The following is a 57,671-nucleotide window of genomic DNA, read 5'->3' as shown; positions in this document are numbered from 1 at the left end:
TGCTTAAATTGTACCTTTGCTTCACCGTTTTCAAACTGGTTGTAAACTCCGGCTTTAAAGTAGCTCAGGAGGTGCTGCCAGTAGGATACATCTACATTTACCTTTTGCTCATCGTTCACTTTAATGGTTAATGTGTTTTCTCCGATTTTTACTTCGAATCGCGTGAATGCGTTGAGATCGGCTTTTCCTAAATCATAACGATCATATGATGTTGCATAACAATCTGATGCGCTAGAAGGTAGACTGCAATCTATGGCATTGTTCTTTACTACCGCCCAGTAATGACCAGTGATACTGTTTCGTTCTTGTTCCCAAACGATTCGTAACAAAGGGTGTGGGATAGCACCTATACCAGAAGTATCTGTGCCTTTGTTATGAATTTGCAGGAAAGTGACTTCATCGTGGTTTGCAGGGGAGCTAGCCATTGCAAGGTTAATCTCTGGTAATCGAACATCTGCATACAAAGTTCTAAAGACGCCTTGTTCTGAAATGTTAAAGTTTTCTCGTTCACGAACTTCTGAGCGCATTTTGTAGTTCGACATTTTAAAGACAAGGTAATTGGAATCCTTTTCTGCGTAAAAGTGGTCACTCTTATAATCCGAGAATGCTCCATTTTTGACGTCACTGTTTTTGTTTCCCTCCTCCCCATTGGGATCTGATACTTGTAAATCTGAATTACTCAATATGTTTTGAAATTTTGCTATTGAGTATGGTGCTACATGCTCTTGGTGTGGAATATTTGGTTTATCATCTTGGCTTGTAGGGGAGGTATTTCCTCCACACCCTATTAATCCAAGCCCAGAGAAGCTTATTAGAAGCAATTTAGTTGATTTTATAAACACAGTAGTACGTCTCTTACACTATTTAATATTTGTAATACAATATCATTTTAGTGTTATTGGGGAGTAGTTTAGTCATAAGTTAAATAGTAAAAGTGTTAATTAAATCTCAGAAGAGTTCTATATCTATAAGTGGTGTCTTTGATAAGGCGTAAGGTTAAGTTATGTCTGTTTTTCCTAAGAGTTATTAACGGTTTTACTATGATTAAACGCTAATTGATAAGCTCATGTAGAGTCATGTAAACAATCAAAAAAAGCCGAACATGACGTCCGGCTTTGAATTAGTTCCCGATTTTTACATTAATTTTTAGTGACTAGCTAAAGATTAAATTTGTGCGAATGCGCCTTCCCAAGTGTAAGTCACACCGTCGAACTCAACGCGATGTGCCGCGTTCTGTTTGTCTTCGTCTAGGTTGCAGATAGCGAAGTGGTAAGCGTTGCCTGTTGTGGTTTGCAGGCGAATCACGGTACCCACTTCGTTGTTGCCAACGACGGTTACTGACTCTACTAGGCCACGAGCGCCAACCGATGCTTCGATAGACTCATTGAAGTAACCGTGTGTCTCTAATACAGAAGCAAACACGTGGTTCTGACCAGATTGACGTAGGATCAGTGCTGGTTCGCTCTTCAAGTTGAAGTCTGGATCATTTGCGCCAGTGCGAGTGAAGAACACTTTGCCGCCGTTTGTTGCGCTTGTGATAAGCGAGTAGTAGCTGTTGTCGTGCAACCAACTTACCAGCGAGCTGCCTTCAACTTGGCCTGAACCCACATTCCATAGATGCTGGTAGCCGTTGTCTTCACCCATTGGACGCAGCGTGTTTTCTACGTCGTATTCAAAATCCGTACGGATGATTTGACCAGAGTAATGCACTGGCAGGTCGTATTGGTGCTCTTGATCTGCTTCGATGCGGTAAACATCAATCACAAGTGGTTTTTCGAATTCTGGCAATTCAGCAAGAATAATGCTGCGCTGCATGTCTACGCCGTTGTAATAACCAGAGATGCGACCGCTCATGCCTTGCAGTTTTTCGTCATCAGCTTTGAAGAAGTGCTTAGAACCGAACTTGGTTTCTGCTAGCGCTGTGTCGAAGTTGTTTTGTGTCTTTTGGTCAACCGTTACTGTGTTGTGCGCGACCGTCTGCTTACAGTAAGACTTGTTCTCTGGGATGTAACGACCGCCAAACTTAGGCTCAACGTTTACCCAGCGACCAAAGCCGTAATCGTGCAGCACTTCATGACCGCGGTTAAATACGCTCAGGTGCAGACCATCGTAGTGACCGTGGTCTAGCGCAGAGTGATACTGGTGATCGCTGCCGTGTTGACCAAACCAGATAAGCGCCATTGTATCTGCGGTATTGGGGTCGTCATCTTGCTCGTCACGATGACGAAGAATGCTTACACCGCCTTTTTCGCCTTCTGGACCGTCAGTTACGAATAGGCTACCCCAGTTGAATGGTTTGATGTTATCAGCGGCTGCAACTGCGTCAGACAATGTTTTACCTGAGATATGAACCCAAACGTCTTGCTGGTGGTCTGCCATGCCAAGTAGCGTTTCAGACTGCTCGTAACGGTGGAAACATACTGACGTAGCCATGATTACGCCTTCATCGTTGATCGAAATCGTCTTCGATGAATCGTTCAATGCTGGCAAAGTACCATCTGGAAATGCCGTCTTAAATACTGCGTAAGACGTGGTCTTGATGACCGAGTCGTTGAACTCGTAAATACCAAGCTCAGGCTGGCGACGTTCAATCGCTTCTGCGAACAGGTAGATTGGACGCAGCGAGAAACGGTGGTAGTAAGGACCTTCCATGTAGTAGCCGTCTGGCGAGAACAGTTGGTCCAACTGAGCTAGGAAGCCGCCGCTCACTTTGTCCAGTTTCAAGCCGTAAAGCGCTTTGTCTACTGCATCTTGATCGTTAATTGCGTAACCACAGATACCGACTGCTGCAACTGCCCACAGACCGTGGTTGTGTACGATGTCGAAGTCGTGACCGTAAGTGACTACGAACAGCTCAATCATTTGTTTGAACAGATCGTTTTCAATCAGTGTTTTTTGCTCTTCTTCCAATGTGTGGTAAATGCAGCTGTACGCACAAGAGGCGTATAGCATCCACATGTTCTCATTCAGAGTTTGGTGGAAGATCTTACCCGGAGGGTTAGAGTCACGGCTGGTGTTGCTTTCTAGCGTCGGGTAAACCTTCGCATAAGCCGTTAGCATATCAACGATGTAATCGCGGTATTTCTGTTCTCCAGTGATAAGGAATAGGCGACCCGCTAGATCAATGTGGATGTAGTTTTGCTTGTGGCGGTTGTGCTCGTAACTGCCGCCTTCGCCGTGACCTGGAACTTCAATGCCGACCTCGGCCATGTAAGCGTCAGTTTGTTTGATGTCACGTGCTAATGCATTTCCTAATAGGCTATCCGTGCCAAGTGCTTTGCTTAGTTCTGCCGCTTCTTCAAAGTTCATTAATAGCGGTTGGTAAGACTGGGTTTGGTAGCTCATTATTATTTCTCCTGCCCGAATGCGTTCACTTCTAGAGAGTAGAAGCCATTCCAGCTGTAGGTTTTACCGTTCAATTCTAATTGGTGTGGGGTTTGGTCGTCAGCGCCTAGCACATTGCTGATCATCACAGTAACCAGTGATTTTTCAGTCGTGATTTCTACTATGCTGCCAACGGCGTTGTAACCCACGGCGCGGATATCTTTCACCTGACCACGCGCATTCACCGATTGTTCAAACTCTTCGTTGAAGTAGCCGTGTGTTTCTAGCACAGAAGCAAATAATGTCGATTCGCCCTTGCTGCGCAGAATGAATGCTGGTTCGCTACGTAGGTTAAAGCTCGGGTCATTGGCGCCAGTGCGAGTGAAGATCACTTCATTATCGCCGTTCTGTTTCGCGCTGCTGCTTGTGCCTAACCAAGTGTAGTAGGTGTTGTTTTGTAGCCAGCTAACCAGCGCCGTATCTTGCACTTTGCCGCTTGCTACTTTCCAAAGGTGTTGGTAACCGAAGTCATCGCCAAGCGTGTTCAGTTCACCAAAGCTTTGATAATCGAAGTTAGTACGTACGATTTGACCATCGTATTGATGAGAGTAGTCGTACTGATGCTCGCCTTCACCTTCGATGCGGTAAAGGTCTAGCAGTAGCGGTGCTTCAAGCTCATCTAAGTTAAGCATGAACACACTGCGCTGCATGTCTGTATTCGGGTAATGGTCGTTCGCAAACGCACTCATACCGTTGATTTCTGTGCCTTCTACTTTGAAGAAGTGAGGCAAACCGTGCACTGAATCAGCGCGGTCTACATCGAAACCATTCTGACATTGCTCATCAATCGTTACCGCGTTGTGCGCGATAGTTTGACGTGCGTACGATTTGTTTTCGTCTAGGTAACGACCGCCGAATTTAGGCTCAACGTTTACCCAGCGACAGAAGCCGTATTCACGCAGCACTTCTTGACCACGGTTGAAGAAAGTAATGCCAAGCGTATCGAAGTTACCATGTCCCATACCGTGTTGACCGTAGTTCATCACAAGCTGTGACACATCACCGGTTTTATCCTGCATACGGATAAAACCTTGTGCTCCGTTGTTACCAGTTGGACCTTCGTTAAGTTCCACGCTTGGCCAGAAAGGCATGCCGATTTCACGGTCAGCAATGGCTTTATCGTAAGCTTGAGAAAGCTCTAGACCACATGGGTGCATCCAAACGGCGTTTTGAATCTTCGCCATACCCAGGATGTTGTCATCCATACCGTAGTGCTTGCTGTAAACGCTCACTGCAACTTGAACACCCATGTCGGTAATGCTCATGGTACGAGACGCGTCGTTTAGGGCAGGGAACTCACCGTTCGGGTAAGCCGTTGCTAGCATCGATTTTACTGTGTTGCCAATCACTTTGTCTTTGTAGTTGTAGATATCTACTTCAGGCATGTGACGGTGTACTACTTCTGCAAATACACAAGTTGGACGAATCGCATAACGATGGTAGTACGGACCTTCCATGTAGTAACCAGAAGGGGCGAACAGTTGCGAGATTTGCGCTAGGAAGCCACCGGTATCATCACGGTCTTGACCGTATACCGACATCTCTAGATATTCAGGTTTGCCAATAGCTAGGCCACAAATACCAACAGCCGCAACTGCCCAGATACCGTGGTTGTGAATACGGTCGAAATCGTGCGCGTATTTCACGGTGAACATGTCTAGCATTGGTTCGAAAATGCGCTCAACAACGGCTGTGCGCTCTTCTTCTGTCATCACTGATGCCACGCAAGAGTAAGCAAGGCTAGTAAACATTAACCAACAGTGTTCATTAAGGATCTGGTGGAAAAGACGACCTGTTGGGTTAGTGTTTTTCTGTACGTGGAAATCAAAAGTGAGGTACTTCTCTGCGTAAATAGCGAGAAGATCTTTGACGAACTGCGCGTACTTTTCTTCTTGAGTGATCAAGAACAAACGACCCGCTAAGTTCATGTAGGTATAGTTTTGTTTGTGGCGGTTGTGCTCGTAGCCACCCGCTTCGCCGTGACCTGGTACGTCTAGAGGCAGACGCATAAAGGCTTCAAGTTCCTTGCGATTCGCTTCAATGGATTTGCCCATTAAGCTCGGCTTTCCGACTTCCTTTCTTAGTAGTTCGACTTCTGCTTCAGTCAACAAAATCGGTTGTGTAGTCATTTCTTTACCACCCTCAGATGAAGTGTGTTGTTTTCTTAAACTTTCTATAAAGTAATACAATATTAAGTTTTGGTGTAGTTTTTGTGGCAAAAAGGGAGAGTGAAATCACGCGAATTTAGCTAACTTATTGATTTATATTGTTGTGGTAATCCTTGTTGTGGCTGATGTTTCGGCGTTATCAATCGTTAAGTGGAATGCTTTAACGAGCACCGTTTGATGAATATCACATATTTTTAGATATATTGTATGACAATTAAAATAGATCGGATATGCTCGTTACCAATTCGACAGCAGACCCTTTCGCTTCGCGTTTCACTTTTATCAATACGACGCTTTTTTAAGAGAACCTTTTAATAAAAGCATGGTTAAGAATGAAGTGCCGTAGGGTTCGCTTTAATAGAGACTTTTTAGGAGTATGACGATGAATTCTTTCTTTGTATTAGATGAGAACCCGTGGGAAGAGCTAGGCGGCGGTATCAAACGTAAAATTGTTGCTTACACAGATGACCTAATGGCGGTTCACCTATGTTTCGACAAAGGTGCGATTGGCGCTCCGCATACTCACGAAATCCATGATCAAATCGGCTACGTAGTACGTGGCAGCTTTGAAGCAGAAATCGAAGGCGAGAAGAAAGTACTTAAAGAAGGCGACGCATACTTTGCTCGTAAGCACATGATGCACGGTGCGGTTGCACTAGAGCAAGACAGCATTCTTCTAGACATCTTCAACCCAGCTCGTGAAGACTTCTTAAAATAATCTATAGCGCAACCTCAGTTGCTAAGGTGACAACATGAAATCATTAAACATCGCGGTCATTGGCGAATGTATGGTTGAGCTACAGAAAAAGGAAGGTCAGCTAAAGCAGTCATTCGGTGGTGATACGTTGAATACCGCACTGTATTTATCTCGTTTGACCAAAGCTCACGATATTAAAACCAGCTATGTAACGGCTCTGGGTAACGATCCTTTTAGCCAAGAAATGCTATCAGCATGGCAAGAAGAGGGCATCGATACTAGTCTGGTTCTTTCCGTTAAAGAAAAGCAACCAGGTATCTACTACATCGAAACCGATGAAACTGGCGAACGTTACTTCCACTACTGGCGTAACGAAGCGGCCGCTAAGTTCCTATTCGAGCAAAACGAGTCTCCGCTGTTAGTCGACAAACTTTACTCGTACGATGCGGTTTACTTGAGCGGTATTACATTAGCGATCCTTACTGAAGAAGGTAAGACGCAACTGTTTGGCTTCCTTGAGCGCTTCAAGGCACAAGGTGGGAAGGTTATTTTCGATAACAACTACCGTCCTAAATTGTGGGAAAGCCGCGAGAATGCCATGTCTTGGTACCTTAAGATCCTTAAGCACACAGATATCGCACTGCTCACATTTGAAGATGAGCAAATGCTTTACGGTGACGAGCATCTAGAACAGTGCATCGAGAGAACCTCTGCCCTGGGTGTGGATGAAATCATCATCAAACGTGGTAGCAAAGATTGCTTGGTTGTCGCGAATGGCGAAGCGCAATACGTGGCGCCAAACAAAGTCGACAACGTGATTGATACAACAGCGGCAGGTGATTCTTTCAGTGCAGGCTTCTTGGCGAAGCGTTTGACTGGCGGTAATGCAGCGGAATCGGCTTACTCTGGCCACTGTATGGCTGGCGCGGTAATTCAACATAAAGGTGCCATCATTCCACGTGAAGTGATGCCAGATCTTCCTTTGTAATTCTTTTGCGGAGCGTTGAGTAATCGGCGCTCCGCAGTGATTTATTGAACTCAAGTTAACGACGACGAGTACACTCTTATGACGACATTAAACGAACAACTAGCAAACCTAAAAGTAATTCCTGTTATTGCCATCAACAAAGCAGAAGATGCGATTCCTCTAGGTCGCACTTTGGTTGAAAACGGTATGCCTTGCGCTGAAATCACGTTCCGCACAGAGTGTGCTGCAGAAGCGATTCGTGCTATGCGCGCTGAGTTCCCAGAAATGCTGATCGGTGCAGGTACGATCCTAACTAACGAGCAAGTTGACCAAGCGATCGAAGCTGGTGTGGACTTTATCGTAAGCCCTGGCTTTAACCCTCGCACGGTTCAATACTGCCTAGACAAAGGCGTGGCTATCGTACCAGGCGTAAACAACCCAAGCCTAGTTGAGCAAGCGATGGAAATGGGTCTGCGTACACTTAAGTTCTTCCCTGCTGAGCCATCTGGCGGTGTTGGTATGCTTAAAGCATTAACGGCGGTTTACCCAGTGAAATTCATGCCAACAGGTGGCGTGAGTCTAGGTAACGTAGACGAGTACTTGTCTATCCCTTCAGTACTGGCATGTGGCGGTACTTGGATGGTTCCAACAAAACTTATCGATGAAGGTAAGTGGGATGAACTGGGTACACTGGTTCGCGACGCAGTAGCTCACGTAGCATAAGTGTCGTAACCCCCGATAAAACTAGCGAAAGAATGAAAAGCGAGCCTCAGGGTTCGCTTTTTTGTGTTTGAAAGTTTGAAAGAGGCGAGAGTTAAGAATCGCATTCATATAAATCCTACTTTCTATCCAATTTTTTCGAAACATCTCATTACGTTTCCTTCAAAGAAATGCCGCGCATTTTTGATCTTCAGACAAAGCGCGAAGAAGAAAAATATTACATACTCTAATAAATTTCAATTAGATAATTTGTATTACAATATATTGAGGTGTTCTGAGTGGCAATTATCTCCTAGAAAGCCATTGGTCTAAGAAAGTAAGGGGTTTGACGTGTTTTTTTTCGTTGAATAACTTATGCTTTAGATCACAATTAAAGCTTATTGTAGTACAAATGGCGTTGTGAGGAGAGTAGTCTAGACATTAGAAAATGATCAAACTTGAAAGGCTGAAAAAATGACTATTGATACTCTTGTTGTTCTTGCCTACTTCTTCTTCTTAGTTGCAATTGGTTGGATGTTCCGTAAGTTCACTACCTCAACCAGTGACTACTTCCGAGGGGGCGGTAAGATGTTATGGTGGATGGTAGGTGCTACCGCCTTCATGACGCAATTTTCAGCATGGACGTTTACAGGTGCTGCAGGACGCGCGTTCAACGACGGTTTCGTTGTTGTAATCCTATTCTTAGCCAACGCATTTGGCTACTTCATGAACTACCTCTACTTTGCTCCAAAATTCCGCCAATTACGTGTAGTGACGGCGATTGAAGCGATTCGTCAACGTTTTGGTAAGACTTCAGAGCAGTTCTTCACTTGGGCTGGTATGCCAGACAGCTTGATCTCAGCCGGTATTTGGTTGAATGGTCTTGCGATTTTCGTGGCAGCGGTCTTCAACATTCCTATGGAAGCGACCATCATCGTTACGGGCTTAGTGCTAATGCTAATGGCGGTAACGGGTGGCTCTTGGGCAGTTGTTGCATCTGACTTTATGCAGATGCTGGTTATCATGGCAGTGACGATCACTTGTGCGGTGGCGGCATACTTCCATGGTGGCGGTATTGGAAACATCGTGTCGAACTTTCACGGCGACTTCATGCTGGGTAACAACCTGAACTACTTCAGTATCTTTATCCTTTGGGTTGTGTTCATCTTTGTTAAACAGTTCGGTGTCATGAACAACAGCATCAACGCTTACCGCTACTTATGTGCAAAAGACAGTGAAAACGCACGTAAAGCTGCAGGTCTTGCATGTGTGCTGATGATTGTTGGTCCTATCATCTGGTTCCTACCACCTTGGTACGTTGCGGCATTTATGCCTGATTTCGCAGAGCAATACGGCTCAGTAGGTGGTGATGCAGCTTACCTAGCATTCGTACAAAACGTAATGCCAGCAGGTATGGTGGGTCTTCTTATGTCAGCAATGTTTGCGGCGACCATGTCTTCAATGGACTCTGGTCTTAACCGTAACGCGGGCATCTTTGTGATGAACTTCTACAGCCCGATTGTGCGTCCACAAGCGTCGCAAAAAGAACTGGTTATCGTGAGTAAAGCAACGACTATCGTGATGGGCTTCATCATCATTGGTATCGGTCTATTCATTAACTCACTACGTCACTTGAGCCTGTTCGATATCGTACTGAACGTCGGTGCATTAATTGGCTTCCCAATGCTGATTCCTGTACTACTTGGTATGTGGATTCGTAAGACGCCGGATTGGGCTGGTTGGGCAACACTGGTTGTTGGTGGCTTTGTTTCTTACATCTTCGGTATCTCACTACAAGCAGAAGATGTAGAGCGCCTATTCGGTCTAGAGCAAGCGTTTACAGGACGTGAGTGGGCAGACCTAAAAGTTGGCTTGAGCTTAGCGGCACACGTTATCTTCACCGGTGGTTTCTTCTTGCTGACAACGCTCTTCTACAAAGGTCTATCACCTGAACGTGAGAAAGAAGTGGACCAATTGTTCGAGAACTGGAATACGCCACTTGTGGCTGACAGCGAAGAGCAGCAGAACCTAGATACAAAACAGCGCGGCATGCTTGGTAAGCTTATCAGCGTAGCGGGCTTCGGTATCCTAGCTATGGCTCTAATTCCAAATGAACCATCTGGTCGACTACTGTTTATCTTGTGTGGTGCGATTGTTCTCTCGGTGGGTGTTCTATTGGTGAACGCAGCCCGAGGGCCTAAAAGCCCAAAGTTAGCTAACGCGAAAAGCTAACCAAAGTTAAAGACTCTCAATGAAAAATCCCGCGGTGTTAAAGCCGTGGGATTTTTTGATCACGCTGACTGAGAAAGCGTGGCGCATCGTTTGTTGTTATTCGTTGTATTGGGGAACTCCCAATAAGGTGCGACTATATTCGCATTAGAGTCGTCAGCCTAAAGCGAAAAAGCAATCTAACTTTCTTTGCACGCTGTGTTTACACTTTACACCCCAAACCTGATGCTTTGTCTATTTAAATAAATATGTGTGCCTTCTTAGCAAAGAAAAAGCATTAAATCAGACGTAGCTTTAATGAGGCGTACGCCAGAAATAGGAGAGAGGTTTTGAAGTGTTAGTGGAAAATATATAAGAGAATTGGAAGAGGCAGCCCTGCAAAACTTTAAAGGAGTGGCTAGGGTATCAAGGAGTGATGAGCGTCTGGGGAAAAACAAAAAAAGCCCAGCTACATTGGTAGCTGGGCTTTTAGTTACAACTGAGTGTGACTAAGCTTCTAGCTCTGCAAAGTAGTCGAAGATGACTGGAACGTCATTTTGACCAAGGCCTTTATCAACTGCTGCTTGTAGACTCTTAGAAGTGCCCTCTGCAATCAGGGAAGTTGTACCAAGCTCTTCGCATAGAGCAAGGAAGTAACCGAGGTCTTTGTTTGCGTTTGCGACAGAGAAGCCTAGTTTTTCTTCGCCATCTACGGCGTAAAACTTACAGAATTGCATAAAGGGTGAGTTTGATGGTCCTGCAGACATGATGTCGAATAATTGTTGGCCATCAACACCAGCACGTTTAGCAACAGCAAATGCCTGAGACATGGTTGCTACGGTTGTCATACCCATAAAGTTATTCACAAGCTTGGTTACGTGACCAGAACCTAGTGCGCCAAGGTAAAATACGTTTTCACCTTGATCGTCCAGTACTGGCTTAACCTTATTGAATGTTTCGACGTCGCCTGCGGCCATGATGTTTAGTAAACCATCTTTTGCGTGGGCAGGTGTACGACCTAGAGGCGCATCAATCATACCAGCCCCTTTCTTAGCGAGGTCAGCGCCAATCTTCTTCGTTGAAGCTGGAATAGATGTACCGAAGTCGATGAGTGTTTTACCTTCTGACATGCCAGCTAGAACACCAGTGTCTCCGTAAACAACTTTTTCGACAACTTCAGATGTTGTTAGGCACAGCATCACGATATCACTTTTCTCTGCTAGCTCTTTACCTGAAGAAGCTTCAGAAGCGTTTCCACGAGCTAGTACTGCGTCAACAGCATCTTTATTGAGGTCCATTACAGCAACTTCGTAACCACGTTTCTGTAGGTTTTCAACCATGTTTCCGCCCATCAAGCCTAGGCCGATGAAACCAATGATAGGTTTAGTCATTTTAACTCCAAAAATACTATTGTATGATTATATTGCTTGTTGGTAATCATAATGACTATTGTGGCTTTTGCAATTGAAAATTATGAGCATAGCGGGCTTGGGATGAATTTTTTCTAAAAGTGAGATGTAAGTAAGGTTTGTGAGGGTTTTATTCATCAGCGTATATAAGAAAAGCGAATTCATCACGCTTCCATTTTATCGTGAACAAAGCCTTTAGGGGGCTTAAATAATGTAAAAATAAAATTTATTGTAATACAAGTGATTTTGTTTCAGCTAGAGGAATACTGTCCATACCAAAAAATGGGTGAAACGTTACAGATGGGGTTAAAGGAGAGGTGGTATAAGGATAAGCCGCAGTACAAACATACTGCGGCCGTTATCAAATCAGTACTAAAGCGCACTTACTGATAGGTAAAAAGACTTATTGGTACTAAATGCCTAAAGCTTGACCACCACCAATTTGCAGTGTTTCTGCGGTAATGAATGATGCATCTTTACTTACCAGAAAAGAGATAGCAGAGGCGACTTCCTCTGGCTGGCCTAGGCGTCCAAGCATAATACTGTCTGCCCAAGAAGCAAATACTTCAGGCTTGGTTGCTTTGATTTGAGCATGGAATGGTGTATCGATAGTGCCAGGAGATACTGCATTGACTCGAACTCCTGCCGGAGCTAACTCTTTAGCTAAAGCGCGAGTTAATGTATGAACGGCGGCTTTTGATGTACCGTAAATACCTGCACCTGGACCACCTGCATTCCAAGCAGCGTTTGAAGTGAAGTTGATAATTGATGCGTTATCAGACTTTTTTAGAAATGGAATCGCTGCGCGTGATACGAAGAATGCACTATCGAGGTTTAAAGCCATGACTTTACGGAAAAAAGCAGTTTCCATACCTTCAATAGGACTACGACCACCAAGACCACCTGCGTTATTAACGACAACATCGATTTTGCCGTATTTTTCACCAATAGCATTGATGTTTTCATCGACGGCATGTTCATCTGTAACGTCAAAACCGTAGTATTCAGCCTCAATCCCTGCGTTATGTAGTTTGGAGACACACTCCGAACCTTTTTCATCTTCAATGCCGTTTAGAATGACCGTGTATCCATCCTGACCAAGACGCTTTGCCACTTGGAAGCCGATACCGCCAGTAGCACCAGAAATAAATGCAATTTTAGTAGACATAATGGTGTTCTCTCATGTTTGTAGAGTTGGAAAGGATTTTTCATTTAACATAGGGTATTATTGTAATACAAATGGTTTTAATAAACAGAGAAACACCAACAATGAGAAGTCGATCACGTACTTTTTTGAGATGCTGACTCATCCAGTGGCATATATCGACTTTTACGGTCGTGCATGATTTGTATCTAGTCAGGAGAATCGGGATATATAAACAATTGAGCATATAGCTGCCGGCTTAGCTCGTTGGGCTGAGGTTTGTTTCAAGTAGAAAGAAAGCCGATTAACAGTGGGTCTTTGTTGCCAAACTTATGATTTCATTTAGGCTTGCCAAGTGATGGTTGGAGAACTTTGTCGAGAGGTTGAGTTTTAAGCGGGTAGGGAACCTTTTTAGGATCTTAAGTTTTTCAAGGTCATTCTGAATAGCGAGGGACGAGCGTGATTTAGAATCTCTTGCCCGAGCATGCTGTTATGATATGTGGCCCCGTTTCGCCGAGCGTTATTCATCACCATTATTCTGAAGAGTCGAGTTAGGACCTATTGGATAATGATTTTGACTAAGCTGAGATAAAAATGCCCGCTAAATCAGCGGGCACTTTTGTTTGCGTCATTAATGATGCATGTGTTTTTCCATGTGGCCTTGTTTCTCAACCGCCATTTCCACTTCAACCTTACCTGCGTTTTTAAAGGTTAATGTCATAGGGAAGCGGTCACCCTCTTTAAGAGTTTGTGTTGGGTTAAAAATCATTAAATGGAAGCTGCCTGGTTTAAACAACACAGATTCATTGGCTGGAACGCGCACTTCGTCAATCTTAATCATTTTCATCACACCATCTTCTTTCTTATGCGTGTGAATTTCGACATGCCCTGCGATTGGGCTTTCTGCTGCGATCAATGCATCTTCACTGTCACCGTGGTTGGTTAATTGAAAAAAACCACCGATAACAGGTGCGTTTGGTGGCGCTTCGCGGCTCCATGGATGGTCGATATGAATTTTTCCTGCTTCATAATCGTGCGCTAAACTCAGTGGGCTAGCGATGACAGCAATAAGCGCGATAGCGGCGGTTTTAAATGATTTAAGCATGTGTTTTTCCTTTTGAATGAATAGCTTCTCTGAATGGACAACAAACAGAGTCATCGTTATTTTTGAATAAAGTTGTTAATGATTAGATGCCTGTTAGGCAGGAAAAACACTCGGCGGAGAGTGCTTAGGCGCGATGTGTTTGTAAACGAGCTTATCGCATTTTGAAAAGTGATAAGTCGTCAGTGCACACTTTACTCGGCGCAGCCAATGGATGGTTGTCAGGTAAAGCCCAATCGCAACCAAAAGAAAGAATTGAACAGCTTGAAGAAGCGGGCATTCAAACTGAAAGCCGTCGTGTAAGTTAAGATCTTGGATGAGCTTAGAAGAAGATTGAGCGTTAGCCTCAATCAACGTATTGATATCCACCCATTTGAAACCATCTGCGGTACACAGTAAAACCTTTTCACTTTGGACTTTGTTGAGCCAAGTTGTGCTGTGAACTTGTGTAGGGTTAAGAGCGGCTGTGGACGCTAAATACAACTGAAACAACACCGCGATAATAACCGCAATAGCGTGCAAGCGATGGTGTTTGTGCTGTATTAGAGTGTTTTCCATACAATTGAGTGCTTATCTTCTTCGGCGCGGGATACTAACAAATTAACCAAACAATGTAATTATCAGTTTACTAAAAGGTGATGCAAGTGTGCGTTATTTGTTTTATTGTCTATTTTTAACGCTTTAATGTCTTGATTCGGCTGACATTCACAACCTCCAATTCAACTTGTCAGTCTTGCCTAGTCGCTTTTGAAGATACCGAATTAATCTCTCTTATATGTTACTGAAGCTTCGGTTAGTGGGTGTCGTGGTGGTGTTTTTACATGCTAGATTTGGCTGATATCGATTCAAAATGCCCACCGAATCTTCACTTGTTTTCCATTAACGGAATTATGACAGTAATTTAATAAAGGATACGGTATTCTGCGCTCCTTTGTACATGCCAGAAACGTCCGTCCTACTTAGTAGGAGGGGCGATTAATCTTAAGAAATTTCTCAAATGAAATACGAACAACAGATTGGATATCGATACCCTAAAGGTCGATTTGCCATGGTGAGTGTATACGCATTCACTGGTGCTGCGATTTTAGCATCGACTATTTTTTCTCTATTGCTATTTTTGTCTATCGACGAAAATCCGATGATGCAAACCTTATTTGGTGGTTTAGCGATCATTTTTGAAGCGGGTAAATTTTACGCTTGGTATGAATACGGTGAGCGCCGAGCCCATCGCAACTACACAGGAGCAGCAACCGCTCTCGTGTTTTATTTAGTCTTAGCTGCGATTTCCATTGGCGGTAGTATTGGTGGCATTAATAGTGCAACCAATAGTGCACAAAGTCATATTTCGGTAGAGCAGGCGAAAGTGGAAGCGTTTAATCGTCAGATTGCGGCAATCGATAAGCAGATTGAGCTCAACAATATGGCAGCGCAGAAATACATCGAGATGGAGCGTATCGCGACTGGTGTAACTCGCATTCAGGATCAAAACAAAACCTTACGTGAAGAGCAGCAACGCTTGGCTATGGAGCGTGATAGTTTACCGCCAGTCACGCAAGGATCAGTGATTGGTTTAATTGATAGTCTAGCTAACGCATTTGGTACCACCTCTCAGCAAGCTCAGCTTGGCTTGGTTATATTTCTTTCGATTCTGTTGGACTTCTTTGCTGCATTTTTTGTTGGCTTGATTGGTGAAGAGCAACGGTTCCGATATTTCTATCGCAGAAATGAGGGCATGATATTGAAAACAGTTCGCGATATAGACCCAGCGCCTGCGGGTTATCTTCCTCATATAAAAGAGGAAGAAGAGCAAGAAATACCAGTAGCGCCGGAGCCAGAAGAACCAAAGGAACCGAAAACCTTGTTAGAGCAAGTTAGCGATGCACTTAAAACGCATCAAATTACGTGCACCAAAAAAGCCGTTGCTAAACAGTTTAGGCTGTCTGCGGAAGAGGTAGACAAGGTATTTGAAGAATTGGCAGAGCTCGGTTTAGTGGGGAAAAAAGCCAACCACCATTATCATTGGATAGGTGAAGCAGAGACCGCATAATTGGTTATCTATTAAAGTTCGGAAAGAGCGTCAATCGGCGCTCTTTTTTGTATTAGCTCCCCATGAACTCGTTGTTAATTGTTAAATAAACTATGAGCAGTTGGTGATACAAACTACAAATTCATTTGGATATAAGTTGAGGTTAGATTTGAGATGTCCGAGACGGCTAGATATTCACGAGCAAGGTATATGTGTTTCAATACATAAATAATTTTCTATCACGGTACAGCGAATAATTCCGACGTCTCAATAGAGGGTATGAACTATGCGCATTCAGACGTCCAAGAGCTCTAAATCCCCGAGTCAAAAGGCTCTCTTTTTTTCATTAAAGAAGTCATGATAGCGGTCTCGTGCTCGAGGGTGAACGTTAGAAGATATTCGAACCGGCCTTACTCGCCAGATCAGTTATTAATAAACCAATAATAAAATAGGCACCAATTTGATGCCTTTGGTGATAGCTGGACAACCCGATACCACTAATCTCTTTCTGACTTAAAACGATACTGTTCCGACAAGCAGACCAGAAGGCCAACTAAAGCTGAGACTAAAACTACACACACTTGGTAGCTGGTTTTCTCTACATTAAGATCGTTCAAAATCTCGGTAGTCGCAATCATAGGAAGCGTTACCGTGATCAACAAGCTAAATAAGCGAGAAACCCTAGATTTCTTTCCATGTCGCTTGGTATAGAAGTAATGCGCGTAATCCGAGTACATGATAAACAAGGAAACTAAAAGACCCAGTATCCAAAACATAGCTTACAAATCCTCTATTCCAAGCATGTTACGTCGTAACAACTCTTTCTTTGCAGCTAGCGCATCTGCCTCGTTAAAGCCTTTGAGTACACTAGCGAGAATAACAGCTACAAAAAATGCTCTCGCGCCAGCTTGTTGTGCAGTTGATGAGAGGCTGAGTTTTTTGAAAGTCTCTTCAGCGATGTGCACTGAAGCCATTTCTTTAATCAATGCAGCCCCTTGACCTTTTGATAGTGCGTATATAACAGCTGCCATAAAGCCGACCTCAAGTTTAATATCGATGGTGATAAACCATGTAGAAAGGAAATTTGCAACTGCTTTATGAGTATTAAAATACTGGCGCAGCTCACCATCTGATAGGCTCCAAGGGTTCCACATTGGCTTGGCAATACTTTGCGCTACCAGCATTTGAATCTTACCGAAAAATTTCGAATTCCCTAAAGCCTGTGCCTGCTCAAGGACTTTTCTTTGGTCGCGTCTATTGAGCTGTCGATACAAAATGACACCTGTGATTATAGGCAAAACCTTTTCTCTGTTGTTTCTGATGAAGTTCAAATCGGCATCTAAGCCTGTCAGTACCGCCAATTGAACTACAGGTTCGGCTTTTAGAGTCTGTTCACTATAACCTCTAACCATCGTTAAACCTCCTTTCTTCGATATATAGTATGTGTACAATATAGCCAAGTGACTTGTATGCAAGTTGTTACATTTCTCGTTAGGCTCAAAGTCTCAAAGTTAGGAGGAATTATTACTAATTTTTGAACTTGTGTAGTAAAAATAGTGTGTGGTCAAATGCAGGTTTTTGAATATGAAAAACCAAGATTAGACGTGTGCTTCAAACAACTGGTAAATCGCCACTTTATTCTAGGAAAATGTTTTCTACGCTCAAACATCTATGATGTAGGTATCAATCTTTATTGAGCTTTTTGGTTACGTCTTTCACCGTTTTCTTCTCTTTTTCCGGTGTCATTGCATCAACAGCTTTACCCGCCATCCCTTCATCTGGCAATTTGTCTTTTCCTGCATCAACTGCGGTATCTTTCAGTGCCTCTTTAGGCGTACAGCGCCCCCCAACACCAACCACGGCTTTTGTCGCAGCGGCTTTAGCTGCCTTTTCTGCATCGCAGTCAGGATCCATCACGCTAGCTAAGCTCGTGGCTGAACCAAAAAACAAGATTAACAAAATGAGGTTGCGTTTTTTCATAGTTGTCACCAATGTTGTGAAACATAGGTAAAGTGTAACGGAGAGTAAAGGCTTTGGCTGAGAATTTGTTGGTTTGAGCTTGGGAAGCAAAGTAAGGTGAAAAGAAAAAGTGCCACCGAAGTGACACTTTTTCTTAAGCGTAGAAGGGATTAGTAGTCGTAAACGTCTAACTCCACTTCACGGGCAATATTTCGCTCGTTAATGATCACACCTTCGACTTCGACACGAGCACCATTTAGGTTAAGTTCTTCAATGCCTTGGAAGCGTGTTTGTGCATCAATCACAACGGTGGTGTTACTTAGTACTTGATCAGCATCATTCTCACAATGCTCAATTTCAAACACTCTTGAATCAGCATCGTAGTTTGATACATAGCCTTCACATTCAAACTCTTTACCTCGCCATTGGTTGTCATTGTCAAACTCCAACTGCTCAAATTCGATGACGGTAGCGGTGCGTTTGCCATTTTTCATCACAGAGGTCACTTCTACTTCTTGACCTTGTTCTAGATTAGCTTTGCTACCATCCTCAAAGCGTGTTGCGTTATCAATGAAGAAGGCTCCTCGGTAGTTTAGAGAGAACTCACTATAATCCTTGGCAACCCAAGTCACGATACCTTCCACATCGCTGTCATTTTTTAGATCGTCGTAGTCTTCAACTTGTACCTCATGTGCCATGAAGATACCGTTTTGCATTTCACCTTCTACTTCCACCCATTGGCCGATGCTAAGTTGGCTAATGTTGTCGTAAGATACGGTTATATTTGTACCAAGCTCAAACGTGCCAGCATTTTCATCGATACTGGTAATACGGCCTTCCAGTTCGTAGTCGTTATCAATTACTGGGTAATCGTTATCTACGTCGAGTTCGACCACAGACAACACTCGATAACCCGCATCCGCAGTCGGCAAGGATGACACCATCACCCAGTCGTTGATCTCTATATCATCACTTAAACCGTCAAACTGCAGATCTACGCCGTTTACCGTAAATGTTTTCTTCACATGATCAATCGCTGTGACACGTCCTGTAATGGTTGGTTCAAGTGTGACTCGGACGCCATTGTTCGAAGCTTGCCGAATATCTGACCCCACGCGAACCACCATTTTTGGTTTTACATCGGCCAATTGCACTTGTGTGTCGTCATAAACCACCTCAGACACACGATACGTATGTCCATTGACGGTTAACGTGCTTTCTTCAGCGTTGACCGCTTCAACAGAGCCAATCGCTACACTTGGTTTCACTGCTGGTTGAGTTGATGTGCTATCGCTATTGCTGCCACCACCTGAACCACCACAACCAGACAATGCCAAACCTACTACAGAAATAAGAGCGAGTTTTTTCATTGTATTAACCTCAATTTACGAGCGAGTTTAGGAAATTGCCTGTATCTTATTGGGCATATCGTGAAGAGATCGTGAAGAAATGTGATTTTATGAAAATTTTAATTGTAGATGACAACCATAACGTCTCGGAGACGATTGCAGACTATCTTGAGCTAGAAGGCATGATTATCGATTGTGCGTTTCATGGAGAGGCTGCGATTAAGTTAATCGAGGAAAATCATTACGATGTAATCATCATGGATATCATGATGCCGAAGCTCGATGGCATCAGTACGGTACAGAAGCTTCGACAAGATAAGTTATGTGGAACGCCAATTCTCTTCCTAACGGCAAAAGATACGCTAGAGGACAAAATCGCGGCTTTTAAAGCGGGGGGAGATGATTATTTAATGAAGCCATTTGCGATGGAAGAGCTCAGTTTGCGTGTTCATGCTTTGGCTAATCGTGGTCCAAGACAAGATATCGGAACGCTCAAATTTGCAGATATTTGTTTAGATGCGCGGACAGGAAAAGTAACGAGAAAAGACAAAGAAATTAAGCTGAGTCGAATTCAAACTAAAATTTTAAAATTGCTCCTCCAACGTGCTCCAGGAGCGGTCTCGCGCACAGAAGTGATCGATAGTGTGTGGGGAGACGAACCACCCGGAAGTGATGCACTTCGTAGCCATATTTACGGTTTAAGAACCGCGCTAGACAAAGGTTTTGAAGAATCACGATTAGAGACTATTCATGGACAAGGTTACCGACTTAAAGCATAACGAATATCCAAGCATTTATCGCAAGATCCGTTGGGGTTTTGGGGTCATGACGTTTGTGATGTTTACTCTTTTTTGGTCGCTGATTTATGTGGCAGAAAACAAACTGGAAGTGCTGAGTTTACATCACTGGCTAGATACTGAAGCTGCGCTTTATAGTGAGAATTTCGAGAAACAGGGCTGGGATGCGCCATTGCCAAACGTATTGGAATTCAACTCATATTGGAGTGAAGCACCGACACCCGATTGGTTGCTCTCTTTTACTTCACCTGGTTTTTACGAATACCTGCTTGGTGAAGAAGATAAACACTTTGTTGTATTGAAACACCCCTCAGGGAAGGGGCTTATGTACATTGTGTTTCAAGATGACTCCGATGATTACTTGGACGAATACGAAAGCTCGCTGCATCAGTTTACGCTGCTGCTAGGTGGTTTGTTTTCATTTGTCATGGTTGGGTATGGTATTTACATGGTGCGAATATTGTCTCGGCCATTAGCGCAAATTGAAGACAAAATTAGCCAAATGTCACCGGATCAACCCGCTTTCCAAGTTGAAACTAAGTTCAGCGAAACACGCCAGATAGAGCAAACTTTGCTGGATAATAAAAACGATATCGCGGGCTATTTCAAACGAGAGCAAGAATTTAGCCGTTTTGCATCGCATGAGTTGAGAACGCCAATCATGGTGATTAGGGGCTCAACAGACATTCTGACGCGTATTCCTGATCAACCTCGAGTTGCGCAAAAAGCCATCACGAGGATGCAGTCAGCTTGTGACGAAATGCGTGTACTGACAGAGGCGTTTCTCTTACTTGGTAAAGAGAAAATAGAGCCTCAGCATTATGGAGAGCATCAGCTTCTCACTTGTTTACAAAAACAGTTGGAAGAGCTAGCTCCTTTATTTGCCAAGCAAGATTCGAATTACGCTTTGCACGAACAACATAGTGGTGTCGTGAAGGCACCAGAGAGTTTTGTGACCATTGTTATCAACAATCTGATTAAAAACGCCTTTAGCTATAGTGTGGGAGATATTGAAATTGAGTTGAAAGGTCATGCGCTTAAGATCCTAAACCGTCACGATGGCAACGAGACGTACAACGCTGGTTATGGTTGTGGGCTTGTTATCGTACAACGAATATGTGAACGGATGGGGTGGGCGTTAGTACTGGACGATGATGGTGTTCGATTTAGTGCAAAAGTGGAGTTCTGCTCTTAGCTTTGCGCGTATTGATTCAAGTGAGAATTAACGCTCTGGATTTTTCTTGTCGTACGCATCTAACCCGCAGTCAAACAAGAAAAAACTGGAATTTGGATTAGACTGAAGTTAGTGAAGCGGAAACTCGAGGAACCGTTATGCTCTCTTATCAGGTCAGCCGAAGTATTGAAATTAATAAGAATCAAAGTGAAATTATTGGCTATCTCAAGAACTTCAATAACTGGCCTAGCTGGTCACCATGGGTCATTCTTGAACCAAGCTGCGAGCTGACATTCAGTGATAATCAGGGCCACGTTGGAGCTGGTTATCAATGGAATGGTCAGCGTATTGGGACTGGCGCGATTGTACTGGAAAGTACTCAAGAGCATCGATTAGATATGGAGCTACATTTCTTTCGCCCAATCAAGAGCCATGGAAAGGTGACTCTAATCGTGACGCCGTCACAAAATGGCTGTTTAGTCGAATGGCAAATGCAATCTCGCGTCCCTTGGTATCTGTTCTTTCTGAAAAGTATGTTTAAGTCGATGATAGAGATGGATTATCAACGTGGGTTACGCATGCTTAAAAGTAAGCTTGAAACCGGACGAGTGCATTCAGACTTAGCCGAAATTGGTAACCGAACGTTGCCTCAAATTCATTACATTGGGATCAAGGGTGTGGCTAGCTTGCAGGAATTAGGTTCGGTAATTGAGAAGCATGTTCAGCAACTAGAACAGTTAATTAGTGACGAAACCCTATCCGTGAATGGTGAATTGTTTTGTTATTACGAGTCGATGGATATGCAGAAAGGAACATTCGAGTTTATCAATTGCTTTCCTCTTCATAACTCAGTACCAGCGCCTCAAGGGGCGGTTACTGGTACCATTCCTGAGAGTGAAACATTTGTCGTTGAACACCGAGGTGAATATCAGTTTTTGGGAAATGCATGGGCGTTAGCGATGAACTTGGTTCGTCAGAGTGGTATGAAAGTCAAAACCAATCCTTTAGGAATCGAACGCTACCTGAATAGCCCGAAGGAAACCACGGAAGAAGAGCTAAGAACGGAAATTATTTTGTTTAAGAAATGACAGGCGCAGGCGAGTAGGGTGTTTAGGTATCATACTAGTTATGCGAAATGTTACTAAAGAATAATAGCGTATCTGTTCCTACCCATAAAAATGCCTCAGCAATCGCTGAGGCATGGTTTTACAGGCCAACTTCTCTTGTTAGAGAATTATTGTGCACGGTATTTACCGCTGTTTAGTTCAATTTTAGACGCTTTTACCCGGCTGTCTGCATTTAAGTAGTCGCTAATACTTAGCAGATCTTGATCTTGAGATGCTTTTAACACCGCTGATTCCCCCTCTGCGAAGATAACTTCTAATTTTAACTCTTTGGCGACTGCTTTCGCTTCGTTAGGATTGTTTACGGTGATATAAACCAGTCCTGTGGCTTTGGATACGTTACTAAACGCATTCTTAAACACCTCATCACCCGCTTGAAGTTTTACGTCTTCAGATAGGGTTCTAACAGTGCCAGTTTGCACTTTTCGATAATCTTGGCCATTAATCTCAACCGCTTCTGATGGCACAAACAGTTCTGGTGCAGGTTGTTGAGAGAGCTGTTGCTCAGCGTATACACTCGACGTCATGATAACGAGAGCCAGCATAGAAAATGATTTGTATTTCATGTTATTGACTCCTTAGTGTCCAAATATGCGCATCGACCAGTTCTTAATAACACCGGGCTGAGCGTTGTTTGCCATCGGAACGTCATAGATGGTGGAAGAGTTGAAATATGCAATGTAAGAATAGACTTCATCGCCGTTCGTATCTATTGCTCGCAACGTCCATTCGCCTTTTGCATCTTCGCCATAAAATTGGTTAGACAACATTAATTGATCTTTGTAGCCTGTAATCGTTGGATCAAGAGATTGACCAACAAGACCATTGCGCGGTGTTTGCAAAACGGAACGAGTCCCTGATGGCGAAATGAGCTCGATAGCTAAGTCGGGCAGACGAGCGTGGTCCAATGTCAATGTCACTTGAACGGATTCTACTGTCAGCTCATCGGCAATGGCGATATTTGAAGAACCACCAACTAGACTTGCATCGGGTACACTTACTTCTGTAGCGCTATTAACCCATGGTGTAATGACTTGAGCTGGTAAAACACGATTCGTCATACGAGCACGTTGCATCGCTTCATCTAAATCTACAGCGCCGAAGCCATAAAAAGTATGGAAATCTACGCCTGCTGCGTTTTTCTGCCAAGGGGCAATGGCCTCGTAGCTAACCTGTTCGCCTTTATGGTTAGTAAATTCAAGCTGTACGCCTGGATGCGCTTTATCCGTTACTTTTGCTGTCTCCGCTAATAAAGCACGTACATCACGAGCAGAAAGTGCGTGGTTGGTTGACATTATTGCCGCGATGGCACCCGATGTGTTTGGCGCAGCCGATGAGGTTCCGTTCATCGTACTGGTATAGTTACAGTTCGGATCGAGCTCCGTTCCGCCGTGTAACCCATTAATGCCAAGGCCTTCACTGGTATTTTGCCCTTCTTCACAACCCATTAAATCAGTGGTGACCATAGCAGGGAAATCTTGCCCATATTCACCTGCTGGTGCTGCAACCCACACGTTCGAACCCACCGATGAGTAACTCGCTCTCGTACCATCCGCTCGCAGTGCACTAGTGACTAAATTGAAGTAATTGGCGTTATCATAAGACTGAGCAGAGTTGTGCATCGGTAAGCCTTGATTGTCTCCACCAGCAAAGAAGTTACTTGGCAATACGAAGAATCGCCCTGCATTGAAATAACGGTAACCATTACCTGCTGACTTTACAAATACAGCACCTCGACCCCAGGCGTTACTCTCGCTGACGTTTTTCATCACGTCCATTTCAAGTTTTAGTTGAGGGTCGCTTTCATCAAAAGTAATCGGGTTTATAGGGCTGAAACCGTAACTTTGGTTAAATACGCGAACATCACGTGTTGCTGGGTCCATGCCATGGGAGATTAACCAGCCTTCTAATGTCTGGTTGGCTAACCAGTTAAAACCGATGAGGGAAGAGAGAGAAGCGACACCGCGTCCGCCTTCACCGTTGTTGCCGACGGCGCTAATCAAACCGGCTACAGCAGTGCCATGACCATTAGTATCAACCGGATAACTTGGTGGGAATGAAGAGTCTTCGACGAAGTTTCTGCTACCTGTAACTATATTACCTGCAAGGTCGGGGTGATCGATCTGCACTCCAGAATCAATAACGGCAACTTTCACACCAACACCTGCAATCCCCATTGCCTGAGTGAGCTTAGTGTTTAAGTCGTTCCCAGCAACAGCAGGATTAGCCGCAAACGCAGTTTGCCCCGTGTTGTCTAAGTGCCATTGTTCAGAATAGAGTGGATCAAACGCCGAGACGGCAGGTGCAATGCCTACTGCCAACATAGCAGCAAATAGGCGATTAATGCGTATTTCCATTTTTGACCTCATGTCTTTGTTTGGAATTTTTTAGTTCCTGTTTCATATTCCGCTAACAGGAACAAACAAAGCTAACGACAAAGAATAAGGACGAAAACCATTTACAACTTGTTTACATTAAAAGTTCGATGGACAACATAAGTCTTTGTTAATTTACTGAAACCATGAGGTTTTTATATGTCGCATCGAACATGCATGAAAAGTGAAAAGCAGAAAATACGAGTGTACCGTCTGCTTCAAGAGGGGGGGTTATTTAGTTGGAGCGGGTTGAATAGTTGCCATTGGTTTCTTAGGTTCGGCTTTTTCCTTAGGCAGCACGTTATCAATCCACTTTTTAATGTACAACTTATCGAATTCTTTATCACACCACTTTTTGTTTAATCCACGTCGATTGAACTCAGCACCAATCGCCACTTTGGTTTGGTTGGTTGCACGGTTGTAGTAGAGAGTTTCACATAGTTGAGTGTTACTCATTTGCTGGGCATATACATTGACACTGCTGCTGCGCATTCCCAGTTGAGATGCTTGCTGATTACTACACGCCATAAGAAATAGAGGCGCAAAAGTAATAATGATTAGATTTTTTTTCATGTGTGCTTTTTTATGATGTAGGATGAATGATGAACTGGTTTCTACCAGCTTGCTTCGCATCATACAAAGCTTGGTCTGCCAAGAAAAACCACTGATCCCATTCTTGTTTAATTGTTTGTGCCGACAGTTTGTCCACTGCTCCAAGGGAAATTGTCGCGCTTAATGGTTTAGAGTCAACCACCAATGGCGTGTTTTCAACAGTATATCTCAATCGCTCCAAAAACTTAGCGCAATCTTCAGCTCGCTGTACTTCGAATAATAGGACAAACTCTTCTCCACCCCAACGAATGAGTAGGTCACCAGAGCGAGTGGATTCATTAAATAGCGTGGCAATATGAGTCAGCATTTTATCGCCAATATCGTGTCCATATTGATCATTAAAGGTTTTAAAATGATCAACATCTAAAACTGCTAAGGCAAATGTTCTATCTGGGCTTCTACGAGCCATTTTGTCCAGCCAAATGTGAAGATAGCGACGGTTATGCAGTTGAGTTAACGGATCGGTAGTATTTTCTTGAGTGAGTGCTTTATTAATACGTCTAACGCGCAGTACGTAACGAAAACCAACGACACCAATTGCCGTAATAGCGATAAAGTAGAACATTTCTCGATAGCGCTGCGAACGCAGTTCAGACGCTTGTAGCGCATTTTTTGTTTCTAGCAATTTGAGTTCTTTCTGGGCTAACTTAGCTTCGAGATCAAACTTAATGTTAATCATCTCTTCACCATGAATATGATGAGAAAACTCAGCCTCTAGCTCTCTTAATTGGGTTAAATAATGAAAAGCAGCTTCATAGTCATTAAGAATTTGATGAGCGTTTACCAGTACCGAAAGCATATCAATACGCTGACGCAGCTCTAATTCACTGGTTGATTTGGTTTGTTCTAGAACGTTAAGTGCTGTTGTAATAGCTTTATCGTATTGTTTGTTTGCGAGGTAAGCCTCTGCAAATGCCTCGTAACAAGACGTTTTTAGCATTTCTAGATTTTTTGGAATGGGCAGGTCAACGCAACGTTGTGCTACCATTAATGCATCATCAATTTTTCCTACCGAGCTCAACATTTGTGAAAAGCTGGATAAAGAGTGGTGCTTGACTGTGTCAGACCCCGTTTGCATTGAAAGTCGAATGGCTTCATTGAAATAATATTCCGCTTTTTTGTTATCTCCGAGGCTCGAGTGAACGATGCTAAGGTTTGCGTAGATAACCCCCATAAAAAAGCTATTATCGTATTGATATTCGCTCTCTAGGTAAGTGTCGAGAGCTTGCGTTAGGTAACTGTTGGCCCGAGCCCAATCTGATGCGTCGATGTAGACCGTCCCAATGTTGTTCAGTGTCATCGCGACTTGTATTTCAAACACTGTTTTTTCTAATAACTCATAGGCATTGCGATAATATTTTAGGCCACTGCGTAGTTGATTTCGAGATACTTCTAGATTGCCTAACCAGCGGTAAGCACGGCCTTCTAATGCTAGATAACCAAGATCACGGGCTGTAGAAACAACGTCATGGAGTAACAATTCTGCGTTCCAGTTATCGTCTTGCTCAATCATTGTTACAGCCTTATTGAGCTGTGCTTCAGCGACGACCCATTCCAAATGGTGCTTTTTACCGAATTCGATTAAATCGGGCATATCTTTCGGTAATGGAACACCTTCGTAACGCTTAAGGTACTTTCGTGCAAAGTAATACAGAGCAAGAGACTCTGCTGATGCATTCTGTGGCGTATTTAACTCATCTTTTTGAATTGATCGCGGCTTACCCATCGAGCGAAAGTAGAGTTTTAACATGGGCTTGCTTTCTGCTGAAATGTGTTCTTCCAGATAAGCTTGCTTTTCGGTACTCGCCAGTACGTTGGTCGGATGCAAGAAAAGTCCAAGTGCAGTACAAAGTGCGCAAGCCAGTTTTTTAATTGAGAAGTGCATGAGCGTATTAATAAAATGTGATCTCTTAGCCGAATACCAGTTAAGTCTACCATTTCTTGTTGGTTAAGTGCGGATGGATTCCCAGTGGTAAAGTGTTTTGGGAGTGAGAGACGAGAAGGCTCTCTATAATATTATGATTTATAAAACAAAATCTATTGAAAACTTATGCAATGATTAGACGATGGTATAGACAAGGTAACGATGACAGGTAGGCGAGCATATTGGGTGGACTCAATCTAATGATTCAAGCCGCGGATTCATCGCTCAAAATCATGGCGAAGTGTAAAAAATTACGTTTCTGTCATAAATATTTAATGTTTGTATGGGTTGTTAAAAAACTGGATATTAGACATAGTGTTATTAAGCCAATAAAAAATGGCTTTTATAATAAATAGGAGATTAACTATGCATAATGAAATGATTCAACCTTCGCACTTCGGTATTATCGGCCGGACCTGCATCGCTTCAGTACTTATGATTGCGGGTGTTTTCGCTCTTATTTAAGAGTCAAGGGTAACGATGATTACCTTTTAAAGAGTAAGAAAATTCAGGGAATCACCTTAACCTTGTGTAAGGTATTCCCCTGAAAATCCAAGCTAGTCTTTAGTTATTAGCTGAAGAAGCTAAAAATCAATGCACTTACCGCCACAATGCCTGCTGCTAGAACAAAGTAAGTAGAGACATTTCCTCGATATTGTTTCATCGCCTCGATTTTATACACCGCTAACATTGGCATAATAAATAAGATCATTGCAATAACAGGCCCTGACAATGCTTCCATCATACCAAGAATACTTGGGTTCATGATCGCCGCCGCCCAGATTGAGAAGAACAGTGCTGCCACGCTGATACGATCAACACGCTTCTCAGATAGGTTAAAATGCTTGGTAATTAAACCATTTAAGCTTTCACGCGCACCTAAAAAATGCCCAAGGAAAGATGAAGTGATAGCAACAAACGCTACTAAAGGACCAAGTGTTGCAATAAATGGATTATCGGTTGCGTTCGCTAAGTAAGACAATACGGATACGTTTTGTTCTTTTGCTTGAGCCAATTGTTCAGGTGACAGTGTTAGCACACAGGAAAATACAAAAATAAGAACAAAGGCAATAAGCATGATGCTAGTGCGACGAAGAATAACTTCGGATTTGGCATCTGCCTGCTTACCATAATGGCGACGTTGTACATTTGCAAAGCTTGAAATTGCAGCTGCGTGACTAAACGAGAAAATCACTACAGGAACTGCTAACCACATAGTGCTAGCAAAAGCTGACGCTTCTGGCATATCCATGACAGGCATGGTCCAGTTCGGTATTAAGTAAAATGATAGAAAGGCAAGAATGGCAACAAGTGGGAACACCATAATGGCAAAGGCCCGTAGCATTACTTTTTCACCCGCCATCATAATAGCAATTAGTGCAAACACTAGTACGCCAGAAAGCAAAGGTCTAGGTAAAGAAGCCATATCAGCCTGATTTACCATGAAGCTATCTACTGTGTTTGTTATTCCAACCCCATATATCAACAGGATCGGGAAGATCGAAAGAAAATACAGCAGTGAAATAGAACGACCTGCTTTTGCGCCGAAGTGCTCTTCCACTACATCAGTGAAGTCTGCGTTTTTGATCTTAGAAGATAGTACAAAACGAGCTAAGCCACGGTGCGCAAGATAGGTCATTGGAAAAGCAAGTACTGCCATCGCGACTAAAGGCCAAAAACCACCAATCCCAAGGTTAATTGGCAGAAACAGGATGCCTGCGCCAACGGCTGTTCCAAATAGGCTAAGAACCCAATGTGTATCATGTTTTGACCAAGCTGTGGTTGTGTTTATTTCACTAGGATTTAAGGCATTTCGAGATTCTTTCACTTTAAAACTCGCTTTTATAAAAATAATAATGCTGAAAATGGTAAAGGTTTTAGTGTTTATTATCACATGCGAAGCTTGGTGAATAATGCTGTGGATTTGGGGTGGTTGTAAATTATCCAACTATGAATTTTTTAATAAACCAGAATAAAGTTCTTAATTTTAATGATCTTAATGGTTGTATGTTTTGAAATTTTCATCTTGTATGGTTTTTGATTTTGCGGTTAAAACTTAATCACGGATGTATGTTCTAAGTGAGTTAGGCCTAATTTTCAGGAAGAATATTACATTTCTTAAGCACTTAATTGAGATGTTTGTGTCCCGTCATTTAGATGAGATTTAGGTATACTGCTGCCATTCATGTTAAAGAAGGAGTCATTGAATGGACATCTTGTCTGCGCAAAAAGAGGACTTATTTGCCATATATAAGCTCGAAAATACTTTATTTGGAGAACACGCCTATCCTCAATTTTTCTTTCGGCAAGCTTTTGATTGTTGGGGAGAGAGTTTACTGGTAGCAAAAGAGGGAGAGCAGGTCGCAGGGTATATATTGCTAACGACTAGCACAAATGCACATCAATATTGGATCATGTCATTGGCCGTCGATATTCAACATAGAGGTAAAGGTATTGCGCGTTCCCTCCTAGAAAACGTTATTGCGTCGTTGACGTTAGGCTCAAGCGTGAAATTGACTGTCGATCCTAAGAACCAACCTGCATTGTCTTTATACCTCTCCCTTGGCTTTAAAACGTTAGAAGAAGAAGCGCATTATTTTGGTGACGAAGAATCCAGGTTAGTTATGGAATTAGTAAAGTAATACTGCACGATAATGACCGAAATTTGCACACAATCAGTGCGTAGCATTACGTTGCTATAATTGGTTTTAAGCTAACCCTTTGTATAGTAAGGGTTTTTTATCTTGGCACCTCACTTGCTTTACATAAACGTTCATCGATAACTCGATGCGCCGCTCTTAATAGCAGGCGAGAGCGGTATAGGGTATTACTTTTTGAAAATGTACTAACAGCGTTAAAGGCATTGCTGCCTCTCTCGATTCGGGAGAGGCTTTTTTTTTTGCTAGTAAGTTGGGCTGAATCGCACTGGAGGTGTTATGTCGCAAGGATGCAAAAAAACCACTTGTCCCTATTGTGGTGTTGGATGTGGTGTCGAGGTCAATGCGAAAGGAATCGTTGGGGATGCGTGTCATCCTGCAAATGCGGGATCACTGTGCGTGAAGGGTGTCGCGCTGGCAGAGAGCTTGAATATGCCTTCGCGCTTGTTGTATCCAAAGCTTGTCACCAAGCAACGACCTCAAGGGCAAGAGGTGCAATGGAAACAAGCCACGGATCTGATTGCTGAAAAGATTCATCAAGCGAAAGCGGAGTTTGGACCGGATTCCATCGCGATGTACGTGTCAGGGCAGTTGTTAACGGAAGACTATTACGTCGCCAACAAACTCATGAAAGGCTATGTTGGCAGCGCAAACATCGATACGAACTCGCGTTTGTGTATGTCTTCGGCGGTTGCGGCTCATGTACGAGCATTTGGTGAAGATGTCGTTCCCGTCAATTACGACGATATTGATAAGACTGAGCTATTGATCATTTGCGGTGCTAATACCGCTTGGACGCACCCTGTTTTATTCCGACGTATTCAACAAGCGAGAGAAAACAATCCTAACCTCAAGCTGGTGGTCATTGACCCGCGTGAAACGGTCACCGCACAGCAAGCGGATTTGCATCTACCGATTAAAAACGATGGTGATGTGTCACTCTTCAATGGGCTGCTCAAGTTTCTTATTGAACAACAATTGATTGATTCTGAATACATAAATTCTTATACCGACGGATTTAATGCACTTAGAGAAGAAGTTTCTGATTTGCGTTACGATGTCACTAATTTGACGTCTTCCATTGGCATTTCAGAAGAAAAACTCACGACATTCTTCCAATGGTTTGCGCAAAGCCCAACCGCAATCACATTGTTTTGCCAAGGGGTTAACCAAGCCGAAAATGGTGTCGATAAAGGCAATGCCATTATTAATGCACATTTGGCGACAGGTAAAATTGCCAAGTCAGGTTGCGGGCCGTTTTCTATTACAGGTCAACCGAATGCAATGGGTGGGCGAGAAGTCGGTGGACTGGCAAATCAATTAGCGGTTCATCGTGCTTTTGACGCAGAGTCTATCGAGCAAGTGCAAGCGTTCTGGGATTCACCAGAAATTGCCACTCAGCCCGGTTTAAAAGCCGTTGAATTGTTTGAGGCGGTAGAACGTGGTGAGATTAAAGTTCTGTGGATCATGGCAACTAATCCTGTTGTCTCTTTGCCAGATAACCAATTGGTAAAACGAGCACTAAAGATTTGTCCGTTTGTGATTGTTTCCGATATCACAGCGGATTCGGATGTGGCGCATTACGCGGATCTGTTGCTGCCCGCCGCTGGTTGGGGTGAGAAGCAAGGCATGGTGACCAACTCTGAGCGTCGACTTTCAAGGCAGCGCCAGTTTCAAACGCCTCCCGGTGAAGCAAAATCAGATTGGTGGGCGATAAGCCAAGTTGGGCAAGCTCTGTGTGCATTGGAAAAGACACAAAATGGCTTTGCGTTTACTTCTGAGCGGGCGGTATTCAGGGAATATGCCGCGATGACAGGCATGAATGCAGATTCGCCATTGAAGCTAGATCTTTCTCAATACGCCAACTTAACCGAGCAAGAATACGAAGAGTGGGTGCCGACACAATGGGGAGGAGAGCGCCCTTTTGCTGATGGCGTCTATTCACACCCAGATGGAAAAGCGCGTTTTGTCGTGACCAGTGAATCTCCAACGCGCTTAGAAAGAACAAAAGGCTGGTGGCTCAATACGGGCAGGCAACGTGACCAATGGCATACCATGACGCGCACAGGGCATATCGCCCACCTTGCCGCCTCAGAGTTAGAACCAACCGTGTACATGAACACACTCTCTGCCACTCAAAATCGCTTAAAAGCAGGACAACTCACCAAGCTGTTTCAGCCTGCTTCAAACACCGGTATTTATGCCAAAGTTGCCATTGATGAAGGTTTGGGTTTTCAGGAGCTGTTTATGTCAATGCACTGGGCGGGTCGATATGGCGGTGAAAGCAGTGTTAATGCGATAGTAAACAGCGCAAAAGACCCTATTTCTGGGCAGCCTGCGTTTAAGTCATCTTATGTTGAAGTGCAAGAGGCGGCGGTAAAAACTTACGGTATGTTCATTGGTACACAGTTTGATTCCGGCAAGTTTCTCTACAGCGCATTTCAAGCAGAAAGTAATTTAGGCATCTGGCGCTTTGCACACGACAAACGACCAAAGAAGCAGAGTTTTTGTCGAACGGAAAAGAGCCGCAGGATTACGATAGATATTGCCCAAGGTTGGCTCGCGGTGGATTACGACCTTGTTGGAGACGTTCGTATCATTCGCTCTGTTTTAGTGGTGTCTAATGAACCGATTCAAACCGACTACACCAACTTTACCGGCTTGATTGGCAAACCGATGGAGCTATCGCAACTGCTTACCATCACTCAATCGCAAAGCAGTGCCAAACTGGTTTGTAGTTGTTTCCGTGTCACTGATAAACAAATACATGACGCGATGGAGAAACAAGACTGCACGTCACTGACTCAACTTCAAAACAAACTCAAATGCGGCACTAACTGTGGCTCGTGCGTTTCTCAAATCAAACAAATGGTCGACAGCCATCAGCATCAAAAGGGCAAACAGCAAGCGAACCAGCAAAGTCTGGCGATTCAAATAAAGTAAGTCATAAAGAGGATAAGCACATGGAAGCGCCTTATCAAAAGTCTTGGTTTAAGAAAGGACAAGCGAGTCAGAATCAAGAACGCTCGTCTCGCTTTTCTAAGCATGACCAAGCAAGCAAACTGAACCAACTCTTAGAAGACCATTCACTAGACCTCGACGCGAACCACAAAGGTTTTGTGTCGATAGTCGGAGCAGGGCCGCACGATCCTGACTTGTTAACGGTAAAGGCTGTAAAAGCGATTATGTCGGCAGAGGTTCTGTTGTACGACCGTTTGGTTAACAAAGATATTTTGGAGTTGGCTTCGCCACAAGCCGATTGGATTTACGTGGGCAAAAGATGCGGACAACCCAGTATTGGTCAGGAAGAAATTTGTGACTTGATGGTATCGCTCGCTCAGCAAGGAAAGCGAGTTGTACGCTTAAAAGGGGGAGATCCTTTCGTATTTGGCCGTGGAGGTGAAGAGGCGTTAGCACTCGTCAAACACTCAATCGCTTACGAAGTCATCCCCGGCATTACCGCTGCGATTGGATGTTCAGCAAACAGCTTGATTCCGCTGACTCATCGTGGCGTTGCTCGCAGCGTTACCTTTGTGACAGGGCAAGTGGTAACAGGCGCATTTGAAGCGTGGAGTCAACTGATGCAAAGCGGACAAACGTTAGTCTTCTATATGGGGTTAGAAAAGTCATCGCAAATACAAACGGGTTTAATAAGCTCTGGTTTGAGAGCAGATTTCCCTGTCGCGATCATCACTCATGGGTGCAGCCCTCAACAACAAGTGCACGTTACACAACTCAATCAGCTCAATGATTTATCGATTACACTTAAAGGCGTGAGCCCAGCATTGATTGTGATGGGAGAAGTTGTCAAACTGCGCGAACAACTAATAGAAACCGTACAATCAGTGACGGAATACGAGGGAATATGAGCAGCATTTTGGAATGTATTAGAACAGTCGGTCGTGGCGAACGTGGTAGAAAACCACTGAATTTTGACCAAGCGTTTCGAGTTATGGATGAATACCTAAACGGTGAGTGCGACGACGATCAGATGGCAATGTTATTGATGCTGATCCGCGTACAGAACGAGACTCAACAAGAAATCGCTGGCTTTGTGAAAGCATTCCAATCCCGCATGCCAGCTATTGGTGCAGATATTGATTGGCCATGCTATGCGGGCAAACGTGAAGCGGCAGGTCAGCCTTGGCATCTGTTGGCAGCGAAAATCCTTGCCGATAATGGCCACAAAGTGCTGATGCACGGCTATCACGACCGTCAATCTGGACGTTTACACGCTGAAGACTACCTCGACAAATTTGCTATTACGAAAGCGGAATCAGCAGAAGACGCAAAGCGTGTATTAGAAACACAAAACATTGTGTATCTACCGCTAAGTTCGTTTGCACCCCAAGCCGAAAGCATGATCGGTTGGAAGAATCGCTATGGGCTTAGAACGCCGATTAATACCGTGGTTCGTGCATTGAATCCGGGGCAGGCGACGGTTGGTATTCGTGGTAGCTTCCATCCTGGATTCCAACAACTTCATGCTGAAGTTGAATTCGAGATTGGTCAAACCGCTCACGCCGTTGTGTCATTCAAAGGACAATCGGGTGAGTCAGAATACAACCCGAAAGTAAGCCAAACGGTATGGTTAAGCCAAACAAGCGGCGTGACATCGCACTACTGGACGGAGCAAATGCTGTCTGAGGTGCGAATGCCTGCGAATTGCCCATTTGGGACGTCAGAAGACGACATGAATCAAATGGCGAATACGGTTCTTGCCACCATGACAGTGGTGCTATTTGCACAAATTCACGACAGAGAAAAAGCATTCGAACGTGCCTTCTCTTACTGGCAAGTCTATTGTGGCCAACAATAACGCACTATTGTCAATTAATGTAAAACCAACGACGCAAAGTTGTTGAATCTGAATCCGTTATCTATTGTTTGAAGAAGGTAAAAGATCCTAGCTCGCCAATGATGTGTTTCACCACCTTGCTCCGTATCAGAGTGGTGAAACCGCAGTTTTAGCCTCAATCGCGTTCGTTTTTAGCTTCGCGTTTGAGAATGAGAAAATCCCATATGGTAAGACACAGAGGACATGGATAATGGTTCTAAAGCATACCACTCCTAGTGAAAAGGCTTCTCATCCGATCCCGCAAGAAGCCTTCGATTGGTACGACGAATACGCCCACGGAAAAATCACGCGCCGTGAGTTTCTTAATAGGCTGGGTGGCCTTGCTGTGCTCGGCTTTAGCATGACAGCACTGGTCGATGCGTTAACCCCGAATTACGCACTCGCAGAACAAGTTTCATTTAACGATCCTGACATCAAAGCAACTTACGAAACCTTCCCATCTCCAAATGGGCATGGAGAGGGGCGTGGTTATTTGGTGATGCCACAGAAGAAGACCTTAAAATCGCCGACTGTGTTGGTGATCCATGAAAACAGAGGTCTGAACCCTTATATCAAAGATGTCGCAAGACGACTTGCAAAGGACGGCTTTATTGCTTTCGCTCCAGACGCGCTTTATCCACTCGGCGGCTATCCGGGGAACGACGATGAGGGGCGCGCCATGCAGAAAGAAATGGACAGAGCCAAGATCGAACAAGACTTTATTGCAGCCGCGAACTTCCTCAAACAATACGAGGGTGGAAACGGTAAATTGGGCGCGGTTGGATTCTGCTTCGGTGGATACATTGTCAACATGCTTGCCGCGGTAATACCAGAAGAGCTCGATGCAGGTGTGCCTTTCTATGGAACACCAGCGGCGCAAGAGATCCAAAAGCAAGTCAAAGGGCCACTGATGATTCACTTTGCAGGGCTCGATAAGCGTGTTAACGACACATGGCCTGATTATGAGCAGCAATTGATCACGACCGACGCACAGTATCAAGCGTTAATGTATGAAAACGTCAACCACGGTTTCCATAACGACTCAACGGCACGCTACGCACCGGAAGAAGCAGCGCTCGCTTGGGAACGTACACTCGGCTTCTTTAAAGAACATCTCGCCTCTAGTTAAAACGCTTCAACCTTAGTTGGCACATTCCTTGTTATGTCTCTCTTAGTGAGTGAGATATAAACAAGGAATGTGCATGACTCAATCAACGTCAAAAACACCTATCATAGTATGCTGTGACAGCCTCCAAGAGCAGGCTCGATTGTCCGGCTTATTGAGCAAAGATTACGACAACATCATGGGTTGCCAATTGGCACAACTAGAAACGTTAATGCAACGAGAACCGTCAGCAAGCGTTGTGGTTGGATGGCAGCAACCAACCGCGGAACTGCGTTTGATCGTCGATTTCTGCCGCAGAAAATCGGCACCACTTCTTATCGTCTTAAAGCAATTATCATCCAATGATATCAATCGGTTATCAGAAAAAATGGACTATGTACTCATGCCGCACGATAGTGAATTTGCACTTCAGCCTTGGATTGAACATGCGACATTAGTGAGAGCGAAATTCGAAAGTATGCAATCGGAAATTGAATCGCTGACCCACAAGATTGAAGAGCGCAAGCTGGTGGAAAAAGCCAAAGGTCTGCTGATGAAGATGCACAGCGTTGATGAAGAACAGGCTTATAAAGCGCTTAGAAAATCCGCTATGCAATCGAGCCAAACGCTCGCACAAGTTGCCAAGAATTTGATAACTACTTTGGAAGTACTTGATTAGTTTTTCTACCACTTTGGGGTTGGGGTGCATTTTCTAACGTGGTGCGTGTTGCACTATCAGCAAGCAATAACAGGGAAAAATAAACGGTAGAATATACTAATTTATTGTATTTACTGTAAAAAATAAGTTGGCACAGTAATTGGATTAGTAGAATTGGGTTTATTGTTGAATCGCTTATCTCAATTATCAACGGCGGTAATTGTAGACTTAGCAACGGCGCTACTGCTCTTCGGAGTAGTGGCGCTTTTTTTATGGGAGCAAACCAATGAAATGGAGTTCGATGCTGAAAGTGTCAGCAATTTCGTTATCGGTATTCACCACGGTCAGTGTAAAGGCAGAGTTGGGTGAGCCAGAAATTGAAGATCTGAAGTTTGGTTTTATTAAGTTAACCGATATGGCACCGCTGGCGGTTGCTTATGAGAAAGGCTTTTTTGAAGACGAAGGCTTGTACGTCACTTTAGAAGCACAAGCAAACTGGAAGGTGCTATTAGACCGAGTCATCGATGGTGAGCTTGCTGGCGCGCACATGCTTGCTGGTCAGCCATTGGGCGCAACGATTGGTGTTGGCACAAAAGCAGAAGTGATTACTGCGTTCAGTATGGATTTGAACGGCAACGCAATCACGGTTTCCAATGATACTTGGGAGCAGATGAAGCAATACATTCCAAAGCAACCAGATGGCAAGCCAGTTCACCCAATCAAAGCGGATGCACTGAAGCCTGTGGTCGACAGCTATCTGGATAAAGGCAAACCGTTCAACATGGGGATGGTGTTCCCTGTATCGACGCACAACTATGAGTTGCGATACTGGTTAGCGGCAGGTGGGATTCATCCAGGTTTTTACGCACCAGACTCAGGCGATAACAGTGGCCAGTTGGATGCTGACGTTCTTTTGAGTGTTACACCGCCACCACAAATGCCAGCAACAATGGAAGCGGGCACGATCAAAGGGTACAGCGTAGGCGAACCATGGAACCAACAAGCCGTATTCAAAGGTATTGGTACGCCAGTCGTGACCGATTACGAGATCTGGAAGAACAACCCAGAGAAAGTGTTTGGTGTTTCCAAAGCTTGGGCTGAGAAGTATCCAAACACGCACATTCGCGTAGTGAAAGCCTTGATTCGAGCGGCACATTGGTTGGATGAAAACGACAATGCCAACCGCCAAGAAGCAGTGAAGATGCTATCAAAAAGCGAATACGTTGGAGCCGATGCCGAAGTTATTGCTAACTCGATGACGGGCACATTTGAATACGAGAAAGGCGACAAACGAGACGTGCCAGACTTCAACGTGTTCTTCCGTCATAACGCCACTTATCCGTATTACAGCGATGCGATTTGGTACCTGACCCAAATGCGTCGCTGGGGACAGATCTCAAGCGAGAAATCCGATGATTGGTACATGGATGTCGCAAAAGAGGTTTACCGACCGGACATTTACCAACAAGCGGCTCAAGCACTGGTTGAAGATGGTGTGTTGAGCAAAAAAGACTTCCCAGATTTTAGTGCTGAAGATGGTTTCCGTGCGCCACAAACACACTTTATTGACAACATCGTTTATGACGGTCGCGAGCCAAATAAATATCTAGAGAAGTTCTCTATCGGGCTTAAAGGAAAAGACAAGGTTTAACCATAACGATAAACGCCACAGGCGAGGGGATTCGCTTGTGGCAACAAGGATGTAAATTTCTTAGGAGTGAGTATGTCTAGTAATGTCATTTCCCTTTTTCCTGCTAAGCAGGTAGTGAACCGAAGTCGGTTGGTACTTTTGCCCGTCATTGGTTTGCTGATCTTTTTGGCAATGTGGCACTTAGCAGCGAGAGAAGTGCAAACCTCATTAGGTACGCTACCGGGGCCTGTGCAAACTTTTCAGCAGTTCAGCAACCTTGTCGATGACCATTGGCAAGAGCGAGAAAAGGAACAAGCGTTTATCGAGCGTCAGGAAAAACGTAATGCTGTGAAGTTAGCTAAGAATCCAGATGCGGAAGTGAAGATTCGTCCTTACACAGGTAAACCGACGTTCTTCGACCAAATCATAACAAGCTTAGTGACTGTAACCGCGGGCTTTTTGCTAGCGACGGTTATCGCGATTCCGCTTGGCATCGTGCTTGGTCTTAATCAAGGGCTGTATCAAGCGTTCAACCCAATCATTCAACTGCTCAAGCCTGTATCACCTTTGGCTTGGCTGCCTATCGTCACTATGGTCGTGAGTGCCACCTATGTGAGTGATGACCCGATGTTTGCTAAGTCGTTCATCAACTCACTGATCACCGTGGCGCTGTGTAGCTTATGGCCGACGCTGATTAATACCGCTGTGGGTGTAACGAGCGTTGATAAAGACTTAATCAACGTGAGTAAAGTGCTTCAACTTTCGTGGTGGCAGCACATCCGCACTATCGTTTTACCTTCTGCCATTCCAATGATCTTCACAGGTTTACGCCTCTCTTTAGGTATCGCCTGGATGGTGTTGATTGCGGCAGAAATGCTCGCTCAGAACCCAGGGTTAGGCAAGTTCGTTTGGGATGAATTCCAAAACGGCAGCTCGGCATCATTGGGTCGTATTATGGTGGCTGTCATCACCATCGGCTTTATCGGTTTGATGCTCGATAGAGGCATGCTGCAACTTCAAAAGTGGCTGTCTTGGAATAAACAACAAGCGTTGAGATAAGGGAAACGATCATGGAAAAAGCATTATTAGATCTAACGCGTTTAGGGATGCGATTCCCAACGCCAGATGGCGAGTTCATCGCGCTTAAGAACGTCGATTTACAAATCAATAAAGGTGAGTTTGTATCCCTAATTGGTCACTCTGGCTGCGGTAAATCAACGGTATTAAACTTAGTCGCAGGGCTACACATGCCAACAGACGGCGGCGTAATAGTCGATGGACGAGAGGTGGCAGGGCCGGGACCCGACCGCGCAGTGGTGTTCCAAAACCATTCATTATTGCCTTGGTTAACCGTGTATCAAAACGTTGAGCTTGCAGTAAAACAAATTGCCGGCAAAAAGGGCAAAGCGTGGATTCAGGAACAAGTGAACCACTATTTAGAGTTGATTCAAATGCAGCATGCTGCGCACAAAAAGCCGGATGAAATCTCGGGCGGTATGAAGCAGCGAGTCGGCATCGCGAGAGCACTGGCACTTCAACCAAAGGTTTTGCTGATGGATGAACCATTTGGCGCGTTGGATGCGTTGACACGTGCACACCTACAGGATGCACTGATGAAGATCCAAGCCGAGCTAAACAACACTGTCATCATGATTACCCACGACGTGGATGAAGCGGTGCTGCTATCCGACAAAATCGTGATGATGACTAACGGACCGGCGGCAACCATTGGTGAAGTGTTAGAAGTGAATTTACCTCGCCCTCGTGAGCGTGTAGCACTGGCAGATGATGCGCAGTATCAGAAGTGTCGACAAGCAGTGCTGAAGTTCCTTTACGAGAAGCAATCCAAAGTCGAGATTCCTGCTTCGAAAGAAGACAAACCCAAAACCGCAGCGCAAACGGCATAAGGAGGCAGCAATGAACAGTCCTTTAACGATCCCAGTAAAGAACGCATTGAGCCACATCGTTGTGGTAGGTAATGGTATGGTCGGGCAACACCTTGTCGAGCAATTGGTACAGAAAAACGCGCATTTGGAGCACCGAATTACCGTGATTGGTGCAGAGCGCTTTATCGCGTATGACCGTGTACAGTTGTCCTCTTTGTTTGCGGGTAAGTCTCATGATGATTTAATGCTGAGTAACCAAGAATGGTACGACATGCATGGCATCCAACTCGTACTTGGCAGCCAAGTAACAGGCATCGACAGAGAGCAAAAGCGCATTCTGCTTGATGGTGAAGATGTGCTGGGTTACGACCAACTCGTGCTCGCGACCGGTTCTTACCCGTTTGTGCCTCCAATTGAAGGTAAAGACCGAGACAACGTGTTTGTCTACCGCACGCTTGATGACCTTTCACAAATCAAAAAGGCATGTGAAGGCGCAAGAACAGGCGCAGTGATTGGCGGTGGCTTGTTGGGTTTAGAAGCGGCAAACGCACTCAAACTATTGGGGTTAGAAACTCACGTTATTGAATTTGCTCCTCGCCTGATGCCCGTGCAGTTAGATGATGGTGCTGGCTTGGTGCTAAAAGAGAAGATTGAAGCGCTAGGGCTAACCGTTCATACCTCGACGGGTACGGAGCGAATTTGCGATGGTGAAACGGCTAAGCATCGTATGGTGTTTAAAGACAAAGATCCTCTCGAAGTGGATGTGATTGTCTTTTCCGCAGGTATTCGCCCTCAAGATGAGCTGGCAAAAATGGCTGAGCTGGAAGTAGGCGAGCGAGGCGGTATTGTGATCAATAACCAATGCCAAACCAGCGATGAAAACATATACGCGATTGGCGAATGTGCCCTTTGGGATCAGAAGATCTTTGGTTTAGTCGCACCCGGTTACACCATGGCGAGAACCACTGCCGATGTTTTGACTGGAATGCCAAGCGAAGGTTTTAAAGGTGCAGACATGAGCACCAAGCTCAAGCTACTAGGGGTGGATGTGGCGTCTATCGGCGATGCACAAATGCAAACCGAAGGCGCACAAGAAATGGTATTGCAAGATGCGGTTGCAGGCATCTACAAAAAGCTGGTGGTTGATGCGAGTGGTACCCAATTGCTTGGTGCAATTCTTGTTGGTGACAACAGCGACTACGATGCGCTCTTACAGTGTTATTTGAACAAAACAGTCCTGCCAGACCACGCGGCGAACCTGCTGTTTGATACCGGAATGCTGGATGGAGAGATGCCAGACAGCGCTATCATTTGTTCTTGTCACAACGTCACAAAAGGCGACTTAGTTGCCGAGATACAAGCTGGCACTACCAACCTGACGGACCTTAAAGCCAACACCAAAGCCGGTACTGGCTGTGGTGGCTGTAGCAATATGGTCAAGTCGGTATTGGATACTCAATTAGCAGCCATGGGGGTAGAGGTTAACAACCACCTTTGTGAGCACTTTGAGCTCAGTCGCCAAGAGATGTTCCATATTTGCCAAGTGGAACAGATTAAAGACTTCGACACCTTAATTGCACTGCATGGCAAAGGGCATGGGTGTGATATCTGTAAGCCGACAGCAGCATCTGTGTTTGCTTCTTTGTGGAATGAACACATCATGGAGCCTCAACATCAATCTCTGCAAGATTCTAACGATGCCTTTATGGCAAACCTGCAAAAAGATGGCTCTTACTCAATTGTACCTCGTGTTCCGGGCGGCGAAATTACACCAGACAAACTCATCGTGCTAGGCGAAGTTGCTCAGCAATACGATCTGTACACCAAAATCACTGGCGGTCAGCGCGTGGATTTATTTGGTGCGCAGTTAGAACAGCTTCCTGAAATCTGGCAAACCTTAATTGATGCCGGTTTTGAAACAGGGCACGCCTACGGCAAGTCGGTCCGCACCGTGAAATCTTGTGTGGGTTCTACTTGGTGTCGTTATGGTGTTGATGACTCGGTCGGATTAGCCATTGAGCTAGAGAACCGCTACAAAGGATTGCGAGCGCCCCATAAGCTTAAGTTTGCCGTATCGGGCTGTACTCGCGAGTGTGCAGAAGCGCAAAGTAAAGACATTGGGGTGATCGCCACTGAAAACGGCTGGAATCTATACGTTTGCGGGAATGGCGGCATGAGACCAAGGCACGCAGATTTGTTTGCATCCGACTTATCCAAATCAGAGTTGATCACCATGATCGACCGAGTATTGATGTTCTACGTCAGCACCGCAGATCGCTTGCAGCGCACGTCTGTGTGGATGGAGAACATGGAAGGGGGCCTAGATTACCTTAAACAAGTGATTTTGGATGACTCTCTCAACCTATGTGACTCATTGGATGAGCAAATGGCGCGAGTCATAGATACCTATCAATGTGAGTGGAAGAGTACGCTGGATAATCCTCAAAAATTGCAACGCTTTCGTCCTTTCTTGAACAGCACGTCGGGCAGCAAAGTCTTGCCGTACCAGCGTGTGCGCGGTCAGCGTATTCCCGTGAAACAGGAGGTGTAAATGGCAGCTTTAACCAAAGTGAAATTGTGTCAGCTTGATGACCTAATGCCGTTCATCGGTGCCACGGTGTTGATTGAAGGCGAGCATGTCGCGTTATTCTACATTCCAGATAGCGGTGTTTACGCCGTTCAAGATTGGGACCCAATTGGTAAGGCTTATGTGATGAGTCGAGGGATTGTCGGTGATATTGATGGTGAGATGTGTGTCGCATCACCACTGTATAAACAGCACTTCAGTTTAAAGAGTGGGCAATGTTTGGAAGACGATGCGCACTGCCTAAAAACGTGGCAAGTAACGATCGACGATAATCAGGTTTGTTATTTAGCCGAAGAATGATCCTCGAAATTAGCTTGCTCGATATGAGTAAATGCTTAGCGTAAGAGACAAGCGAATAAAGCTCCAGAGACTGCACAGTATGGCTCTGGAGCTTTTTACTATTTGGAAGGATTCACTTGCAGTTCGGTATAGCCAGTCGAGTCGTCCATCGCTCTAGTGAACTCAAGTTCTGAGTAAGAATGGATGATCAATTCTGCGGTAGTATCAATCACTGTGCCTTCCAGCAAATGCCCACCCCAAACTCGTCCTTCACGATCAGACACCGAGATATGAACGTGTTGATGCTCAGGCGTCAGGGTTCCCATCACAGATACGATTTCAAATGGCTCTTGTTTGGTTAACGTACTCTCTGCACCTGCCAAACGAAGGTTGAGGTGAAAGATACAGCCAACGCATGAGGCAATCGAGCCTGCTTTGATACCATGCTGCTCGACCAATTTCGCTAGGCTCAGCTTTAAGTCCATGCCTTTGGTAAGGCGTACTGCTATCACTTCAATCGACATGTTATTTCCTAATCAAAACCAGCAAGCAGGAAAGCGCCGTATCCAAGTCGGCATAACGTTTGGCTTTGCCAAGTACGCGCATGCCTTGCATGTTGTTGAGAACAAAACGAGCAAGCTCTTCTGGTTTAAGCGTTTTCGGCACTAAGGTTTCTTTTTGTGCATTGGTCAGCGCATCCGCAATGATGTCGATAAGATGGTCAAACAAAAAATGCCCTTTACGCAGTACATCATCGTCTTCACCTGCGTGCTCAATCAACGCATTTTGAATAAAACACCCACAGCTGCGTGTGCGTTGCAGCTCAGCAAAAGATTTAAGGAACGATTCTAATTCAGGTAAAGACGCGTCGTCTTTTTCCAAATCATTCAGTGAAGGTAGCGAGACCTTCTTCAAGTAAGTATCGAGCGCCTCGTAGTAGAGCTGTTGCTTGTCACCATAGGTGTTGTAAAGACTGAAGCGGTTGATGTTCAACTCGTCGGTGAGATCCGAGATGGACGTGTTCGCAAAGCCCTTGCGCCAAAACACATCCATAGCCACGAGAAGCTTTTCATCTCGGTCGAAGTTGGCTTTTCTTGCCATAAATTACCTGCCTGGGTCTGCTTATCGGGTAATTAAATTGCTTTGGAGGGATGGTACAGAGAACCTCTAGCGTTCGAACTGAACCAATATGATGAATACCCATCTATTCTTGGGTATCAGCCTCCAAATTCATGTGAACTCACAAACGGCATCAAAAATCTCGCTCAGCAAACAGCCCCACAACTGTTTGAAAATTTTTGATAGTGAAGTTCTTGACTGATCGTTTATAAACTGGCTACAGTATATCCTAACCAATCGGTTAGAAAAAGATAAAAGGATGTGAAATGAAGCTCTATGAAACCGCAATGACTCCAAGTTGTAAGCGAGTTAGCATTTTTCTAAAGGAAATCGGTGGCGAGGTTGAGCGAGTTGCGCTGAACGTTCGTGAGGGCGATAACCTATCTGAACCGTTTAAATCGAAAAGCGTGAACGGCAAAGTGCCTCTGCTGGAACTGGATGATGGTAAGACGATCTGTGAAAGCGTGGCGATTTGTCGCTACCTAGATGAAGCGTTTGAAAATGATCTGGCGTTGTTTGGTGCTAACCAGCTCGAACGTGCTCAGGTGGAAATGTGGCATCGTGTGGTGGAGTTCCAAGGACTAAATGCGGCATTTCAGGCGTTTCGAAACATGACCGGAGTTTATGGAGACAGAGAACGTTGCGTTGAAGCATGGGGCGAAGAATCAAAACAACGCGTCTATGAATTTCTGCCTGTCTTAGACAAGCGGCTTGAACATAATGATTTTATCGCCGTAGACCATTTTACTATCGTCGATATAACAGGCTTTATTTTGATCAGTTTCGCAATTAAAGGCCTAGAAATTGATGTGCTATCGACGTCGCCAAACATTGCTCGATGGTATAACCAAATTTTAGCTAGACCTGCATTTCAGAGTTAATGTATTGCAGCGAGTGGATGATAGCTCGCTGCTACCACCTTACCGATTCTTAACTCAGCAGGATATTCAAATTTTTTCAGATTTTTCTTATTTTTTCTCCTATCGCCTATAATTGGAAAAACAACCTCAATTTGCTTCGTTGCGTTTTAGAGCCTTGAGCTCTTGGTCCGTAGACGCTCTCTTTCATCATGGAAAGTCTAATAATAGACAAGGAGAGGTCATGAGTATTCAAGTGAAAACTATCAATAATATTCTAATCGCCCTGTTAATGGTTTCGGTTTTTGGTCTATTCGCACTGTACCTCAATTACACACAGCAGAATGAACAGATTGAAAGGCTGCAAAGTCAGTTAATCGAAAAAGAGCATCAGATACTAATTTCTAATGAAGCGTTGTCTTACACTCGATATCAACACCAATTATTAGCCGAAGACTACAGCCGTTTTAGAAATGAGCAGTCAGTGACTAGTGTTTTGCGTTAGCCAGTAAAGCAACCGTATTAAGGAGGAAGATGAAACCCATTCTTTTGGTCGATGATAGTAAAACAGTCCTGCTTTACATCAGCAGTGCATTGGAAAAGCAGGGCTATGAAGTGGTTGCAGTTGAAGACGGAAGAGCGGCGCTTGAAGTGCTAACCCACCGCCCTGATATTCAGTTTGTGCTGAGTGATTTAATGATGCCTGGAATTAATGGTATTGAATTGTGTCGCCAATTAAAATCTAAAGTTAGCGAGCGTTACATTTTCTTTGTTCTACTGTCTTCTAGAAATGACCAAAGTTCGATCGTGAAAGGCATTGATGCTGGCGCAGATGATTTCGTAGATAAGAAGACGTCTGTAGAGGAACTTCAGGCCAGAATCCGTGCGGGGTTTCGTACTTTAGAGCTGCACAACAAACTCGTTGAGAGAAATAAAGAACTAGATGCGGCCTATCAAACAATTCACCAAGACCTGCAGTCTGCGAGTCATCTGATGGAGCAACTACTCCCTGCTGAATCAACTATCCAAAATATACAGTTTAGTTATGTCTACAAACCATGCTCCCAGATTGGTGGTGATATGTTGGGGTATTTGGAGCTCGATGAACAACATGTTGCGTTTTATGTATGTGATGTTTCTGGTCATGGTATTTCTTCAGCTTTGATGGCTTTTTCTATTCAACAGACACTATCTCAAAGTCAGGGGCCTGATTCGATCACGATGGAGTTGAGAGATGACGGCTATTACGTAAGTGAGCCAGCATCTGTGATTGAACGGCTAAATCGGCGTTATCAGCAAACTAGAAACAGTCAACTTTACTTTACTATGGCTTACGCCATTCTTAACACAAAATCAGGGCAACTTAGCTATTGCACGGCTGGCCACCCCAGGATCTTAGTTTGGCGAGCGAGTACGAAAACGATGGAGCAGATAGGTGATGATAACTTTATCGTTGGTGCAATGCAGCCGATGGAATATAGCGGTAACCAAATTAGTCTAGATGAGGGCGATGCATTGTGGCTTTATTCGGATGGTTTGATTGAAGCGAGGCAGGGTGAGGAGATGTTTTCACTACAACGATTGGCATCGAGTATAAAAGCTGTTTGCACGCTGCCAGTTGAAGATCAAGTGGGAGACGTCTTTAAAAAAGTACAATCTTGGCACAACGAAGATGAGTTTGATGATGATGCCAGCCTTTTACAGGTAAAATGGCATGGTGAGAGGCTCGATTTTAAGGAAAAGAATGTCAAAGAGCGAATTTAAACGAACTTACGGGAGCTCCCTTACTCACTCACGAAGTGCGAGCAAAGACGTTGTTCGGTTTTTGATGGGTCATCAAATCCCCTTAAATGCAATTCAATCATTGGAGCTTTGTGTCGTTGAGCTCATGAATAACGCTTATATTCATTCTTACAGTGAAATAGAAGGCCTGCCAATTGAAGTGGAGTGTAGGGTTGGGGATGACCAAGTGTCCGGTTTCGTGGAACTGAGAGTCTCTGATTGCGGAGCGCCGATCAATGAAAAGACGTTCATCCAACATAAAAATAAACAGATTGAGGCACCTAACTTAATGGATGACGATAGTTGGTCCTCCTCAGGTCGCGGACTGATGTTAGTCGCTCAATTATCTGACCTGTTTACATTGGAAAAAGGTTTCGAAAACAATACGTTTGTTGTAGTGAAAAGGAATAGGGAGAGAAACTAACAACCAAGCAAAGTCGATTTGCTTCACTTGGTCCCTAGCGTTAATCTGACGGTTGCGTTGTATATCATTGTTATTTTGTATTCGTTGTTGGTGCCGGTGATAGTAACGCCTCCAACTCTTCTGGTGTTAGAATATCACTGATGTTTAACATATTACTTTCATCATCTAGCGCCATCTTTGTACGGCTAAGTAAGTACCTTTTTTGAGTTGGTGTTAAGTCTTTGAGAGACTCAATCAACTCCCTGAAATTGCTATTATTCATTGCCATATTTCCCCCAGTTAAGCCTTGAATTTCTTTATTGCATATTCTTCAAGTAAGTGAAGATTTGTTGATTAATTGCAGCTAGCTCTTTAGTAACTATAGCTATATCTGAGCTATCTGGCGCTGTATCGTTTCTGGTTTTTTCTTCTATTCTTTGAAACGCAATGACCGCGGTGTCTTCTCCGAAACTCTCTAGAATGCCCTTTAAACTATGAGCTAATAGATAGAGTTCTGACCAACATTTGCTTGCATATAGCTCATCTATACGCTCTATATCATTCGTGTGATCTTCAAGGTATGTAGAAAAAACAGTGACGATCAGATCTACGTCGTTATCCATGTATGTATTGAGAACATCAAAATTAATCATGTATACCCCTATTAAACGTTGAGGTAGAGGAATGTTTCGGATAATGAAGGCTTAGCCGAAGGTATGAATGGCATAACCAGTATTTGAGCAGAAATAGTTTGCTTGTCGCTTGAGATAAACTTACAAAAAGAAAGTCATTGTTAAAGATATTTTGACTTATATCCAAACGGCAATGGTCGAAATGTAGGGATGAAAAAACTTCAACTCGCGTGTTTTTAACACAAGTAGTAAAGGGGATGTTTCCAAGTAAAACGCCGAGTCGGTAAGTGTCTTGCAGTCCTAGTTTAAGGCTATCGTTACATACGGACGCCAGACGTTCGCCAACTTTGACTATTCCTTCAGTCAAGGCTAACTCTCCTCATTAAGTACAAGTATAAATTAGCAATCTAGTTGCATATTGGCAAGTGATCTGCGGCAAAAAAGGGACTCGCGTCCCTTTTGTATTACTAGCTTTGCTTAGAGTCCTGTTCTATTTGCTTCATAAGCTCGTTGGCTTTCTTCATAGCGCGTCTTGCGCTTGAAGTCCTTCGCTTATTAAGTAATATATCGGAGAAGCGTAAGTATTTATCAGCAGTTTTGAATCTTAAATCGTTAACATCCTGAAAACCAATAGGAAAGTTTTTCGAGAACAGATCCACATCCTTCACCAAGTTATCGAGATGAGTTGTCGTCCTTGCCTTTTCTAGGCGAGAATAAAAGTTTTCAAACTCTTCTTGGAACAGGATTCTAGCGGCATCTTCTGGAAACGGTAGAGGGCTGTTGGAATCTAGCGCTGTCTCATATAATTTCATTTCCAGCACTGCATCTTTCATCGCATTACTTATCTGTAAGTTCTCTTGATGCTCTTCTACGTTTGAAAAGAAGGTGTTCCCAACCTTAATAAGAGCAACAAGTGCAGCTGCGTCTTTCTTTTGGAGTGCTTCAGTGAGGTGCTGACCGAAAACATCGCTAGATAACGAACTTGGCGTGAAAGGATAACCTTGATGAATCTGATTTAACTCATCCTTGAGCTCATAGATGGATTTACTGCCGTCTTCTTTACTGTACCGAGACTTTTCAAGTTGACTATTGATTTGCCTTGCTATCGAAAGTAACGTGGAGTGCTTGCTTGACTGAATATCTAAGGCAAGAACTTCTATTTTATGTGAGTCAGGGTAGTAGGTTTTTGCTTTATCAAGTATGGACTCAATTTCATCATAATTCGGGTAGTTGTTGGCATCAGAATTCAAAACCTGATCAATTTCAGATTCAAACTCGCTGAGAATATAGGTCTTGTGTAAGCGTAATAAGCCAGCCTTAACGACTGGATGTAAGCTTTTTTCACTATTAATCAGTGCTAAACTTTTTTCTGCTGGCGTATCAAGCTGCCACTCTTGTCCGGCAATTTGATCATTTTGCTTGCTAATAACGGTTTCCAAAGTGGCGATGGTTTCTTGTTGCTGCTGATAACCAAATACAATGCCGCTAACTAATAATATACTCGCTGCCGCGCCGCTAGCGATAGGCCAATAGCGCATATTCAATTTGCGTTTCAACTGCTCAGGGGTCAGCTCGTTCGGAATGATGCCAGTTGAAAATACGCTTGAAAATATTGGCCACTTAGATGCGGGCATGTTAGTTGGTTTAGAGACCTTGATCTTCTGTTTGAGAGCTTCATTAACTGGAGTTCTTGCGTAAGGGTGTTTGCAACTCAATAACTCGTAAGCAATACAAAATAGAGCAAACATATCGTCGCTTAAGTTCGGTTCCTTACCGGATAACAGGTTGAGTGATGCATAGTTGGGAGTATAACCAAGCGTTTCAACATTTTCGGATTTACGTTTAGCCGCATATTGATCCTGCTTTAATTGATGAGTTTTAGATACACCAAAATCAAGCAACTTAACGTTACCCTCAGACGTTAAAATCACATTAGCGGGCTTTAGGTCGGCGTGCACTACACCAAGAGAGTGAGCATATGAGAGCGCATCGAGTACCTGATTTAGGATTGATAAAGTTGCATTAAACTTCAGCCCATGCGGCCTAGAACGCTGTATTAAACTCTCTAATGTTTCTCCATTAATATACTCCATAACTAAAAAGTATATTTCGCCATCAACACCAAAATCAAAAACCCTAATGATATTAGGGTGGCTTAACCTTTGAGTTTGTTGAGCTTCACGTATTAACATGCGTGCAGTCTCTGGTTGAGAAGCAAACTCTTTCTGTAATATTTTTAACGCAACGTAGGGTGTTTCTGAACCTGAAGATTCAAGAATCTTATCTTTAGCTAAGTAAACATCGCAAAGCCCACCATGCCCAATAACCGACTCAATTTCATACCGATTTTTAACGGTCGTTCCTATTAAGCTTTCGTTAATAACATCTTTGTTATTATTTAATGAGTCATCTTTATTGTTTTTTTTCTTATTAACTAACGGAGTGTTTTCTTTTTGAGACAGTTTTGTATTTGTTTCATTTTTATTTTTAACGGAGGTTTCATTATTAGTGAGTTTGGTTGATTTAATTGCATTGTCTCGTTTTTGAGTCTTTACAATTTTAGTTTTATCTCCGCTCTCTTCGTTATTTATAGAATTGTTTTTATTACTGTCTTCCATCACAAGAACTCCGTATAAATGATGGGGGAATATATACCTTTCTGCTCAATGAAAAGTCATTATGTTAGAATTTCTCGGCCAAACTAACATTCGTTTTTTTATTGATGAAAGTCTAAGTGTCAAAAATTTGAACTTGGTTGGATAATTAAAATTGTTGAACAATACGTGATTGCTTTGATAAAAAAATGATTCATTATTCCGTGCATGATTTTCAATGGCAGTATTAATGTTTTTATTAATCTTACTGTTAATAAGAAAGTAGTTAATAATAAAATTAAAAATAATATCTAGCAGGTCTTTGGCGAGGTTTACATGAAGTTGGTTTTAACCATAACAAGTTTTCACAAATTTACTCCAGAGATTGAGAGTGAGTTCGTGTTTGAATCAAGTGATGAACATGCCAAGGTTACATTTGGTAGGTCTGAACAATGTGATTGGACACTACCAGATCCTGAAAGAGTGGTATCCGGAACTCACGGAGAACTGATTAAGTTTGGTGACAAATACTTGATAAAAGACCTCTCAACTAATGGTACTTTCGTAAATAATGCTGTAACTCCTGTGGGTCAAGGAAATGAAATAGCACTAAGCAATGACGATATGGTTAGCTTAGGGGATTATCAAATTTCAGTTTCTGTTCAAACAGATACAGATGTATTCAGTCTTGAGACAAGTAAAAGTCTTTCTAGCGCTCCCCCTGAAGTAGTCTCAAGTCCATCGGAAGAGGAATTTGTTGACCTAGGCCTTAGTGCTAGTGAACTATTAAACGAAAGTGTTCCTTCTGACTTTCAGCTAGATATTGGTTTAGTCGATGATTTTATTGATATCCCAAAGCCCGAAAAACAGAGCACCGTATCTGAAACTTTACCGAAAGTTAACCGACAATCAGAGCACCTATCGACTCCCAACTTTGATACCAATGGGGGTGAACTTGCGGCTTTTGTTAGAGGGGTGGGTATAGATCCAATGATGATTCCCAGCGATAACCGAGAGGAATGGTTCGAACAACTGGGGGAGTCATTTTCTTTGATGCTAGTTGGTTTAATGGAAACACTGCATAACAGAGCAGTGTTTAAACAAACAAATCGACTTAGTCATACCGCATTTCGTAAGTCAGAAAATAACCCTTTAAAGTTTTCTGCAAACTTAGAAGATGCGATTCATAACTTATATAACCGTCAAACCGCTAGCTTCTTAAAGCCAAATGCAGCCATTAAAGAAGCATTTAATGACATCGAAAGTCATGAGCAAGCCTTAATGAAAGGTGTTGAAGGTACGGTTTCGAGTGTTATGTCACTTGTTGAACCTACTTCTATATACTCAGATGCTTTAGCGAAAGACACGGTTATTAATAAGGTTATTCCAGCTAGAAAATATGCTCAAAGTTGGAAGAGGTTTGAGGATATTCATGAAAAGTTATCCGATGATATTATCAATAAAGAGTCTCCGTTCTATTTAGAAGACTTCGCTAAGCACTATGAATTAGCATTAAAAAACAAAGGCTAGGAATTAGGGTGATGAAAAAGTTTTACCAATATATTTTGTTATTAATTTCAATAGCTTTATTTGGGTGCTCAGCAGCGAACCTAGTTGTTGATCCATACTCAGATTTAGAAATAGCAGCAAGTCATAACATTAATCCTGATTCAAACGGCAGGCCTTCTCCTGTAGTGGTGTATGTATTTGAATTAACGTCAAATACCATTTTCGAAAGCCAGGACTTTTTTTCTATTTATGAAGAAAGTGAAAAAGTCTTAGGACCTGATTTAGTGAATAAATATGAAGTTTCATTAACTCCAGGTCAGAAAGAAACATATCAAGCAAGTATGTCTCCAAAGACAGAATATTTAGGCATTGTCGTAGCGTTTCGAGATATTGAAAACTCAAATTGGCGACAAGTCATTAAAGTGGATAAGACCGGTTACAACACATATCAAGTATTGTTAGAAGATCTGTCTTTGGTCGTTAAATAACGTTTAGTTGGCTAATTATAAATGACGCAATACTCCAAGACGGCTTGGTGCGAAGGAATGTTTTTACGTCCCCAGCACTTCCAACAACAAGAACGCGCAACCTCTCAAGAATTCAAGGGCTTACATCAGTTAGGTGGGGCTTACAATTGGGGAGTTTGGAAATGTCGAGTAAAAAAACACGCGCTAAAAGATGGTCTTATTGAACTTGAGCATCTTGAAGCTGTTTTGCCAGATATGACGTTGGTTAATACGTTAATATCCAACGATTCAGTTTCGCCTCTACTTATTGATAAAAACACTGAAAATACGTTAGTAAAAATAACTCTCCCTCTTTCAAGTGTTACAGGTAAAAACGTTTCGGATGTAAGCGAATCGATCGTCTCTCGTTATGTACTTCAAGATATCGACGTGATAGATAACCTTACAGGACAAGATGAAGAAACCATCCAAGTTGCAGCCCTTAACCTAGAGTTGAAAGCGAGTAATGACAAATTAGCGGGTTATGTGGAGTTACCTATCTTAAGGATCAAAGAGGTAACTCCTGAAGGGGAAGTTATACTAGACGATGAGTACGTTCCTCCGCTTATCAATCTCCTTAGCGACAAAGTTATGTCAGCCTATCTACGTAACGTTATCGCGATGACAAAGATGCGTGCTGACGTTATTGCGCAGCGCTTGATTAAGGGTAAATCTGCATCGGCATCTGCTGTTGATTTCATCATGCTCCAAATGCTGAACCGATATGAGGCGAAGTTAAAGCATTTCAGTGAGTTAGATAGGTTACATCCACTGGAATTAGCGACGACACTTAAAGGTTACATTGGTGAGTTAGCCACTTTTTCTAATAAAACTAAAAGAGTCCCAAGTTTGCTTGCGTATGATCACTTAGATGTATCAAGTGTTTATAGCGAGTTGAATCAGATACTCAGTCAGTACCTCAGTGTTGTTCTTGACCAAACTGCGACCAAACTTCCGTTGGAGCCTCGCCAGTACGGTATTCAAGTGACGCCACTTCCAGATAAACGCTTGCTTGAGTCATGCCAATTTGTGCTAGCAATTAAAGCAGATACCACAACAGATGAAATAAGACGCCTGGTCCCAGCGCAACTCAAGTTTGGCCCGGCAGAACAGATTCGCGATCTAATTAATAATCAAATCAACGGTATAAACGTAGTGCCGTTGAGTGTCGTCCCGAGACAGATTCCTTACCAAACGGGCTATGTCTATTTCGAAGTTGTCAAGAAAGGGCCATTTTGGATGAGGCTAAAAGATAGTGGCGGTATTGCGCTTCACCTATCAGGGCATTTTCCGAATGCTGAACTTGAGCTTTGGAGTATTAATCAATAGGCGCGCTCAGTATGGAACAAACGATCGTAAAACCAACACCGGGTGGAAGAGCACCCGCATCGAAACCACAATCAGAAAAGTCACTGGATAATACCGTAGTTATCTCAAAAAGCCCTGAATTGGTGAACAATGATTCAGTGGTCGCTTATGGGAATAACTCTCTACTAGCAGAGGCGAATGGCCTGTTATCTATTATCGGTCAAATTCGGTCGACAGCGACTCATTCCGATCCGTTGTTTCTAAAAGAGACATTGGCACAAAAGCTTAGAGATTATGAGAACCGATTACGTCAGCATGACGTTGATTTGGATACCATTGATACAGCTCGTTATTGTTTATGCTGTTCACTAGATGAAGTTGTCCTTAACACCAATTGGGGTGGGCATTCATTCTGGAGTCACGATTCATTACTTAGCTCCTTCTATGCTAGCAGTCAAGGTGGGGAAGCGTTCTTTAAGCATCTTGATAAGTGCATGGCGAAACCAGATGCGAACTTAGATTTGCTTGAACTAATGTATGTGTGCTTATCTCTCGGGTTTCTGGGTCAATACCGTTTAGAAAAAAATGGACTGGAATCGCACCGGAAATTGAGAAGACAGGTTATTGCTACTCTTAAGTCTTATGGGAGAGGAGTCCCTCAGGAGCTAAGTAATAGTATCGACCAACACATTTTGAATGGCTCAAAAGCTTCTGATAGAGCCCCTCTTTGGGTTGTATGTTCTGTAACGGCGGCATTATTGGTCTGCATATATATGTATTTTAGCTATGAGCTAAATAAGGCATCCAATCGCACCTTTTCTCAATTAGTCAATTTGATTCAACCGCAACAACTTAACCAAGATGCAACGTCAGAATCAAAATCAGCGCCAATTGCAGAAAAGATTTCAATGTATCTAGCAACTGAGATCGGTAAGGGGCTAATCAATGTTGAGCCGCTGCAAGACAGGGTAAGAATTTCGTTAAAGTCTCAAGATCTATTTGAATCAGGTAGTGCTGATGTTGTCGCTTACATCCAACCCGTTATTTCTAAGCTTGCGAGAACATTGGAGTCGACCCAAGGCAAGATCATTGTTACTGGTCACACCGACGATAGGCCTATTTTCACGAGTAAATATCCCTCGAACTGGCACCTATCATTAGCTCGAGCCACTGCTATGTCTGAACAACTGATCTCGAATAGTGCATTAGAAGGGCGAGTGATACCCGAGGGATTGGGGGATGCAAGACCATTAGTTGAAAACAGTAGTGATGAAAACCGAGCTATTAACCGCCGGATTGAAATCGACCTTCTTGTCGCGAATTAATAATAGGTAGATAGAGATGCGTATTAAAGAAATTGGCAGAATATTTACTCAAAGATGGTTTCTCGGTCTTATCGGTGTCGCTGCTTGTTCTATTTTCATTTGGGTTGTTGGTCCACTTATTACGATAGCGGGATATGAGCCCCTAAAGAGTGACTTTCAACGGCTAGTCACTATTCTAGTGTTGGTGTTGCTTTGGGCGATATTTAACGTTACCAAGCAGCATAAGCAAAAGGTGAAAGAAGACGAAAGTATTCAAACGTTGCTTGAGGTTGATAGCCAATCAGATAAAGAAGCGGCAAGTGAAATTGACTTAATGCGCGAGCGTATTGAGCAAGCTGTCAAAGTAGTGACGAAAACACACAAAGGCAAGAGAAGCTTGTATGACTTACCGTGGTATGTATTGATTGGCCCTCCTGGAACGGGGAAAACAACCGTATTAAAGCAGTCGGGGTTAGAGTTTCCATTAGGAGACAGCCTTGGCTCTGACTCTATTGCCGGTGTAGGTGGCACTCGTCACTGTGATTGGTGGTTTGCAAATAAAGCAGTTCTTATAGATACGGCTGGCCGGTATACGACACAAGACAGTCAAGAAAAGGTCGACTCTAAAGCGTGGCATGGTTTCTTAGGATTGTTGAAAAAGTATAGAACGCAAAGACCAATTAATGGTGCGATTGTTACGATAAGCTTAGCCAGCGTGATGTCTCAGACTCGAACCGAGCGAAGTCTTCATGCTCGAGCAATTAAGTCGAGACTTCAAGAACTGAAAAACCAGTTAGGCATGCAGTTTCCGATTTACGTATTGCTCACCAAAATGGATTTAGTTGCCGGTTTCAATGAATTCTTTGCCGATTTAAGTAAGGAAGAACGAGATGATTTATTTGGTTTCATGTTCCCTCGTGAAGTGGATGATGAAAGAGGCGTTATTTCTCTATTCAACAAAGAGTTTCATGGCATGTTGGAGCGCCTTGATGCCCGTATGCTTAGAATACTTGAAACTGAGGACGATTTAGATAAACGCGCGCTTATCTTTGAATTTCCAAAGCAATTAAGAGTGCTACAAGCTAATCTTGACGAGTTTTTAGCTGAAATTTTTGCACAAAACAGTTTTGAAGAGCCTGCCTTGATTCGTGGTGTGTTTATGTTGAGTTCGGTTCAAGAAGGCTTACCAGTCGATAAGCTGACGAATGAATCAACCAATGGACTTGGGTTAAATCGTTTAGCTCTAGCAAAGAGTCAGACTGGTTCTCATAGTTATTTCGTAAAGAATCTTTTTGACAAGGTTATTTTCAAAGAGCAACTGTTAGGAACAGTTAATCGTCACTATCAAAAGCAGTCAGGTTGGATGCGTCGAGGTGTTTACATTGGATGTACAACGCTACTGCTAGGAGCTTCTGCGCTTTGGTTTATGAGTTATAAGTGGAACTCACAGTTAATTGTCGATACCAATGAACAAGCTAGCCATATTGATGCACTGATTGGCGCTCAAAGTTTAGATTTTGAAGCGGATATTGTTTCAGCTGTAGAAACATTAGATAGGTTGATGACGCTTCCTCTCGGAAAGCAAAGCAACTACGGTGATGCCGACTCTGTAAAGAGGTTTGGTCTCTATCAAGGAGACAAAGTATCTCAGGCGGCAAACAATGCATATTCTGATGCTTTGACCCAATATTTCGCCCCTTTGCTTCTTGATAGCCTGGTGTCAGAAATGGAGAGCAATCAACAGCATCGTGAGTATTTGTACGAAACGTTAAAAACGTATTTGATGTTATTCAATCCAGACAAATATCAACAAGATGAAGTGTTGGCTTGGTTTAACTTTTATTTCGAACGTCAATATCCGGGTGAGCTAAACGCAGACTTAAGAAGACGCTTGCTACAGCACACTCAATATTTATTAGGCAACGATGGACAAGGCTTTACTTACAACACTGCTGCTGTGACGAGTGCTCGAGAAGTGTTGACTCAAATGTCTCTACCTGAACGTGCTTATCAGCGAATGAAAATACAATTTTCTAAGAGTCATGTACCTTCATTTCGCTTGACTGATGTATTGGGACCTAAAGGGCTTGAGCAGTTCGAGCGAGCTAGTGGAAAACCGCTATCACAAGGCATTTCGGGTTTCTACACGTACAATGGTTTTCATAGCATTTTTCAGATTCAGATCAACCGTACAGTAAAAAGCCTAATGGAAGAGAACTGGGTTTATGGTGACGATCTTAAGGCTCATGAAATTGATCAAGATAGTGCCATCCAAGGCGTTCAGTCACGATACTATCAAGATTATGTTAATGAATGGAAAACGTTGATCGAAGATATTCAATTGAAGCAGGCTCCGAGCCTAGAACTTGCGACAGAGCAAGCGAGGGTTTTATCTGGAGTTGAAAGACCAATCGAATCTTTGTTGAGAGCAATCCAAAAAGAGGTTGCTCTATCAAAAGTATCATTGTCAGAAAATCAAAAAGCCGCTTCTGAAGTTGCTGGTAAAGTTGCCAAAGTTAAGTTTTCAAATACGGCAGATAGACTAGACATGTATTTACCTGAAGAAAACGGTTTCAATGTTGCTCTGCCAGGTAAAGAAGTCGAATCGCATTTTTCAGAGATCTTACGCCTTGGTGAGCAAGACTTTGATGATATTCAACAAGCAATGGTTAACTTGCGTTCGTATTTAAGTGACTTATCAAGCTCTGGTAACAATCAGAAAATTGCCTACAAAAGTATTTTAGATGGAACCGTTACACAAGATGTCGCAGCTTCCTTTGCTCGTGCTAAAGAACTTTTGCCGAGACCATTTAATCAATGGCTAGGTGAGCTTTCTCAAGAGTCGGTTAAGTTTGCGGAGAGCGGTTCGAAGGATCATCTAAATCAACTTTGGGTAACAC

General features: G+C 43.5%; 49 protein-coding genes (2 of these 49 cut by a window edge). 28 read left to right on the top strand and 21 right to left on the bottom strand.

The window, feature by feature from the left end; translation table 11 throughout:
* The 3 genes from R7P74_RS04120 to R7P74_RS04110 form a co-directional block, all read right to left on the bottom strand.
* On the bottom strand, positions 1-842 hold the 5' end (the start) of the coding sequence (locus tag R7P74_RS04120; protein WP_053349965.1) for a polysaccharide lyase family 7 protein. The gene continues 910 nt to the left of window position 1, outside the view; the window shows 842 of its 1,752 coding nt (coding positions 1-842); its start codon is at positions 840-842; its stop codon lies off the left edge, out of view.
* 322 nt (positions 843-1,164) lie between these two features.
* The gene (locus R7P74_RS04115; protein WP_318122697.1) at positions 1,165-3,345 is read right to left on the bottom strand and encodes a heparinase II/III domain-containing protein; all 2,181 of its coding nucleotides are present in this window, start codon (positions 3,343-3,345) and stop codon (positions 1,165-1,167) included.
* Between the two features lie 2 nt (positions 3,346-3,347).
* On the bottom strand, positions 3,348-5,513 hold the full coding sequence (locus tag R7P74_RS04110; RefSeq protein WP_318122696.1) for a heparinase II/III domain-containing protein: 2,166 nt from the start codon (positions 5,511-5,513) through the stop codon (positions 3,348-3,350).
* A 421-nt stretch (positions 5,514-5,934) separates the two neighbouring features.
* On the opposite strand from R7P74_RS04110, the gene R7P74_RS04105 reads away from it, so the two are divergent.
* The 4 genes from R7P74_RS04105 (at position 5,935) to R7P74_RS04090 (ending at position 10,147) form a co-directional block, all read left to right on the top strand.
* Positions 5,935-6,270: a cupin domain-containing protein gene (locus tag R7P74_RS04105; RefSeq protein ID WP_005450851.1), complete on the top strand. Its 336-nt coding sequence runs from the start codon at positions 5,935-5,937 to the stop codon at positions 6,268-6,270.
* Positions 6,271-6,304: 34 nt separating this feature from the next.
* The gene (locus R7P74_RS04100; RefSeq protein WP_005437155.1) at positions 6,305-7,237 is read left to right on the top strand and encodes a sugar kinase; all 933 of its coding nucleotides are present in this window, start codon (positions 6,305-6,307) and stop codon (positions 7,235-7,237) included.
* Positions 7,238-7,315: 78 nt separating this feature from the next.
* Positions 7,316-7,939, top strand: a complete 624-nt coding sequence (locus R7P74_RS04095) for a bifunctional 4-hydroxy-2-oxoglutarate aldolase/2-dehydro-3-deoxy-phosphogluconate aldolase (protein WP_005388506.1) — start codon at positions 7,316-7,318, stop codon at positions 7,937-7,939.
* Between the two features lie 450 nt (positions 7,940-8,389).
* Positions 8,390-10,147 (top strand): sodium:solute symporter family transporter, encoded by a 1,758-nt coding sequence (locus tag R7P74_RS04090; protein ID WP_154203897.1) that lies wholly within the window; start codon positions 8,390-8,392, stop codon positions 10,145-10,147.
* Between the two features lie 485 nt (positions 10,148-10,632).
* Here the strand turns inward: R7P74_RS04090 and R7P74_RS04085 are convergent, their stop codons facing one another.
* The 4 genes from R7P74_RS04085 to R7P74_RS04070 form a co-directional block, all read right to left on the bottom strand.
* Positions 10,633-11,529: an NAD(P)-dependent oxidoreductase gene (locus R7P74_RS04085; RefSeq protein ID WP_373417450.1), complete on the bottom strand. Its 897-nt coding sequence runs from the start codon at positions 11,527-11,529 to the stop codon at positions 10,633-10,635.
* A gap of 415 nt (positions 11,530-11,944) precedes the next feature.
* Positions 11,945-12,700 carry an SDR family NAD(P)-dependent oxidoreductase gene (locus R7P74_RS04080; protein ID WP_154203895.1) on the bottom strand — a complete coding sequence of 252 codons (756 nt, stop codon included), beginning with the start codon at positions 12,698-12,700 and terminating at the stop codon, positions 11,945-11,947.
* 607 nt (positions 12,701-13,307) lie between these two features.
* The gene (locus R7P74_RS04075; protein ID WP_053349958.1) at positions 13,308-13,781 is read right to left on the bottom strand and encodes a copper chaperone PCu(A)C; all 474 of its coding nucleotides are present in this window, start codon (positions 13,779-13,781) and stop codon (positions 13,308-13,310) included.
* A 93-nt stretch (positions 13,782-13,874) separates the two neighbouring features.
* Complete coding sequence (locus R7P74_RS04070; protein WP_053349957.1) at positions 13,875-14,336, bottom strand: hypothetical protein; 462 nt, start codon at positions 14,334-14,336, stop codon at positions 13,875-13,877.
* 439 nt (positions 14,337-14,775) lie between these two features.
* Between R7P74_RS04070 and R7P74_RS04065 the strand changes: the two genes are divergently transcribed.
* Positions 14,776-15,825: a Preprotein translocase subunit SecY gene (locus R7P74_RS04065; protein WP_206949039.1), complete on the top strand. Its 1,050-nt coding sequence runs from the start codon at positions 14,776-14,778 to the stop codon at positions 15,823-15,825.
* 476 nt (positions 15,826-16,301) lie between these two features.
* On the opposite strand, the gene R7P74_RS04060 is transcribed toward R7P74_RS04065, so the two are convergent.
* From R7P74_RS04060 to R7P74_RS04045, 4 genes are all read right to left on the bottom strand, one after another.
* Positions 16,302-16,580 carry a hypothetical protein gene (locus R7P74_RS04060; RefSeq protein WP_080996836.1) on the bottom strand — a complete coding sequence of 93 codons (279 nt, stop codon included), beginning with the start codon at positions 16,578-16,580 and terminating at the stop codon, positions 16,302-16,304.
* Between the two features lie 3 nt (positions 16,581-16,583).
* Entirely contained in the window at positions 16,584-17,216 is a 633-nt protein-coding gene (locus tag R7P74_RS04055) for a hypothetical protein (protein WP_225473152.1), read from the bottom strand.
* Between the two features lie 271 nt (positions 17,217-17,487).
* Complete coding sequence (locus tag R7P74_RS04050) at positions 17,488-17,784, bottom strand: hypothetical protein (protein WP_017634219.1); 297 nt, start codon at positions 17,782-17,784, stop codon at positions 17,488-17,490.
* 149 nt (positions 17,785-17,933) lie between these two features.
* The gene (locus R7P74_RS04045) at positions 17,934-19,133 is read right to left on the bottom strand and encodes a DUF5666 domain-containing protein (RefSeq protein ID WP_225473151.1); all 1,200 of its coding nucleotides are present in this window, start codon (positions 19,131-19,133) and stop codon (positions 17,934-17,936) included.
* An 89-nt stretch (positions 19,134-19,222) separates the two neighbouring features.
* On the opposite strand from R7P74_RS04045, the gene R7P74_RS04040 reads away from it, so the two are divergent.
* The 3 genes from R7P74_RS04040 (at position 19,223) to R7P74_RS04030 (ending at position 22,171) form a co-directional block, all read left to right on the top strand.
* Positions 19,223-19,891, top strand: a complete 669-nt coding sequence (locus R7P74_RS04040; RefSeq protein WP_225473150.1) for a response regulator transcription factor — start codon at positions 19,223-19,225, stop codon at positions 19,889-19,891.
* The gene (locus R7P74_RS04035) at positions 19,863-21,104 is read left to right on the top strand and encodes a sensor histidine kinase (RefSeq protein ID WP_318122695.1); all 1,242 of its coding nucleotides are present in this window, start codon (positions 19,863-19,865) and stop codon (positions 21,102-21,104) included. Before R7P74_RS04040 ends, R7P74_RS04035 begins: the two co-directional genes overlap by 29 nt.
* 137 nt (positions 21,105-21,241) lie before the next feature.
* The gene (locus R7P74_RS04030; protein WP_318122694.1) at positions 21,242-22,171 is read left to right on the top strand and encodes an SRPBCC family protein; all 930 of its coding nucleotides are present in this window, start codon (positions 21,242-21,244) and stop codon (positions 22,169-22,171) included.
* A 146-nt stretch (positions 22,172-22,317) separates the two neighbouring features.
* Here the strand turns inward: R7P74_RS04030 and R7P74_RS04025 are convergent, their stop codons facing one another.
* The 5 genes from R7P74_RS04025 to R7P74_RS04005 all read right to left on the bottom strand — a co-directional run bounded on the left by R7P74_RS04025 (position 22,318) and on the right by R7P74_RS04005 (position 28,946).
* Positions 22,318-22,773: a hypothetical protein gene (locus R7P74_RS04025; RefSeq protein ID WP_025767689.1), complete on the bottom strand. Its 456-nt coding sequence runs from the start codon at positions 22,771-22,773 to the stop codon at positions 22,318-22,320.
* A gap of 12 nt (positions 22,774-22,785) precedes the next feature.
* Positions 22,786-24,564, bottom strand: coding sequence for a S8 family peptidase (locus tag R7P74_RS04020; RefSeq protein WP_238967135.1), 1,779 nt, complete (start codon positions 24,562-24,564; stop codon positions 22,786-22,788).
* A 249-nt stretch (positions 24,565-24,813) separates the two neighbouring features.
* On the bottom strand, positions 24,814-25,155 hold the full coding sequence (locus R7P74_RS04015) for a hypothetical protein (RefSeq protein ID WP_017820239.1): 342 nt from the start codon (positions 25,153-25,155) through the stop codon (positions 24,814-24,816).
* A gap of 10 nt (positions 25,156-25,165) precedes the next feature.
* The gene (locus tag R7P74_RS04010; protein WP_086047335.1) at positions 25,166-27,079 is read right to left on the bottom strand and encodes a tetratricopeptide repeat-containing diguanylate cyclase; all 1,914 of its coding nucleotides are present in this window, start codon (positions 27,077-27,079) and stop codon (positions 25,166-25,168) included.
* A 610-nt stretch (positions 27,080-27,689) separates the two neighbouring features.
* Positions 27,690-28,946: an aromatic amino acid transport family protein gene (locus R7P74_RS04005; protein WP_086047610.1), complete on the bottom strand. Its 1,257-nt coding sequence runs from the start codon at positions 28,944-28,946 to the stop codon at positions 27,690-27,692.
* Between the two features lie 379 nt (positions 28,947-29,325).
* On the opposite strand from R7P74_RS04005, the gene R7P74_RS04000 reads away from it, so the two are divergent.
* From R7P74_RS04000 to nirD, 11 genes are all read left to right on the top strand, one after another.
* Positions 29,326-29,760, top strand: coding sequence for a GNAT family N-acetyltransferase (locus tag R7P74_RS04000; RefSeq protein WP_017634213.1), 435 nt, complete (start codon positions 29,326-29,328; stop codon positions 29,758-29,760).
* Positions 29,761-30,054: 294 nt separating this feature from the next.
* Positions 30,055-32,718, top strand: coding sequence for a nitrate reductase (locus tag R7P74_RS03995; RefSeq protein ID WP_262634114.1), 2,664 nt, complete (start codon positions 30,055-30,057; stop codon positions 32,716-32,718).
* Between the two features lie 20 nt (positions 32,719-32,738).
* The gene (gene cobA / locus R7P74_RS03990) at positions 32,739-33,644 is read left to right on the top strand and encodes a uroporphyrinogen-III C-methyltransferase (RefSeq protein ID WP_262634113.1); all 906 of its coding nucleotides are present in this window, start codon (positions 32,739-32,741) and stop codon (positions 33,642-33,644) included.
* The gene (locus R7P74_RS03985; protein ID WP_262634112.1) at positions 33,641-34,594 is read left to right on the top strand and encodes a glycosyl transferase family protein; all 954 of its coding nucleotides are present in this window, start codon (positions 33,641-33,643) and stop codon (positions 34,592-34,594) included. Before cobA ends, R7P74_RS03985 begins: the two co-directional genes overlap by 4 nt.
* A gap of 229 nt (positions 34,595-34,823) precedes the next feature.
* On the top strand, positions 34,824-35,741 hold the full coding sequence (locus R7P74_RS03980; protein ID WP_318122693.1) for a dienelactone hydrolase family protein: 918 nt from the start codon (positions 34,824-34,826) through the stop codon (positions 35,739-35,741).
* 73 nt (positions 35,742-35,814) lie between these two features.
* Entirely contained in the window at positions 35,815-36,396 is a 582-nt protein-coding gene (locus tag R7P74_RS03975) for an ANTAR domain-containing response regulator (protein ID WP_009703132.1), read from the top strand.
* 265 nt (positions 36,397-36,661) lie between these two features.
* Positions 36,662-38,026, top strand: coding sequence for a CmpA/NrtA family ABC transporter substrate-binding protein (locus R7P74_RS03970; RefSeq protein WP_318122692.1), 1,365 nt, complete (start codon positions 36,662-36,664; stop codon positions 38,024-38,026).
* Positions 38,027-38,098: 72 nt separating this feature from the next.
* Positions 38,099-39,064: an ABC transporter permease gene (locus tag R7P74_RS03965; protein ID WP_053302884.1), complete on the top strand. Its 966-nt coding sequence runs from the start codon at positions 38,099-38,101 to the stop codon at positions 39,062-39,064.
* An 11-nt stretch (positions 39,065-39,075) separates the two neighbouring features.
* Positions 39,076-39,912, top strand: a complete 837-nt coding sequence (locus R7P74_RS03960; RefSeq protein WP_005450080.1) for an ABC transporter ATP-binding protein — start codon at positions 39,076-39,078, stop codon at positions 39,910-39,912.
* 10 nt (positions 39,913-39,922) lie between these two features.
* Entirely contained in the window at positions 39,923-42,442 is a 2,520-nt protein-coding gene (gene nirB / locus R7P74_RS03955; RefSeq protein ID WP_318122691.1) for a nitrite reductase large subunit NirB, read from the top strand.
* Complete coding sequence (gene nirD / locus R7P74_RS03950; RefSeq protein WP_047009252.1) at positions 42,443-42,778, top strand: nitrite reductase small subunit NirD; 336 nt, start codon at positions 42,443-42,445, stop codon at positions 42,776-42,778.
* A gap of 98 nt (positions 42,779-42,876) precedes the next feature.
* On the opposite strand, the gene R7P74_RS03945 is transcribed toward nirD, so the two are convergent.
* The gene (locus R7P74_RS03945; RefSeq protein WP_225473143.1) at positions 42,877-43,281 is read right to left on the bottom strand and encodes a PPC domain-containing DNA-binding protein; all 405 of its coding nucleotides are present in this window, start codon (positions 43,279-43,281) and stop codon (positions 42,877-42,879) included.
* Between the two features lies 1 nt (position 43,282).
* Positions 43,283-43,858 carry a TetR/AcrR family transcriptional regulator gene (locus R7P74_RS03940; protein ID WP_225473142.1) on the bottom strand — a complete coding sequence of 192 codons (576 nt, stop codon included), beginning with the start codon at positions 43,856-43,858 and terminating at the stop codon, positions 43,283-43,285.
* Between the two features lie 284 nt (positions 43,859-44,142).
* Between R7P74_RS03940 and R7P74_RS03935 the strand changes: the two genes are divergently transcribed.
* From R7P74_RS03935 to R7P74_RS03920, 4 genes are all read left to right on the top strand, one after another.
* Positions 44,143-44,757, top strand: a complete 615-nt coding sequence (locus R7P74_RS03935) for a glutathione S-transferase family protein (RefSeq protein WP_225473141.1) — start codon at positions 44,143-44,145, stop codon at positions 44,755-44,757.
* A gap of 220 nt (positions 44,758-44,977) precedes the next feature.
* On the top strand, positions 44,978-45,238 hold the full coding sequence (locus R7P74_RS03930) for a hypothetical protein (protein ID WP_017820228.1): 261 nt from the start codon (positions 44,978-44,980) through the stop codon (positions 45,236-45,238).
* 29 nt (positions 45,239-45,267) lie between these two features.
* Positions 45,268-46,497, top strand: a complete 1,230-nt coding sequence (locus tag R7P74_RS03925) for a PP2C family protein-serine/threonine phosphatase (protein ID WP_225473140.1) — start codon at positions 45,268-45,270, stop codon at positions 46,495-46,497.
* On the top strand, positions 46,478-46,939 hold the full coding sequence (locus tag R7P74_RS03920; RefSeq protein ID WP_025998580.1) for an ATP-binding protein: 462 nt from the start codon (positions 46,478-46,480) through the stop codon (positions 46,937-46,939). The genes R7P74_RS03925 and R7P74_RS03920 overlap by 20 nt, the downstream gene beginning before the upstream one ends.
* Before the next feature lie 70 nt (positions 46,940-47,009).
* Here the strand turns inward: R7P74_RS03920 and R7P74_RS03915 are convergent, their stop codons facing one another.
* From R7P74_RS03915 to R7P74_RS03905, 3 genes are all read right to left on the bottom strand, one after another.
* The gene (locus R7P74_RS03915) at positions 47,010-47,201 is read right to left on the bottom strand and encodes a hypothetical protein (protein ID WP_025767706.1); all 192 of its coding nucleotides are present in this window, start codon (positions 47,199-47,201) and stop codon (positions 47,010-47,012) included.
* 34 nt (positions 47,202-47,235) lie between these two features.
* On the bottom strand, positions 47,236-47,571 hold the full coding sequence (locus R7P74_RS03910; protein ID WP_031781126.1) for an Hpt domain-containing protein: 336 nt from the start codon (positions 47,569-47,571) through the stop codon (positions 47,236-47,238).
* Between the two features lie 446 nt (positions 47,572-48,017).
* Entirely contained in the window at positions 48,018-50,168 is a 2,151-nt protein-coding gene (locus tag R7P74_RS03905) for a serine/threonine-protein kinase (protein WP_225473128.1), read from the bottom strand.
* Between the two features lie 312 nt (positions 50,169-50,480).
* Here R7P74_RS03905 and tagH point away from each other — a divergent pair, with 312 nt between their 5' ends.
* The 5 genes in view from tagH to tssM are tightly spaced (at most 21 nt apart) and all read left to right on the top strand, a layout consistent with a single transcriptional unit that may run on beyond the window.
* On the top strand, positions 50,481-51,674 hold the full coding sequence (tagH, locus tag R7P74_RS03900; RefSeq protein WP_053307738.1) for a type VI secretion system-associated FHA domain protein TagH: 1,194 nt from the start codon (positions 50,481-50,483) through the stop codon (positions 51,672-51,674).
* Between the two features lie 11 nt (positions 51,675-51,685).
* Positions 51,686-52,141: a type VI secretion system lipoprotein TssJ gene (gene tssJ, locus R7P74_RS03895; protein ID WP_005375933.1), complete on the top strand. Its 456-nt coding sequence runs from the start codon at positions 51,686-51,688 to the stop codon at positions 52,139-52,141.
* A 21-nt stretch (positions 52,142-52,162) separates the two neighbouring features.
* Positions 52,163-53,488: a type VI secretion system baseplate subunit TssK gene (tssK, locus tag R7P74_RS03890; protein WP_080276943.1), complete on the top strand. Its 1,326-nt coding sequence runs from the start codon at positions 52,163-52,165 to the stop codon at positions 53,486-53,488.
* An 11-nt stretch (positions 53,489-53,499) separates the two neighbouring features.
* Positions 53,500-54,792: a type VI secretion system protein TssL, long form gene (tssL, locus tag R7P74_RS03885; protein WP_053307737.1), complete on the top strand. Its 1,293-nt coding sequence runs from the start codon at positions 53,500-53,502 to the stop codon at positions 54,790-54,792.
* Between the two features lie 16 nt (positions 54,793-54,808).
* Positions 54,809-57,671, top strand: the 5' portion of a protein-coding gene (gene tssM, locus R7P74_RS03880; RefSeq protein ID WP_318122690.1) for a type VI secretion system membrane subunit TssM. 656 nt of this gene lie beyond the right edge of the window; the window shows 2,863 of its 3,519 coding nt (coding positions 1-2,863); the start codon lies at positions 54,809-54,811; its stop codon lies off the right edge, out of view.

Source organism: Vibrio sp. 2033, assembly GCF_033339735.1.
This window is presented reverse-complemented; position numbering and strand designations above follow the sequence as displayed.

Bases quoted from the DNA above. Each gene is read 5' to 3' on its own strand.
- R7P74_RS03935 (WP_225473141.1), top strand. From the start codon at position 44,143: ATGAAGCTCTATGAAACCGCAATGACTCCAAGTTGTAAGCGAGTTAGC.
- R7P74_RS04055 (WP_225473152.1), bottom strand. From the start codon at position 17,216: ATGGTTAGAGGTTATAGTGAACAGACTCTAAAAGCCGAACCTGTAGTT.
- R7P74_RS04040 (WP_225473150.1), top strand. From the start codon at position 19,223: ATGAAAATTTTAATTGTAGATGACAACCATAACGTCTCGGAGACGATT.
- tssL (WP_053307737.1), top strand. From the start codon at position 53,500: ATGGAACAAACGATCGTAAAACCAACACCGGGTGGAAGAGCACCCGCA.
- R7P74_RS04000 (WP_017634213.1), top strand. From the start codon at position 29,326: ATGGACATCTTGTCTGCGCAAAAAGAGGACTTATTTGCCATATATAAG.
- R7P74_RS04075 (WP_053349958.1), bottom strand. From the start codon at position 13,781: ATGCTTAAATCATTTAAAACCGCCGCTATCGCGCTTATTGCTGTCATC.
- R7P74_RS04095 (WP_005388506.1), top strand. From the start codon at position 7,316: ATGACGACATTAAACGAACAACTAGCAAACCTAAAAGTAATTCCTGTT.
- R7P74_RS04025 (WP_025767689.1), bottom strand. From the start codon at position 22,773: ATGAAATACAAATCATTTTCTATGCTGGCTCTCGTTATCATGACGTCG.
- R7P74_RS04080 (WP_154203895.1), bottom strand. From the start codon at position 12,700: ATGTCTACTAAAATTGCATTTATTTCTGGTGCTACTGGCGGTATCGGC.
- R7P74_RS04065 (WP_206949039.1), top strand. From the start codon at position 14,776: ATGAAATACGAACAACAGATTGGATATCGATACCCTAAAGGTCGATTT.
- tagH (WP_053307738.1), top strand. From the start codon at position 50,481: ATGAAGTTGGTTTTAACCATAACAAGTTTTCACAAATTTACTCCAGAG.
- R7P74_RS03965 (WP_053302884.1), top strand. From the start codon at position 38,099: ATGTCTAGTAATGTCATTTCCCTTTTTCCTGCTAAGCAGGTAGTGAAC.
- R7P74_RS04105 (WP_005450851.1), top strand. From the start codon at position 5,935: ATGAATTCTTTCTTTGTATTAGATGAGAACCCGTGGGAAGAGCTAGGC.
- R7P74_RS03970 (WP_318122692.1), top strand. From the start codon at position 36,662: ATGAAATGGAGTTCGATGCTGAAAGTGTCAGCAATTTCGTTATCGGTA.
- R7P74_RS04030 (WP_318122694.1), top strand. From the start codon at position 21,242: ATGCTCTCTTATCAGGTCAGCCGAAGTATTGAAATTAATAAGAATCAA.
- cobA (WP_262634113.1), top strand. From the start codon at position 32,739: ATGGAAGCGCCTTATCAAAAGTCTTGGTTTAAGAAAGGACAAGCGAGT.
- R7P74_RS03995 (WP_262634114.1), top strand. From the start codon at position 30,055: ATGTCGCAAGGATGCAAAAAAACCACTTGTCCCTATTGTGGTGTTGGA.
- R7P74_RS04010 (WP_086047335.1), bottom strand. From the start codon at position 27,079: ATGCACTTCTCAATTAAAAAACTGGCTTGCGCACTTTGTACTGCACTT.
- R7P74_RS04070 (WP_053349957.1), bottom strand. From the start codon at position 14,336: ATGGAAAACACTCTAATACAGCACAAACACCATCGCTTGCACGCTATT.
- R7P74_RS04110 (WP_318122696.1), bottom strand. From the start codon at position 5,513: ATGACTACACAACCGATTTTGTTGACTGAAGCAGAAGTCGAACTACTA.
- R7P74_RS04020 (WP_238967135.1), bottom strand. From the start codon at position 24,564: ATGGAAATACGCATTAATCGCCTATTTGCTGCTATGTTGGCAGTAGGC.
- R7P74_RS04015 (WP_017820239.1), bottom strand. From the start codon at position 25,155: ATGAAAAAAAATCTAATCATTATTACTTTTGCGCCTCTATTTCTTATG.
- R7P74_RS04090 (WP_154203897.1), top strand. From the start codon at position 8,390: ATGACTATTGATACTCTTGTTGTTCTTGCCTACTTCTTCTTCTTAGTT.
- R7P74_RS04115 (WP_318122697.1), bottom strand. From the start codon at position 3,345: ATGAGCTACCAAACCCAGTCTTACCAACCGCTATTAATGAACTTTGAA.
- R7P74_RS03940 (WP_225473142.1), bottom strand. From the start codon at position 43,858: ATGGCAAGAAAAGCCAACTTCGACCGAGATGAAAAGCTTCTCGTGGCT.
- tssJ (WP_005375933.1), top strand. From the start codon at position 51,686: ATGAAAAAGTTTTACCAATATATTTTGTTATTAATTTCAATAGCTTTA.
- R7P74_RS03985 (WP_262634112.1), top strand. From the start codon at position 33,641: ATGAGCAGCATTTTGGAATGTATTAGAACAGTCGGTCGTGGCGAACGT.
- R7P74_RS04050 (WP_017634219.1), bottom strand. From the start codon at position 17,784: ATGAAAAAACGCAACCTCATTTTGTTAATCTTGTTTTTTGGTTCAGCC.
- R7P74_RS03905 (WP_225473128.1), bottom strand. From the start codon at position 50,168: ATGGAAGACAGTAATAAAAACAATTCTATAAATAACGAAGAGAGCGGA.
- nirB (WP_318122691.1), top strand. From the start codon at position 39,923: ATGAACAGTCCTTTAACGATCCCAGTAAAGAACGCATTGAGCCACATC.
- R7P74_RS03930 (WP_017820228.1), top strand. From the start codon at position 44,978: ATGAGTATTCAAGTGAAAACTATCAATAATATTCTAATCGCCCTGTTA.
- R7P74_RS03925 (WP_225473140.1), top strand. From the start codon at position 45,268: ATGAAACCCATTCTTTTGGTCGATGATAGTAAAACAGTCCTGCTTTAC.
- R7P74_RS04060 (WP_080996836.1), bottom strand. From the start codon at position 16,580: ATGTTTTGGATACTGGGTCTTTTAGTTTCCTTGTTTATCATGTACTCG.
- nirD (WP_047009252.1), top strand. From the start codon at position 42,443: ATGGCAGCTTTAACCAAAGTGAAATTGTGTCAGCTTGATGACCTAATG.
- R7P74_RS04100 (WP_005437155.1), top strand. From the start codon at position 6,305: ATGAAATCATTAAACATCGCGGTCATTGGCGAATGTATGGTTGAGCTA.
- R7P74_RS03920 (WP_025998580.1), top strand. From the start codon at position 46,478: ATGTCAAAGAGCGAATTTAAACGAACTTACGGGAGCTCCCTTACTCAC.
- R7P74_RS03910 (WP_031781126.1), bottom strand. From the start codon at position 47,571: ATGATTAATTTTGATGTTCTCAATACATACATGGATAACGACGTAGAT.
- R7P74_RS03980 (WP_318122693.1), top strand. From the start codon at position 34,824: ATGGTTCTAAAGCATACCACTCCTAGTGAAAAGGCTTCTCATCCGATC.
- R7P74_RS03975 (WP_009703132.1), top strand. From the start codon at position 35,815: ATGACTCAATCAACGTCAAAAACACCTATCATAGTATGCTGTGACAGC.
- R7P74_RS04045 (WP_225473151.1), bottom strand. From the start codon at position 19,133: ATGAAAAAACTCGCTCTTATTTCTGTAGTAGGTTTGGCATTGTCTGGT.
- R7P74_RS03960 (WP_005450080.1), top strand. From the start codon at position 39,076: ATGGAAAAAGCATTATTAGATCTAACGCGTTTAGGGATGCGATTCCCA.
- R7P74_RS03945 (WP_225473143.1), bottom strand. From the start codon at position 43,281: ATGTCGATTGAAGTGATAGCAGTACGCCTTACCAAAGGCATGGACTTA.
- tssK (WP_080276943.1), top strand. From the start codon at position 52,163: ATGACGCAATACTCCAAGACGGCTTGGTGCGAAGGAATGTTTTTACGT.
- R7P74_RS04035 (WP_318122695.1), top strand. From the start codon at position 19,863: ATGGACAAGGTTACCGACTTAAAGCATAACGAATATCCAAGCATTTAT.
- R7P74_RS03915 (WP_025767706.1), bottom strand. From the start codon at position 47,201: ATGAATAATAGCAATTTCAGGGAGTTGATTGAGTCTCTCAAAGACTTA.